This window comes from Companilactobacillus nuruki (assembly GCF_002872255.1).
Taxonomy (GTDB): domain Bacteria; phylum Bacillota; class Bacilli; order Lactobacillales; family Lactobacillaceae; genus Companilactobacillus; species Companilactobacillus nuruki.
In genome coordinates this window covers 57,672-110,201 of sequence record NZ_NIPR01000008.1, presented here as the reverse complement: position 1 = coordinate 110,201, position 52,530 = coordinate 57,672, and the positions used below count along the sequence as shown (strand labels likewise).

48 protein-coding genes (1 of these 48 cut by a window edge) are annotated in these 52,530 nt (G+C 33.6%); 14 read left to right on the top strand and 34 right to left on the bottom strand.

Annotated elements, in window-relative coordinates:
* Window positions 1-119: 119 nt before the first annotated feature.
* The 5 genes from dhaM to CBP76_RS04495 all read right to left on the bottom strand — a co-directional run bounded on the left by dhaM (window position 120) and on the right by CBP76_RS04495 (window position 4,827).
* A complete protein-coding gene (dhaM, locus tag CBP76_RS04515) occupies window positions 120-488 on the bottom strand; it encodes a dihydroxyacetone kinase phosphoryl donor subunit DhaM (RefSeq protein ID WP_102195748.1) in 369 nt (122 codons plus the stop codon).
* Between the two features lie 4 nt (window positions 489-492).
* Window positions 493-1,080, bottom strand: coding sequence for a dihydroxyacetone kinase subunit DhaL (dhaL, locus tag CBP76_RS04510; RefSeq protein ID WP_102195747.1), 588 nt, complete (start codon window positions 1,078-1,080; stop codon window positions 493-495).
* 13 nt (window positions 1,081-1,093) lie between these two features.
* Window positions 1,094-2,086 (bottom strand): dihydroxyacetone kinase subunit DhaK, encoded by a 993-nt coding sequence (gene dhaK / locus CBP76_RS04505; protein WP_102195746.1) that lies wholly within the window; start codon window positions 2,084-2,086, stop codon window positions 1,094-1,096.
* 303 nt (window positions 2,087-2,389) lie between these two features.
* Window positions 2,390-3,715 carry an NCS2 family permease gene (locus CBP76_RS04500; RefSeq protein WP_102195753.1) on the bottom strand — a complete coding sequence of 442 codons (1,326 nt, stop codon included), beginning with the start codon at window positions 3,713-3,715 and terminating at the stop codon, window positions 2,390-2,392.
* A gap of 338 nt (window positions 3,716-4,053) precedes the next feature.
* Window positions 4,054-4,827: a sulfite exporter TauE/SafE family protein gene (locus CBP76_RS04495; RefSeq protein WP_102195745.1), complete on the bottom strand. Its 774-nt coding sequence runs from the start codon at window positions 4,825-4,827 to the stop codon at window positions 4,054-4,056.
* A 127-nt stretch (window positions 4,828-4,954) separates the two neighbouring features.
* Here CBP76_RS04495 and CBP76_RS04490 point away from each other — a divergent pair, with 127 nt between their 5' ends.
* A complete protein-coding gene (locus CBP76_RS04490; protein WP_102195744.1) occupies window positions 4,955-5,860 on the top strand; it encodes a LysR family transcriptional regulator in 906 nt (301 codons plus the stop codon).
* Window positions 5,861-5,884: 24 nt separating this feature from the next.
* Here the strand turns inward: CBP76_RS04490 and CBP76_RS04485 are convergent, their stop codons facing one another.
* A complete protein-coding gene (locus CBP76_RS04485) occupies window positions 5,885-6,451 on the bottom strand; it encodes a TMEM175 family protein (RefSeq protein ID WP_102195743.1) in 567 nt (188 codons plus the stop codon).
* Between the two features lie 20 nt (window positions 6,452-6,471).
* Window positions 6,472-7,263: an SDR family oxidoreductase gene (locus CBP76_RS04480; protein ID WP_102195742.1), complete on the bottom strand. Its 792-nt coding sequence runs from the start codon at window positions 7,261-7,263 to the stop codon at window positions 6,472-6,474.
* Between the two features lie 112 nt (window positions 7,264-7,375).
* Between CBP76_RS04480 and CBP76_RS04475 the strand changes: the two genes are divergently transcribed.
* Window positions 7,376-7,930: a TetR/AcrR family transcriptional regulator gene (locus CBP76_RS04475; RefSeq protein ID WP_102195741.1), complete on the top strand. Its 555-nt coding sequence runs from the start codon at window positions 7,376-7,378 to the stop codon at window positions 7,928-7,930.
* A 103-nt stretch (window positions 7,931-8,033) separates the two neighbouring features.
* Here CBP76_RS04475 and CBP76_RS04470 read toward each other — a convergent pair whose 3' ends face one another.
* Together CBP76_RS04470 and CBP76_RS04465 are read right to left on the bottom strand one after the other, a co-directional pair.
* Window positions 8,034-10,124, bottom strand: coding sequence for an ATP-dependent Clp protease ATP-binding subunit (locus CBP76_RS04470; RefSeq protein WP_102195740.1), 2,091 nt, complete (start codon window positions 10,122-10,124; stop codon window positions 8,034-8,036).
* A 13-nt stretch (window positions 10,125-10,137) separates the two neighbouring features.
* On the bottom strand, window positions 10,138-10,359 hold the full coding sequence (locus CBP76_RS04465; RefSeq protein WP_102195739.1) for a transcriptional regulator: 222 nt from the start codon (window positions 10,357-10,359) through the stop codon (window positions 10,138-10,140).
* 148 nt (window positions 10,360-10,507) lie between these two features.
* Between CBP76_RS04465 and CBP76_RS04460 the strand changes: the two genes are divergently transcribed.
* The 4 genes from CBP76_RS04460 (at window position 10,508) to CBP76_RS13610 (ending at window position 14,526) form a co-directional block, all read left to right on the top strand.
* Window positions 10,508-12,226, top strand: a complete 1,719-nt coding sequence (locus tag CBP76_RS04460; RefSeq protein ID WP_102195738.1) for a DUF6792 domain-containing protein — start codon at window positions 10,508-10,510, stop codon at window positions 12,224-12,226.
* Window positions 12,227-12,647: 421 nt separating this feature from the next.
* The gene (gene brnQ, locus CBP76_RS04455; RefSeq protein WP_102195737.1) at window positions 12,648-14,042 is read left to right on the top strand and encodes a branched-chain amino acid transport system II carrier protein; all 1,395 of its coding nucleotides are present in this window, start codon (window positions 12,648-12,650) and stop codon (window positions 14,040-14,042) included.
* A gap of 2 nt (window positions 14,043-14,044) precedes the next feature.
* The gene (locus CBP76_RS04450; protein WP_102195736.1) at window positions 14,045-14,365 is read left to right on the top strand and encodes a hypothetical protein; all 321 of its coding nucleotides are present in this window, start codon (window positions 14,045-14,047) and stop codon (window positions 14,363-14,365) included.
* On the top strand, window positions 14,284-14,526 hold the full coding sequence (locus CBP76_RS13610) for a GNAT family N-acetyltransferase (RefSeq protein ID WP_102195752.1): 243 nt from the start codon (window positions 14,284-14,286) through the stop codon (window positions 14,524-14,526). Before CBP76_RS04450 ends, CBP76_RS13610 begins: the two co-directional genes overlap by 82 nt.
* A gap of 109 nt (window positions 14,527-14,635) precedes the next feature.
* Here CBP76_RS13610 and CBP76_RS04440 read toward each other — a convergent pair whose 3' ends face one another.
* Complete coding sequence (locus CBP76_RS04440; protein ID WP_102195735.1) at window positions 14,636-15,472, bottom strand: SDR family NAD(P)-dependent oxidoreductase; 837 nt, start codon at window positions 15,470-15,472, stop codon at window positions 14,636-14,638.
* Between the two features lie 70 nt (window positions 15,473-15,542).
* Between CBP76_RS04440 and CBP76_RS04435 the strand changes: the two genes are divergently transcribed.
* Entirely contained in the window at window positions 15,543-15,887 is a 345-nt protein-coding gene (locus tag CBP76_RS04435) for a MerR family DNA-binding transcriptional regulator (RefSeq protein ID WP_102195734.1), read from the top strand.
* 72 nt (window positions 15,888-15,959) lie between these two features.
* Here the strand turns inward: CBP76_RS04435 and CBP76_RS04430 are convergent, their stop codons facing one another.
* A complete protein-coding gene (locus CBP76_RS04430; RefSeq protein ID WP_102195733.1) occupies window positions 15,960-17,300 on the bottom strand; it encodes a glucose-6-phosphate isomerase in 1,341 nt (446 codons plus the stop codon).
* Window positions 17,301-17,355: 55 nt separating this feature from the next.
* Complete coding sequence (locus CBP76_RS04425) at window positions 17,356-17,976, bottom strand: VanZ family protein (RefSeq protein ID WP_166667178.1); 621 nt, start codon at window positions 17,974-17,976, stop codon at window positions 17,356-17,358.
* Window positions 17,977-18,088: 112 nt separating this feature from the next.
* Between CBP76_RS04425 and CBP76_RS04420 the strand changes: the two genes are divergently transcribed.
* Window positions 18,089-20,239, top strand: a complete 2,151-nt coding sequence (locus tag CBP76_RS04420) for an LTA synthase family protein (protein ID WP_102195731.1) — start codon at window positions 18,089-18,091, stop codon at window positions 20,237-20,239.
* 79 nt (window positions 20,240-20,318) lie between these two features.
* Entirely contained in the window at window positions 20,319-22,460 is a 2,142-nt protein-coding gene (locus CBP76_RS04415; protein WP_102195730.1) for an LTA synthase family protein, read from the top strand.
* Between the two features lie 46 nt (window positions 22,461-22,506).
* Here the strand turns inward: CBP76_RS04415 and CBP76_RS04410 are convergent, their stop codons facing one another.
* From CBP76_RS04410 to CBP76_RS04400, 3 genes are all read right to left on the bottom strand, one after another.
* Window positions 22,507-23,130 carry a GyrI-like domain-containing protein gene (locus CBP76_RS04410; RefSeq protein WP_102195729.1) on the bottom strand — a complete coding sequence of 208 codons (624 nt, stop codon included), beginning with the start codon at window positions 23,128-23,130 and terminating at the stop codon, window positions 22,507-22,509.
* 75 nt (window positions 23,131-23,205) lie between these two features.
* Window positions 23,206-24,708, bottom strand: a complete 1,503-nt coding sequence (locus tag CBP76_RS04405) for a sensor histidine kinase (protein ID WP_102195728.1) — start codon at window positions 24,706-24,708, stop codon at window positions 23,206-23,208.
* Entirely contained in the window at window positions 24,708-25,457 is a 750-nt protein-coding gene (locus CBP76_RS04400; RefSeq protein ID WP_102195727.1) for a response regulator transcription factor, read from the bottom strand. The genes CBP76_RS04405 and CBP76_RS04400 overlap by 1 nt, the downstream gene beginning before the upstream one ends.
* 101 nt (window positions 25,458-25,558) lie before the next feature.
* On the opposite strand from CBP76_RS04400, the gene CBP76_RS04395 reads away from it, so the two are divergent.
* Window positions 25,559-26,335, top strand: a complete 777-nt coding sequence (locus tag CBP76_RS04395; RefSeq protein ID WP_102195726.1) for a Cof-type HAD-IIB family hydrolase — start codon at window positions 25,559-25,561, stop codon at window positions 26,333-26,335.
* Between the two features lie 59 nt (window positions 26,336-26,394).
* Here the strand turns inward: CBP76_RS04395 and CBP76_RS04390 are convergent, their stop codons facing one another.
* From CBP76_RS04390 to CBP76_RS04375, 4 genes are read right to left on the bottom strand one after another with little or no spacing between them, the layout of a single operon-like run.
* Window positions 26,395-28,257: a beta-glucoside-specific PTS transporter subunit IIABC gene (locus tag CBP76_RS04390; protein WP_102195725.1), complete on the bottom strand. Its 1,863-nt coding sequence runs from the start codon at window positions 28,255-28,257 to the stop codon at window positions 26,395-26,397.
* Between the two features lie 42 nt (window positions 28,258-28,299).
* Window positions 28,300-28,794 (bottom strand): ribose 5-phosphate isomerase B, encoded by a 495-nt coding sequence (gene rpiB / locus CBP76_RS04385; protein WP_102195724.1) that lies wholly within the window; start codon window positions 28,792-28,794, stop codon window positions 28,300-28,302.
* A gap of 5 nt (window positions 28,795-28,799) precedes the next feature.
* Window positions 28,800-29,450, bottom strand: coding sequence for a ribulose-phosphate 3-epimerase (gene rpe, locus CBP76_RS04380; protein WP_102195723.1), 651 nt, complete (start codon window positions 29,448-29,450; stop codon window positions 28,800-28,802).
* A gap of 38 nt (window positions 29,451-29,488) precedes the next feature.
* Entirely contained in the window at window positions 29,489-30,910 is a 1,422-nt protein-coding gene (locus tag CBP76_RS04375; RefSeq protein WP_245865588.1) for a glycoside hydrolase family 1 protein, read from the bottom strand.
* A 117-nt stretch (window positions 30,911-31,027) separates the two neighbouring features.
* Here CBP76_RS04375 and CBP76_RS04370 point away from each other — a divergent pair, with 117 nt between their 5' ends.
* Window positions 31,028-32,029: a LacI family DNA-binding transcriptional regulator gene (locus CBP76_RS04370; protein ID WP_102195722.1), complete on the top strand. Its 1,002-nt coding sequence runs from the start codon at window positions 31,028-31,030 to the stop codon at window positions 32,027-32,029.
* A gap of 34 nt (window positions 32,030-32,063) precedes the next feature.
* Here CBP76_RS04370 and CBP76_RS04365 read toward each other — a convergent pair whose 3' ends face one another.
* The 5 genes from CBP76_RS04365 to CBP76_RS04345 form a co-directional block, all read right to left on the bottom strand.
* Window positions 32,064-32,528, bottom strand: coding sequence for a PTS sugar transporter subunit IIA (locus tag CBP76_RS04365; protein WP_102195721.1), 465 nt, complete (start codon window positions 32,526-32,528; stop codon window positions 32,064-32,066).
* 10 nt (window positions 32,529-32,538) lie between these two features.
* Window positions 32,539-33,285, bottom strand: a complete 747-nt coding sequence (locus tag CBP76_RS04360; protein WP_102195720.1) for a DeoR/GlpR family DNA-binding transcription regulator — start codon at window positions 33,283-33,285, stop codon at window positions 32,539-32,541.
* Between the two features lie 87 nt (window positions 33,286-33,372).
* The gene (locus CBP76_RS04355; RefSeq protein WP_102195719.1) at window positions 33,373-34,740 is read right to left on the bottom strand and encodes a PTS transporter subunit EIIC; all 1,368 of its coding nucleotides are present in this window, start codon (window positions 34,738-34,740) and stop codon (window positions 33,373-33,375) included.
* Between the two features lie 24 nt (window positions 34,741-34,764).
* Window positions 34,765-35,697 (bottom strand): sugar phosphate isomerase/epimerase family protein, encoded by a 933-nt coding sequence (locus CBP76_RS04350; protein WP_102195750.1) that lies wholly within the window; start codon window positions 35,695-35,697, stop codon window positions 34,765-34,767.
* A gap of 149 nt (window positions 35,698-35,846) precedes the next feature.
* On the bottom strand, window positions 35,847-36,842 hold the full coding sequence (locus CBP76_RS04345; RefSeq protein ID WP_102195718.1) for a zinc-binding alcohol dehydrogenase family protein: 996 nt from the start codon (window positions 36,840-36,842) through the stop codon (window positions 35,847-35,849).
* Between the two features lie 168 nt (window positions 36,843-37,010).
* Here CBP76_RS04345 and uhpT point away from each other — a divergent pair, with 168 nt between their 5' ends.
* A complete protein-coding gene (uhpT, locus tag CBP76_RS04340) occupies window positions 37,011-38,393 on the top strand; it encodes a hexose-6-phosphate:phosphate antiporter (RefSeq protein WP_102195717.1) in 1,383 nt (460 codons plus the stop codon).
* A 66-nt stretch (window positions 38,394-38,459) separates the two neighbouring features.
* Here the strand turns inward: uhpT and CBP76_RS13285 are convergent, their stop codons facing one another.
* Window positions 38,460-39,119 carry an RlpA-like double-psi beta-barrel domain-containing protein gene (locus tag CBP76_RS13285; protein ID WP_174683317.1) on the bottom strand — a complete coding sequence of 220 codons (660 nt, stop codon included), beginning with the start codon at window positions 39,117-39,119 and terminating at the stop codon, window positions 38,460-38,462.
* A gap of 315 nt (window positions 39,120-39,434) precedes the next feature.
* On the opposite strand from CBP76_RS13285, the gene CBP76_RS04330 reads away from it, so the two are divergent.
* Window positions 39,435-39,983 carry an NADPH-dependent FMN reductase gene (locus tag CBP76_RS04330; RefSeq protein WP_102195716.1) on the top strand — a complete coding sequence of 183 codons (549 nt, stop codon included), beginning with the start codon at window positions 39,435-39,437 and terminating at the stop codon, window positions 39,981-39,983.
* A 247-nt stretch (window positions 39,984-40,230) separates the two neighbouring features.
* On the opposite strand, the gene CBP76_RS04325 is transcribed toward CBP76_RS04330, so the two are convergent.
* The 7 genes from CBP76_RS04325 to CBP76_RS04295 form a co-directional block, all read right to left on the bottom strand.
* Window positions 40,231-41,184 (bottom strand): DNA-binding transcriptional repressor DeoR, encoded by a 954-nt coding sequence (locus CBP76_RS04325; protein ID WP_102195715.1) that lies wholly within the window; start codon window positions 41,182-41,184, stop codon window positions 40,231-40,233.
* Between the two features lie 130 nt (window positions 41,185-41,314).
* Window positions 41,315-42,229, bottom strand: coding sequence for a ribokinase (gene rbsK, locus CBP76_RS04320; protein WP_102195714.1), 915 nt, complete (start codon window positions 42,227-42,229; stop codon window positions 41,315-41,317).
* Window positions 42,230-42,240: 11 nt separating this feature from the next.
* Complete coding sequence (locus CBP76_RS04315) at window positions 42,241-43,257, bottom strand: aldose 1-epimerase family protein (protein ID WP_102195713.1); 1,017 nt, start codon at window positions 43,255-43,257, stop codon at window positions 42,241-42,243.
* 19 nt (window positions 43,258-43,276) lie between these two features.
* Window positions 43,277-44,602: an L-fucose:H+ symporter permease gene (gene fucP, locus CBP76_RS04310; protein WP_245865590.1), complete on the bottom strand. Its 1,326-nt coding sequence runs from the start codon at window positions 44,600-44,602 to the stop codon at window positions 43,277-43,279.
* Between the two features lie 49 nt (window positions 44,603-44,651).
* Window positions 44,652-45,299, bottom strand: a complete 648-nt coding sequence (deoC, locus tag CBP76_RS04305; protein ID WP_102195711.1) for a deoxyribose-phosphate aldolase — start codon at window positions 45,297-45,299, stop codon at window positions 44,652-44,654.
* Between the two features lie 348 nt (window positions 45,300-45,647).
* Window positions 45,648-48,278: a glycoside hydrolase family 3 protein gene (locus CBP76_RS04300; protein WP_102195710.1), complete on the bottom strand. Its 2,631-nt coding sequence runs from the start codon at window positions 48,276-48,278 to the stop codon at window positions 45,648-45,650.
* A 341-nt stretch (window positions 48,279-48,619) separates the two neighbouring features.
* Window positions 48,620-48,811 carry a hypothetical protein gene (locus tag CBP76_RS04295; RefSeq protein ID WP_102195709.1) on the bottom strand — a complete coding sequence of 64 codons (192 nt, stop codon included), beginning with the start codon at window positions 48,809-48,811 and terminating at the stop codon, window positions 48,620-48,622.
* A 79-nt stretch (window positions 48,812-48,890) separates the two neighbouring features.
* On the opposite strand from CBP76_RS04295, the gene coaBC reads away from it, so the two are divergent.
* Window positions 48,891-50,081: a bifunctional phosphopantothenoylcysteine decarboxylase/phosphopantothenate--cysteine ligase CoaBC gene (gene coaBC, locus CBP76_RS04290; RefSeq protein WP_102195708.1), complete on the top strand. Its 1,191-nt coding sequence runs from the start codon at window positions 48,891-48,893 to the stop codon at window positions 50,079-50,081.
* On the opposite strand, the gene CBP76_RS04285 is transcribed toward coaBC, so the two are convergent.
* Both CBP76_RS04285 and CBP76_RS04280 read right to left on the bottom strand, forming a co-directional pair.
* Complete coding sequence (locus CBP76_RS04285) at window positions 50,076-51,959, bottom strand: fructose-1,6-bisphosphatase (protein WP_102195707.1); 1,884 nt, start codon at window positions 51,957-51,959, stop codon at window positions 50,076-50,078. The genes coaBC and CBP76_RS04285 overlap by 6 nt on opposite strands.
* A gap of 173 nt (window positions 51,960-52,132) precedes the next feature.
* Window positions 52,133-52,530, bottom strand: partial view of a phosphopentomutase gene (locus CBP76_RS04280; protein WP_102195706.1) — the 3' end only. 832 nt of this gene lie beyond the right edge of the window; only the last 398 of its 1,230 coding nucleotides appear in the window; its start codon lies off the right edge, out of view; the stop codon is at window positions 52,133-52,135.

Sequence of the window (52,530 nt, the reverse complement as noted above, 5' to 3'; positions counted from 1 at the left end):
CAAAAATAGTCTGTATTGACATCAACTATGTTTTTTTGAACACAATTGATGATCAATACAGACTATTTGCTTTAATCAACTAAAACTATTTTTATAACAAAATACAAAATTTAGATTTTTCACTTAATAATTAACTGTTTCAAATTACTTTCAATAACATCTAGCGGTGAATCTACTTGAGCTAAGGTGGCCGCTGTATAAGCACCCTCAACTAAAGCAACATCGTATTTGTGAATCTTACGATCAGTCATCTCTAACAACATTTCCAAGTTCATCTTAGAACTGCCTAAATCGTAAAATGCCAGAATCTCTGAACCTTCATTATTATCAACAGCCTGTTGAATTTTTTCTAGTGATGAGCCAATTTCTCCTTCGTCAGTTCCACCGGCAGTGGTAATCGATAAATCTGGTGCTGCTTGGGAAATTAAATCCTTAACCCCTGCAGCAATCTTAGGTGAATGTGAAACAATTAGTATTCCATATTTCATATGATTACTCTCCTATCACTTTGATTAATGACTCGAATAAATATGCACTCGATTGAGCACCGGGATCGATGTGTCCTTTGGATTTCTCTTCCAAGTAACTAGCACGTCCCTTGGTTGCGACTAAACCTTTTACTTTAGATAGTGCTTCATCAATAACGCTTTGATTTAAACTTTCTGCCTTCAAAGCATCACTAACTGGTTGCCAAACATCGATCATTGTCTTCATACCTACGTCTGATTGTCCGCGGCGTTTAATACCATCAGTCCCAACTTGGACCAGTTCACCTAATTCAAGATTTTCTTCCTTGACGGCCTTAGACATATCCAAAAAAGCTGTACCATAAAGTGGACCTGAAGCTCCACCCACTTTTTGAATCATTGCAAAAGCTGTTGCTTTATATAAATCAGTTAAGTTTTCAGGGTCTTTTTTTGCAAATGATTCTACTACAGCACTTGCTCCACGATCCATATTTGTTCCATGGTCTCCATCACCAATAGCTGTATCTAATTCATTCAAATTAGATTTATTTTCTTTTAATTCTTCAATAAATAAATCAATCCATTTTTTTGCATCTGCTAATTCTAATTTCATCAAAACTCTCCCTTTACCAAGCGATAGTTGTAACTGGTTCTTTCAAGTAATTGATCCAGCTACTATCGGCTTTCATAATTGTTAAAGAAATTCCTTGCATATCAAGCGAAGTTACCAAATTTCCAACTTTACTAAATTTCACATCAATTTTTTTATCCACTAATTCATTCAATACATCATTTGCAAAAATATACTGTTCCATCAACGGAGTTGCTCCCATTCCGTTTACAAGAATAGCGAAATTTCCTGATTTGTCATCGAAGTCAGCCAAAATTTTTTCAATCAGTTCATGTGCTAATTCTTTTGATGGTTGAATCTTTTCAACTGCATATCCACGTTCATTGTGGATTCCAATACCATATTCAATTTCATCATCTTTTAATTCAAATCCAGGGTGTCCTACAGCAGGTACAGTTGCCGCGTGCAGGGCAATTCCGATAGTTTTAGTATTATCAATAACCTTTTGACCCAAATCCTTCAAATCGTTTAATGACATACCTGATCTAGCCGCTGCTCCAATGATCTTTTCTACCAAAGCAGTTCCCGCAACACCACGTTTGCCTTGAGTAAATTCACTATTCTTGACTGCAATATCATCATCGACAATAATGCTTTGAACCTCAATATCGTCAGCTTCAGCCATTTCTTTAGCCATATCAAAATTCATCACGTCACCGGAATAATTCTTAACAATTAACAAGACACCTTTGCCTTGATCAACTGCTTTGATTGCCTCATAAATTTGATCCGGCGTTGGAGATGTAAAAACTTCCCCAGCAACAGCGGCACTGAGCATTCCATCACCAACGTAGCCAGCATGCAATGGTTCATGACCACTACCACCACCAGAAACAATACCAACTTGTTTATTATCACTAAACTTGGCATCATTTCTAACTACAGCAGTTGTTCCTTCAATCTGTCTTACTAAATCTGAATTGGTTTTTACAAGCCCTGAAATCATTTCAGGCACAATATCCTCAACATTATTAATAATTTTCTTCATAAAAGTCCTCCTTGCGTGCGCTTACAGATATTATTATACAGCTTTGGGGTTATTGATTGCATTTTAAAGGTATTACAAAAAGATATTGGTTCAACAAATAGTCTTAATTACTGGGTCACTTAAATAATCAAAAATAGTCTGTACTGATATCAACTATGTTCTTTCGCAAACATTGCTGAAAACCAATACAGACTATTTTATTTGAATAACTAAAACTATTTTAATAGCTAGTAAATTATACAGCCTGAAACAAAAACTAAAATCGACTCAGTTCTAATATTCACAGGTTGAACATTTCTCACTCTATGCCAAACTAGCTTTTGGCAAGATGTTAATAATATAAAGTAAAATTACGAAAACAATGAACAATCCATACATAATAGGATTAATTTCTTTTCTCTTACCAGCTGCTAACATCGTAATTGGATAAACTAGAAATCCAAAAGCAATACCGTAAGAAATATTATAAGTCAACGGCATACCAACAATCGTTAAGAATGCAGGTAGTGCTATTTCAAATCTATCCCATTGAATTCCACGCATTGATTGAGCCATTAATGTACCAACGATAATCAATACAGGAGCCGTTACATTACTTGTAACGACACTCAACAATGGTGAGAAGAACATTGATAGAGCAAACAATACTCCAACCGTAATGGATGTTAAACCGGTTCTACCACCGACTGCGATACCAGCTGATGACTCAACATAAGCTGTTGGTGGTGTAGTACCGAATACAGATCCAGCTACCATTGAAATTGAATCAGCCATTAAGGCATGTCCAATTCTTGGCATCTTACCATCTTTATCCTGCATAACATCAACTTGCTCAGCCAAACCGATCAAAGTACCAGCAGTATCAAAAAATGCTACTAATAAGAAAATAATAACAACCGCCCATAGTTGTGGTTCTCTAATATCGCCAATATGAGCAACGCCGACACCAAATGTTGGTTTCAAACTAGGAATTGCCGAAACAATATGTGATGGCGCTGGAATCAGCTTAGTTATCAATCCAACAACTGTTGTAAAGACCATACCAATAAAAATAGCACCAGGAATCTTACGAGCCATCAAAATAGCTGTAACTAACAAGCCCGTAATAGTTAACCAAGTAGTTGGTGTAGCAAACGAACCAATTGCGACAAGTGATGACTTACTTGCCGTAATCAGCCCTCCACCTTGAAGACCAACAAAGGCAATAAAAATACCTAACCCAGCCGCCACGGCTAATTTCAAATCCTTTGGAATTGCATTAATAACGACCTCACGTATCTTCATTAAAGAAAGTACTAAGAAAATCAAACTGGCAACAAAAACACCAGCCATAGCAGTTTGCCAAGGAATACCCATCGCAATAACTACTGAATAACTAAAAAAAGCATTATCACCAAGTCCTGGAGCAATAGCAATTGGATAATTTGCTAAAATCCCCATTAACACTGAGCCAACAACAGCAGTTAAAGCAGTTGCTGTGAACAGTGCTCCCTTGTTCATCCCAGAGTCTCCCAAAACCTGCGGATTAACAAATAATATATAAGCCATCGAAACAAATGTTGTCAAACCAGCCAGTATCTCTCGTTTAACGTTTGTTTGAGCTTCTTCAAGATTGAATAAACGTTCCATAAAGCTTAAATTCCCTCTATTATCTAATGAATTCACTATAAACGCCCCTTAGAAAAAATAATCTCTTTTTCGAACTTATATAGTATTACAGATTATTCGTGTTTTTACAAGAGAATTAGAAACATTTATATATTTTCACTTGATAATGTTCGTATTTTGATATAATTATGTTGATATTAATCGTATTTATTACTTAAATAGATTTAATTACATCACAATAGTTCGTATTCTAGATATATTTTTACAAATTATATAAAAATTTTAGTAAAACGTTTGCTTTAAAAAAAATTAAATAGTCGTTCTCATTCTTTTAACTTGATAAAGATTTTCATCAAAACTTACAATATTATTTTATAAGCCTTCATAAATAAGCTAGCTGCTAAAATCAAAGCTCCAATTCCGATTAAAACTTTTAATAACTGAGTTGGTAAATGACGGACAATTCTCGGTCCCCAAAAACCGCCTACTAAAAAACCTATGCCTAAGAATATAACATTATTCCAAGGGATGGGAGTTTTGGTTACATAAATAATTGCCGCAACAATATTTGCCAATCCTAAAGCTAAATTTTTTTGTGCATTATATTCTGGAAAAGTATCATTAGATGTCCATGAAAAAAGCGACAACATCAAAACACCACCAGCAGCTCCAAAGTATCCCGTATATCCACCAATCAGAAATATCGCCAACCATGTTAAAAATTTTTTACTAATTGAAATATCCTTTTTTTCATTAATAGACAATTGATTATGATGAGGGATCAAAACCAATATAGCCGCTATAAAGATAAAAAAAGGTACGATTTTAGCAAAAGTAGCTTCAGGAATAATAAATAATAATAATGCACCCAAAATGCTGCCTAATAATGTTAGGGGAAGTATGACTCGCAAACTCCTAGCGTGTCCATGTAATTCCTTTTGTGATGAAGCTACTGCACCAATACTCGTAAATAATAATCCCAATGTATTGGTTACATTTGCAGTAACAGGTGGTAACCCTAAAGCTAACAGCACCGGGTAAGAAACTAGTGATGCCAAACCTGCAGCCGTACTAACAATTCCTGCTAAAATCCCTGTTACAATTAAAATAATATTCAAATCTAATACCGACACTAAAAACACGATCCTTTCTTAACTTGTTTTCATAATAAAATTAGATTAATATCATAGTCAAATAGCAGTGTTAAGATAGAATTTGATAATACTAAATTTGTAAATCCCAGCATAGTAGGTTATAAACATGAGAACCAAAGATTTAGAATATTTCGTTTCCCTAATACAGTTAAAAAGTTTCTCCAAAGTTTCAGAAAAATTCAAAGTAAGTCAGCCAACAGTATCTGCCGCTATTCAGCGATTAGAAAGGGAATTTAACACCCATCTAATTATTCGAGATAATCCACACTTACCATTGAAGCTAACAGATTCCGGACAAAAGCTACTAGTACATAGTAAAAATATTCTTTCCGATTATAAATTGGCCCAATCTGAGATTGCTCATGGGATTGAAAATAAATTAATTATTGGTATGCCTCCATTGATTGAAATCACTTATTTGCCTAAAGTTGCTCGACAATTGCCTACAGAATTATTCCAACAAGTAATGCATATTAGCCAAGGGTCAATTGCAACACTTAAAGACTTAAAAAATGGAGATTTAGATGTTGCATTATTAGGCTATTTAGATCAATTTACCGATGAAACTATAAAAATGATTACCTTTGATGAACAGCCTTTTTCAATCATTATGCCTAAAACCAATAGATTAGCTAATTCAAAGGGATTTTATTTTAAGGATATACAATCACAAAAATTTATTTCCTTAAAAAACAGTTTTGTCCAAAAACAGGCCTTTAAATATTTATCTCAAATAAATCATATTCGACCAAAAATAATCTTTGAAACCAGTGAAGTACAAAGTGTCATTAATATGGTGGCCAACGGTATGGGAATCGCTCTATTGAGTAATTCTATAACTATTAATGATCCTAGATTAACTAGCATTCCAATCCTCGATTCTAATAGTCCCATTTTTAAAGTTGGATTAGCCTATCGCAGGTCATCAGTCTTTAGTCCCCAACAACAAAAATTATTAAACGCTATTCTAACTGCCTTTACTCTTGGCAAAAAAAAGCTCGACAATCCCTAATTAAAGGATTATCGAGCTTTTTTGCTAGTCCACCAACGTTAATTTAATAGGTATTGCCCAAATAACTGCATTCAACACTGTGGCGAGTAATACAAATTCTGGAAATAAATATCCGATAATAATACTTGCCAAATTAATTATCAATGATAATTGACTGCGTCGATCAAAAGTATCTTTCTTCTTAAAAACTAGTTCATTTTTATTTGCAAGTTGTAAGCAATGGTTTAACCATAGAAAAGCCAGATTGAAGAATATCACTATCACAGCAAACAATACTCCTGCTGGCTTAGATACGATATTACGACCATACCAACTAGATGCCACCGGAATCAGCGATAGCCAAAAAAGCATTAATATATTAGCCCACATCACTCTCCCGTCGATTCGTTTAACTTTAGCAAACATTTGATGATGCTGATTCCAGATCATCGCCACCAAGAAAAAGCTTGCCACATAAGTAAAAAATTGCATCTTTACATCCCAGAGAACATTCCAAGAGTATTTATCTGGCAACTTTATATCCAATACTAATATTGTCAAAATAATTGCAATAACTCCGTCAGTAAAAGCTTCTACTCGTCCTTTTGACATTAAATCCCCCCTATTTAAAACTAGTATAAACCATTAGGAAAATATTCTGGTAACATCATTTTTGCCATATCCCATTCAGTATTATCAGGATTGGTTTGACCGGCCTTTCTAAGCGCTGCTGCTGCACCAGCATTAACTCTCATCTCATTGTTCTCCATTCCGTCAATAGTTTCTTTAATCAGATCCACCAGCTTCATATCACCATTACCGCTGATACTATTTGAACCAGGTTCTAGGTTAGTTTCAGATACCAATGGTGGCACAAGCTCCATAATATGAATATTGTCCACTCCCGCATAACGTAATTGGTCACGTAAGGCCGATGTAAACATATGTACTCCTGCCTTGGAAGCTGAATAAGTGGGATGTGCTGCTGAACTAATATTTGCTAAACCGGATGAAATATTAACAATCATTGATTCTTCTTGTTCTTTTAATTGTGGTAAAAACAATTTATCCACTGCAACAGTACCAATTAAATCAACTTGAATATCCGAAATTAGGCTATCTACTGAAACTGCTGGATCTAACAAATCAAATGGTGACATGATTCCAGCCGAGTTAATAAGCATGTTAAGTTGCGGAAAATCAGTTTTAACCTTCATGCTTAATTTTTCAATATCAGCAATGTTACTAACATCTGCCTGATAAATTCCAAACTTTGGATGTTTCCTTTTAACAGAATTAAGTTTATCTTGATTTCTTCCAACTACAATAATTTGATTATCACGGTTAGCCATTTCTTCCGCCAGGCCTAGACCTATACCTGAAGTTCCACCAGTTATTAAAATTGTATTATTTATTAATTTCATAATAATTTCTCCAATTAGGTTACTTTTTTAAAATTCTGTAACTAAAAGTTAGTTTAATGGTTTAAGTTACAAAAGTCAAATAATGTAACTAAATTTATGTTATACTTTCTTTATGGGAAAAATAACAAAGGAACTTATCTTAAAAACTGCTCAACAACTAGTAGAAAAACAAGGTATGCAAAAAGTTACACTTGCAAAGGTTGGACAAGAACTAGGTATCAGTCATGCTGCACTTTATAAACATTTTAAAAATAAACAGGATCTCTGGACATCTCTGTCCCTAACATGGCTAGATGATATTTTGAAAGATCTTTTTCCATTCAATACTACTGCCTATACAAATAAAACTGATATTTTGCATGATTGGTTATGGATTCTGACACGTCAAAAAATGCTAGCTTATCAAAATGATCCTATAATGTTTGGAATTTATACAGCTTACATTGATGACAATCCTAAAGCACTCGAAATTCATCTCAATGATTTAAATAATAGTCTTAGTAATGCACTGAAATACTCCAATTTGAAGGATTTGCAAACCATAATGCGTGCTTTTGCAACTTTTTCATCACCTAAATATGCGAAAACTTGGAATGATCAAACTCAAGTACATTTTGAGGAATTATGGCAGATAATGAAACCAGGAATTAAAAAATTATTTAATTAATATGATCATTAATGAAATTAACATCTACAAAATAAAAATTAGAATCTACACACAAAAACGTCTCATAATTATTAAAAATAATTATGAGACGTTTTTAATTTATTTATTTTTTAACAACTGACTCCTCTGAAATCTCAATAGTTCCATCAACCAAATCTGCCTTCAAATTCTTGGCATCAATATGGTCAAGATAGAACTCAGCAACTTTATCTCTAATTTGTTGCTCAATTACTCGACGCAGTGGCCGTGCACCCATGGCTTCATCATATCCTTCATCGATCAACCATTCCTTAGCTTCAGGAGTTACTTCTAGAGTAATCTGCTTCTTGGCCAAGTTACGGTTTACATCATCAAGTAAAAGCTCAACAATTTGATTCAAATCTTTCTTAGATAAATGAGTAAACTCAACAATACCATTGAATCTATTCAAGAATTCTGGACGGAAGTATGGTGCTAATTTGTCCATTATTTTTTCATCCTTATTACTGTCATTACCGAAGCCAGCATTTGATGTAGCAATGATAATTGTATTCTTAAAATCAACCACATTACCTTGACCATCCGTCAAACGCCCATCATCCATAACTTGTAGTAATAAAGTAAGCACTTGGGGATTTGCCTTTTCAATTTCATCTAGTAAGACAATTGAATATGGATTACGACGAACTTTTTCAGTCAATGTATTCCCGTTATCTTCATAACCCACATAACCAGCTGTAGTTCCAATCAATTTAGATACCGCTGTTAGGTCTGAATATTCACTCATATCCAAACGAACAATGGCGCTCTTTGAGCCAAACATATCTTGTGCTAGTTGTTTTACTAATTCAGTTTTACCAACTCCGGTAGGTCCAACAAATAAGAAACTACCAATTGGACGATTGCCTTCATCGAAACCGGCTCTATTACGACGAATAGCTCTAACAACCATATCTACGGCTTCATCTTGGCCAATAACCTTATCTTTAAGTCGTTTGCCCATACCTTTTAGTCTTTCAATATCGCTAGCACCCATTTGAGAAACAGGTACTCCAGTTAATCTTTGAACTGAAGCTGCAATATCATTTACATCAGCAACTGGTTCATCATGACTATCGCCCTTGTCTAATTTGGCTTGAATTTCTTCAATCTTCTTTTTTAGATTTGCAGCCTTTTCAAAATCTTCTTTAGCCGCTGCATCGTCCTTAGCTTTTTGAGCTTGTTTTAAATCTTTTTCTAAACTAACTTTATCAGTAACAGGATTTTTTGCAGCCAAATGTGCTGCTGTCATATCGATCAGATCAATCGCCTTGTCTGGTAAAGATCTCTGTGGAATATATTGAACTGAATAATCAACAGCTGCCTTTAAGACATCATCAGGTAATTTCACATGATGATGGTTCTCATAAGCACTGCGTAATCCCTTCAAAATAGCAACGGTAGCTTTTTTACTTGGTTCATTGATCGTTACGTCATTAAATCTTCTAGCTAAAGCGGCATCCTTCATAATAGTGTTACGATACTCATCTTGAGTTGTCGCACCAATAATTGAAATTTCACCTCTACTCAAAGCAGGTTTAATAATATCTGCCAAACCTTTACTGCCAGAATCAGCACCAGCTGAACCTGCACCAATGATTTGATGGATTTCATCAAAGAACAAAACCACATTACCGGCTTTCTTTACTTCATCCAGTAATTTTTGAATATTCTCTTCAAATGATCCACGATATTGAGTCCCGGCCTCAAGTGCTGATACATCAATTGAAACAATCTGTTTATCTTTGATTGCTTCTGGAACATTACCCTTAACAATTGCTTGAGCAAGTCCTTCAACAACTGCTGTCTTACCAACACCAGCATCACCAACTAAGATTGGATTATTCTTAGTTCTGCGGCTTAAAACCTCTGCTGTTTCTTGAATCTCTTTATCACGTCCGATAACCGGATCAAGTAGACCTTCTTTAGCCTCTTGCGTTAAGTTACGTCCGAGCTTCTCTAACATAGTGCCATTTTTCTTTTTATTGCCTTCACTTACCGGAATATTCTTTCCAGCAGTTCTGGCCTCTTGATATTTTGCTAATTCTTCAGGAGTCAACTCTTTACCATTCACATAATATTTAGCCTGTGAATTATTTTGTTGACCCATTAATCTATTAAAAATTTCGTCCATATTGTCGTTAAATGGATCTTCATCCCAAAATGATCTTGCCATATATAAAGCCTCCTCATCTTAAGTAATGCAATTCCAATTCACGCAGAACTCTCCACATTTCGGTATCCTGCGCTTTGGCAATTGCCTCTATATCGCGCAAATTGATAGATGTGGCGGAGGATTGTTTTTTGTTGAAAGATTTATGCAGAGTCGTATAACCATACCCACTTTTCTTGGCTATTACATATATCGTTAAATCGTTATCTTCTAAGTATGATTTGATATCTATTCTCATCTTTCTTCAACCTCCACAATCAATAGTATAGCACATATGTAGTATATTACAAGTGTGAAGCATCACTTCTGTGCAATAATATCAAAATTGTTCTCAATTCCTTATATAGCAACAATTTGTTAAAATAAAGTTAGAATGAGGTGATTCAATGAAAGCTCTACTGAACACTTTAAACAGATTAAATCATGTTTATGACCAGTTAGATTTGCTTAACTTTCGAGCACACAAAAATTTACCATTGACCTTTAATAAGGACGACAGCAAAAAACTATTACCTAAGAATAAACGACTTTATTTTAATTACTCATATTTAAATAAAGAAAAAACTCGCCTAACCAATTTAATGCTCAACCAAATTATTGATTTGCAAGATCCTCTTTTTAACACTGATAAAACGATTCATCCACAGCTAATCGATAAAGCTTTAAAATTAAAAAATACCGATCAGAATCATCGAAATAAAACTTTCCACTTGCCTAAAAGAAATCGTAAAGTTAATAAACTAAAAGAACTGATTAACATGATTGAAGATGAAAACATTAATCTCTGTCATGGCTATTTGAATCAGATTTACGTGATTCTTTTAATTCATAACCTTTTGCCATTAGACATACGAGAGGAATCTTATCTTAAGGCAGAGTTACTTCAAAACCCTGAATTTCGTACTAAACTATTACAGTTCGATTATGATCGTTACCTTTATCAGGAATTTGAACCAGAGAATTATTTAAAGTTCTTAATTTACAGCTTAATTCATCGAATTCCTGATTATATCAAGTCTTACGATGTTCGTGAAATTATTCCAGAAGCTTCTGACTGTGGTTTTTCAGGCATTGCATATGAAATATCAATTGATGGCATTAGAGAATGCTATGTCACTTTTAAGGGAACGGAGGCCAGTGTTGACGAAACCATTCACTCTCGTAGTAAGCGTTTTGAGCAGTCACTTTTGGAAACCTACAAGGACTGGGACTATAACGTTAATGCTATTTTAGTCGGAAGTGATAAAAATCTTACACAATTAAAAGTCGCACGGGAATTCATCAATTACATCAATGAAAGCATTGCTCCTAATACCTTTGTTTACGGTATCGGTCACTCTCTTGGTGGACATTTTGTTCAAACCTTGGCGTTAATGGATAATTCTTTTGATGCTGGTTTTACTCTCAATTCGGCTCCTGTTAATTTAAAATTAATCAAGCATATTAAGCCAACGTTATTTACTGACAGCGTCTGGCAAAGACTATTTGATTTAACTGATGATACCGACGGAAATAAACTGATCACACCTGAATTACGAAAGCAAATTAATCGCTTATTACCAAATGATTACTCTAGAATTATTAATGAAAGTTTTGAACAAGACATGACTCAAGTGTTCTATGAACTTCCTTTTACTATTTGGATTGGTCAAAAATGGGAATATAACTTTAATAATTGGACTTATCCTTTCAAAAACCATCCTAGAGCATATTTAAGCAGTGGAGAAATTCACGCTTATCAACAATTTTTTGAACAATTATTTGCTTATCTATCTAATTCAAATAGTAGTTCTCAAGTCATTAGAAACAGTATGAGTTTCATTCGTTTACGTACAAAATTGCTTCACGACACCATGAGCAATCCTAAGACATCCAAATATTTTTATGATTATGCTAATTATTTATACCAATGTGGTGCTTTTATCGATCAACCGCAAAAAGTTAACCAAGAATTTATTGAACAAAATAACTCCGTTCTACGAGGTTCGTTACGTGAGTGGCCTTTCTTGAAGAGCATGAACACTGATATGTTAGCTTTGGCAACCTACTTTCACGTTATAGACGGTGCCAAACATTTTCTGAATCGAACGCCCAATAAATTATAGTGTCTATAATTTAATTAAAAAAACTCTTGAATTTATTTTTTTATGTGTCTATAATACGAACCAACAAAACGTTGACGAAAAAAGTAGAAATCTCCAAGATGCCTAGTGAATCGTGTTAAGTGAAAAACGATCATCGCGAGAATTTTGAAAATCATTTCCGAGTTCGGTGCCGATATGTAGGTTGCCGTGGTTGCCACCATTACCTGGCTAGCAGATGTCTGTCTGTTAATTAAGTGAGTATTCTTTGAATACCCAAAAAGGTGGTACCGTTCTATTTGAGCCCTTTTTCCCTAAGTGGGAAGAAGGGCTCTTTTTTTATAACGTTTTAAAAATAAAAAAGAGGTGGTAAAAATGGATTCTGATATTAGTGGTATTAAAAGCCCATCACAGATTAGAAACAACATTTTTAGGAGGATCATTTATGAAGAACGATTACGATTTATCAGGAAAAAGAAACAATAAAAAAGTATTACATTTGCTAGTTGTTAGTTCATTAATTTTTGGAATGTTTTTTGGATCAGGTAATTTAATTTTCCCAGTCCATCTGGGACAACTTGCTGGTAACAATTGGTTATCAGCTGCATTTGGATTTGCGATCTCCGGTTCACTCTTCCCATTACTAGCAATCATGGCAGTAGTTGTTACTAAAAGTGACGGGTTATATGATTTAGCTCGTCCAGTTGGTAAGTTCTATGCTGCACTATTCCTAGTTTTGGTCCACCTCACTATCGGACCATTCTTTGGTACACCGCGTACTGCTGCTACCGCATTCCAAATGGCCGTTCAGCCATTTTTGCCCAAACAATTTTACTTTGTTGGGATGTTACTATTTACGGCATTATTCTTTGGCTTAGCTTATACACTGACTGTTCATCAAAATAAATTACTAAAATATGTTGGAAAATATTTAAATACTATCTTTTTAGTTTTATTAGCAGTCGTTTTCCTAGTTGCTTTTTTGCATCCAATGGGCGGATTAAATCATATGCCTACCCAAGCCTATCAAACTAATTCAACCGTTAGTGGACTCCTTGAAGGTTATAACACAATTGATGCTGTTGCTTTATTAGCATTAAGCGTCACTTTCGTTCATGCTGTCAAAGGATTAGGCTATAAAGATCGTGAATTATCAGGACTTACTGCTAAAGCTGGATCATTAAGTATCGCCTTAGAGGTTTTGGTTTACTTTGGTTTAGTTCTACTTGGAGCCTTTAGTTTAAGCAAATTGACCTTATCTGCTAATGGTGGAGTTGCACTTTCACAGATTGTTAACTACTACTTTGGTAGGTTCGGAGCTGCTTTCCTAGGAGTTCTTGTAACTTTAGGAGTTTTTACCACCGCCATGGGATTAGTTGCCTCTTTTTCACAAGACTTTCATAAGTTGTTCCCTAAAGTAAGTTACTTAGCTTGGTTAAGAACAACTACAATTATGTCATTTGTCGTTGCCAACGCTGGACTCGACAATATCATCGCTTGGTCATTGCCCGTCTTAATGTTGCTTTACCCCTTATCACTTGCTTTAATCCTAGTTTCATTAACTGTTCATGCTAAGCCATATGCTGGGATTGTTTACAAAATGACAATTGCCTTTACTGTGTTACCAGCGATCTTTGATATGTTAAATGCTTCTCCTAGTGCTGTCACTAGTCTATCCTTTGTTAAAAAAATTTTGATGGCATACCATCAATACGTTCCTTTTGCCAGTCTGGGATTAGGTTGGATCGTACCTACTTTTGTTGGTTTCATGTTAGGATTTCTTCTAGGTAAATTGGGGGTATTTGCCAGTGCTACCGAAACCATCGAAAACCGTGATTAATTATGAATTTTGAAATAGTAAAAACTGATCAACAAACAAACTTTGAAGAAATTAAAGATCTTTATTACAAAACATGGACATATTCATATATTGATTTAATTCCACAGTTATTTTTGGATCAACTAAATAAAGATATTTGGCACCCCGAAAAGCGTATTGATAACACCTTAATAGCTAGAGTTTCTGGAAAAATTGTTGGGGTTTGTTCATATGGTCCAGCTCGTAGAATCAAGTATCAAGGATTCGGGAAATCTACTCACTTTATGTTCTTCCTGAATTTCAGCATCAAAAAATTGGTCAAAAACTTTTTCAAACTTCTCTAAATATCCTAGGGGAAGAATATTCAAATATTTATTTAATTGTTCTAAAAAATAATTTAGCCGCTCGTGCCTTTTATGAACTCTTCAACTTTAACGAGACTGATGATTTGATTGCGGATCAAACAAAATATGGTATTCTAGATGAAATTATCTATGTGAAATAATTAAAAACAATCTATATTTTTATTTAAGATCATCGATATACAAAATAAGCTATACTGACTCATTTAATCCAGTCAATATAGCTTTATTTGTATAAATATTACAAGTTTATTATTTGTCTTTAGTTATTCGATATAGTTCTTCAGCCATCGTTGATGAATAACTTTTTGACAATTTAACAATCTTTCCTTTTTCATTGAAGAATTTACCACTAGTATTTGCCAGTTGGGGATCACTTGATAAGTAAGCACCAATTGGTTGATCCTTTTTAGAAAATATTAATCCAATCGCTTTACCTAATTGTTTACTAATCCAGGAATCTGCATTACCAAGATTTGAGTCTGTAACATATCCCGGATGAAAAATATTAATAGTAATATTTGTATTTATCAATCTTTGACTCCAATACAACATTAGTAAATATCTTGCTGCCGTCGCTGACGAGATTACAGACATCATCTTATACTTTGCTTGCTTATCTGTTTTAAAATCAGGTAATGATACCTTACTATGATTAATGGCCAATGGAACAGCTCCAACTAATAAGATCCTACCTTGCTTTGATTTTTTTAATAAAGGTAAAAATTCTTGAATTATCCAAAAATGGGTTAAATAATTCAAAACCAAATTCAAATCATAACCATCCTGAGATAATTTTAAATCAGAGAACATTACTCCCACACTACTAATCAAAATATCTATCTGTGAGACTTTCTGTGTAATGATCCGATATAACTCTTCTACACCCTTTTTTGTACTTAAATCAAATGAGAGAGAGGTAACATTTTTATTTTGTGATTCTTTGACAATTTCTTTACAAGCTGCCTCAGTTTTTAATTTATTACTACCGACAATGATTAGCTTTAAACCTTCTTTGGCAAGATCTATTGCTGTTTTTTTACCTACCCCTGAATTTCCACCAATCACTAAAGCTATTTTTTCTGACATCATTACCAACTCCTAACATTTTCAAATCATAAACTATGGAGTATACTCCATAGCAAGAGGAGAAATAAAAATGCCTGAAAAAACTTTTTCAACTAAACAAGTAATACAACTTACCGGATTATCTAAAGATACACTTAGGTTTTATGAAAAAATTGGCGTAATTGACCATATTAATAGAGATAAAAATGGTTATCGACAATATAGTCAAGATGACATTGATTGGTTAATTATTGTTAATATGATGAAAAAGATCAAAGTTCCCATTAAAGAATTTATTGGTCAGCAAGCTTCTCCGATGATTGAAAGAGTGAATTTTTTAAGAAAATATCAAAATGGCATCAAATCTCAAATCTCCGAGTTACAAGAGATCGATACATTCCTAGATAACAAAATAAATTATTTAAGTAACCTATGAAATATTAAACTAAACAAAAAATAGAGATCCAATAACCATAACGGTTATCGAGTCTCTATTTTCAATTATAAATTAAAGTCTTTCGTTCAATTCTTTACCAAGTTCTTCGTAACCAGGACGACCCAACAAGGCAAACATGTTCTTCTTATATGCTTCAACACCTGGTTGGTTGAATGGGTTAATTCCATTCAAGTAACCTGAAATACCAACAGCAATTTCAAAGAAGTACATCAAGTAGCCAAGATTATAGGCATCTTGTTTTTCAATATGAACTGACATAACAGGAACTCCACCATCAGTATGTGCAAGAACAACACCTTCATAAGCCTTCTTGTTAACAAAGTCCATTGACTTGTTTTCTAGATATTCCAAACCATCAAGGTTACCCTTTTCAGCAGGAATCTTAACATCATGTCTTGGTTGATCAATTAGGACAACAGTTTCCATCAAGTTACGACGGCCTTCTTGAATATATTGACCTAATGAATGAAGATCAGTTGAGAAGTTAGCTGATGATGGATAGATACCCTTTTGGTCTTTACCTTCGGATTCACCCATCAATTGCTTCCACCATTCACCAAAGTATTGAACATTTGGTTCATAGTTTTCTAGCAATTCTGTTGTGTAACCTTTACGATACAAAATGTTTCTTAAAGCAGCATATTTGTATGCGTCGTTCTTTGTAAGATCAGCTGATGAATAGTCAGCACGTGATTGTGCAGCACCTTCCATTAACTTATCAATCTCGATACCAGCAACGGCAATTGGCAATAGACCAACAGCTGTAAGAACTGAGAAACGACCACCGATATCATCAGGAACAACGAATTCTTCGTAGCCTTCAGCATCAGCTTCACTCTTCAAAGCACCCTTAGCACGATCAGTTGTAGCATAGATACGTCCTTTGGCACCATCAACACCATATTTTTCAATCAACTTAGCCTTCAAAATACGGAAAGCAATTGAAGGTTCTGTTGTTGTACCTGATTTTGAGATAACGTTGATACTGAAATCACGATCACCGATTACCTCAAGAAGATCAGCTAGATAGTTAGGAGAAATTGAGTTACCAGCAAAGTAAACTTCTGGTACATCTTTTTCATTCTTAACGTTATAGAATGATGAACTTAGGAAATCAATTGCAGCACGTGCTCCTAAATATGAACCACCGATACCAATTCCAACAAATACTTCTGAGTCGGATTGAATCTTTTTAGCAGCTTTCTTAATGCGAGCAAATTCATCCTTGTCATAGTCAACAGGCAAGTCGATGAAGCCACGGAAGTCAGCACCGGCACCGGTACCCTTACGTAATTCGTCATCAGCAGCAGTTACAAGTGCTTGCATTTCACCAAGTTCATTTTCATGAATGAACTTATTTAATTTTGAATCATCAAATTTAATTTGAGTCATTTTCTCTCCTCCATATATATCGTCAAAACTAGATTAATCATTTTCGCTGAAAATTTCAAACTTTTATTCGCATTTTTATCCATTTTCCCACAAAATATAACAAATATCCTACCGCTGCACCCAGAGTATTAAAAATCACATCATCAATATCTGTTACACCAGTACTTAAAATAAACTGCAACGTTTCAATTGATGTAGAAATCAATGCCCCTATCAAAACAACTTTTGAAAACCCTAAATGTTTTTTTGTAAGCGCTGGAATAAATATTCCCATTGGTACGAACCACACAATATTACCATATAAATTATAAAAAAAGTCAATTAAAGACTGACCTTTTGTCAATTTAAATGTTTCGATTAGTGGAATTATATTAATTTGGGACAAAGGTCGATGGAAATAAAACTTAAATTGCCAAATGAAATAGCCATCCCGAAAAACTGTCAAAGCAAAAAGCAGGAAAATATAGAATGCAAAAACTGCTAAGCCGAATTCACGACTTAAATAAGTCTTTTTTTTCTTAATTCTTATCCATATATACCTCAGAACCATAAAAAATAAGGTATATAATATTGCTTTATCCACAGCATAAAAGGAAAGCCGTATCAACGGAAAATGATTAATCTTCATTGCATATATTTTATATATGTAATCGTACAAAGGTCCTAAAAATATCATTTTGCTCATTCTTTCCCACTTTTTACCCATTACGTATTATACTAACAATTAAGTAATTTATTTAGTGTTTAAATAGAATTATTTAAGAATTTTTAAAAACAAGGAATTATCAATGAATAAATTAAAAATTATTATCAATAAAAGATTAGGTTTTATGTCATTATTAATCTTTTTTCTTTGGATTAAAACAATTATTGCTTACTATGCTGATTTTTCTTTAGGCGTTTCGGACCCGTTACAACATTTAATACTAATTATTAATCCGATTGCTACAGCAGTTATTTTACTAAGTATAGCGTTATATATCAATCGTGCTAAAATTTCATACATCGTTATGGGAGTAATTTATTTACTTGAGTCAGCTCTACTCTATGGCAATATTCTTTATTACCGTGAATTTAGCGATTTTCTTTCATTCAATACAATTGCCGGGGCTTCCAAAGTATCAAAGGGACTCGGTGGCAGTGCCGCAAACTTAGTACAAGCACACGATTTTATTTATGGATTAGATTTCATTATTATAGCTATTTTATTACTTACCCATTATATCAAATTAGACGATCGTCCAATGAGAAAATTGACTGCGATTGCAACTACTTTATTAGGAGTTTTTCTTTTTTCCTTTAACCTGGCAATTGCTGAATCCAATCGACCTCAATTATTAGGTCGAACTTTTGACAGAGCTTATATCGTTAAATACCTAGGACTTAATACTTTCTTAGCTTATGACTCTATCAAAACTGTTCAAAATAACCAAGTTCGTTCTGAAGCAGTTGGTACTGATATGGATGATGTTCTCAGTTATCTCAATCAGAATTATGCCAAGCCTAATGCCACCTATTTCGGGAAAGCTAAGGGTAAAAATATTATTGTTATTCACTTGGAAAGTTTCCAACAATTTTTAATCAACGATAAGGTAAATGGTCAAGAAATTACTCCGTTTTTAAATAGTTTATATAACGATAAAAATACCATGTCGTTTGATAATTTCTATCATGAAGTTGGTCAAGGTAAAACTAGTGATGCTGAAAACATGCTAGAGACTGGTCTTTTTGGATTACCTGAGGGATCGCTCTTTTCAAAACTCGGCAGTGACAATACTTTCCAAGCTGCTCCAGCCATTCTGGGTCAAAAAGAAGGCTATACAAGCGCTGTGTTCCATGGTAATATCGGTAGTTTTTGGAATCGTGATAATGTTTATAAAAACATGGGATATAATTATTTCTTTGATTCTAGTTATTTCAACAAGACGGCTGATTCTAGTATGGAATATGGTATGAAGGATAAATTAATGCTTTCTGAGAGTGCTAAATATCTCGAACAATTGCAACAACCTTTCTATGCTAAATTTATTACCGTAACCAATCACTATCCTTTCCAATTACCTGATGAAGATAACGACGGCTTCCAAGCACCAGACACTGATGCCAGTGTTGTTAATAACTATTTTGTTACAGCCCATTATTTGGATAATTCTCTTAAGGAATTCTTTGATTATTTGAAATCAAGTGGAATATATGATAATTCAATGATAATTCTTTATGGAGATCACTATGGACTATCAAACAGTCAAAATACCTCCTTAGCTCCTTTATTAGGCGTTAATTCTGATGATTGGACTGACTTCAATGATTCTCAAATGCAAAAAGTTCCTTTCATGATTCATATGAAGGGATTAAAAGGCGGTATCAACCATACTTATGGTGGGGAAATTGACGTCTTACCAACAATTTTGCACTTGGCTGGTATCAAAACCAAACAGTATGCACAATTAGGAACCGACTTGTTATCTACACAACATAAACAGATTGTGATCTTTAGAAACAAAAACTTCATTACACCTACATACACTGTACTAAAAGACAGCGATGGAAATCCTGAGGTTTATCGAAATAAAACCGGTGAAAGAATTGACCTTGATCAAAATCCAGTCTTAAAAGAAAAAGTTGCTAAGTGGCAAAAATATGTCAACAAAAAATTAAAACTATCTGACACGATTAATAATAAGAATTTATTGCGCTTCTACACACCAACTGGATTTACGCCCGTTGATCCTAAAAACTATGATTATCAAAACGAAATTCAAAAATTGGTTCAAACAAGAAATGATCTCGGTTTGAAATCAACTAGTGTTTATTCCAAAAATGGAAATAAATCAACGACTGACCTATATAATACTGATGCACCTGAATTGAATGGTGATCGAACATTTATTGACAGTTGGTCGAGTATTTTAAAAGATGACAGTGATAGTAGTAAATAAGTCGACACAAGTCGGCTTTTTTTTATTCTCTAAATAACGTATGATAAGTTGATGAATTATATTAGTTATGAGGGTTATTATGAAAAAAATTCAATCCATACTAAATAGAAGATTAGGCTTTATGTCACTTCTAATCCTTTGTTTATGGTTAAAATCAGTAATTGCTTATTTTGCTGGTTTTTCTTTGACGGCTAACAATCCTTGGCAGTACTTATTTCTAATTGTCAATCCCTTTGCCACAACCGTCTTCTTTATGAGCTTGGCTTTGTACTTTAACAGGCCTAAATTATCATATATCTTTATGGGAATTATTTATTTAATTGACACGATTTTTATTTATTCAAATATTTTATTTTATCGTGAAAATGCTGACTTCATTGCCAGTAGTACTATTACAGGAGTTGCCAAGGTTGCTAAAGGACTTGGCAAAACTACCGCTAGTGCTATGCAATTAGGAGATATTATTTATTGGTTTGATATTATAGTGATTGTTTTATTATTTGCAACTCACTTTATTAAAATTGATCAAACGCCTTTTAGAAAAATTAATGCTCTCGCCACAACATTTTTAGGATTTACTCTTTTCACAGCTGATTTAGCTGGTTCGGAATTAAATCGTCCCCAATTATTAGGTCGGACTTTCGATCATTCCTATATCGTTAAATATTTGGGAATAAACTCCTTTCTAGCTTATGATTCAGTTCGATCAGTTCAAAATAGTCAAGTTCGATCAACTGCTACGGAAACTGAAGTTGATTCAGCTCTTGACTATACAAAAGATAATTATGCTGCCCCTAATCCCAATTATTTTGGAAAAGCTAATGGAAAAAATATCATAATTATTCATTTGGAAAGCTTTGAACAATTTTTAATTGGCATGAAAATTAATGGTCAAGAAGTAACACCATTTTTAAACAGTCTTTATAATGATAAGAATACTATTTCCTATGATAATTTTTTCAATGAAGTCGGTGGAGGTGGCCGTACCAGTGATGCCGAAACTATGTTAGAATCGGGTCTCTTTGGTTTCTCATCTGGTTCATTCTTTCAAAAGTTAGGTGGAGACAATACTTTTCAAGCCGCTCCAGCAATTTTACAACAAGAAAAGGGTTATACAAGCGCTGTATTTCACGGAAACGTTGGTAGCTTCTGGGGAAGAAATGTGACATATAAGAACATGGGCTACAACTACTTCTTTGATGAAAGTTATTATGACTCCAAGAATCCTGATACTCAATCGGGAAGCGGGTACGGCATCAAAGATAAGTTACTTTTCTCAGAGGGGGCTAAGTATTTAGAACAATTACAACAACCCTTCTATACCAAATTCCTAACTGTCACTAATCACGTTGATTATCAATTGTCGGATGAAGACAACGGTGATTTTAAGACATCTGAAACAACTAATGATAAATTAAATAGCTATTTCAAAACGGCTCATTATTTGGATAAATCAGTTGAAGAATTCTTCAATTACCTAAATGATTCCGGCTTAGAAAAAAATACCATGGTTGTACTCTATGGAGATCATTTTGGGTTAAATGATGATCAACACAAAGTACTCTCATCCTTAATTGGGAAAGATCCTGATACATGGGGAAAATTCGATAATACGCAAATGCAACGAGTTCCATTTATGATTCATATGAATGGACTTAAAGGTGGAATAAAACACACATATGGTGGAGAAATCGATGTTTTACCAACTATTTTGCATTTAGCAGGCATCAATACTAAACAATACGTTCAACTGGGAACTGATTTATTGTCCAAAGACCACAGTCAACTAGTTGCTTTACGTAACGGTAATTTCATAACACCACACTATACAGTCCTTCGTAGCAGTGACTCAGCACAAGTCTTTTCAAATGATACTGGCGAAAAAGTCGATCTACAAAGTAACCCTGAACTTTTAACTAAAGTCGATAAATGGGAAAAAGCAGTAGATTTAAAATTATCAACTTCGGATAGTATCAATAATAAAAATCTATTACGATTCTATACGCCATTTGATTTTACCCCTATTAACCCTGCTGATTATTCTTATCAGAACCAAATTCAACAAATGGAAGAAATCAGAAACAAACTAGGTGATAAATCAACTAGTTTATATTCAAAGAATGGTAATAAATCAACAACCGACCTTTACAATACTGATGCGGTTCAATTACAAGATGATCGTACTCCAATTGATAGTTGGTCTTATTTGAATAAAAAATAAAGGAGGCCAGTAATCGACGATGATTACTGGCCCCTTTTTTATATTGTTATTTTATTTGATATCTCAAAACCGTTTTCAACTTGTCTGGTGCAACTCTTCTAGCATCAGACAAATATATCTCTCGATGGATTTTAGAGGTTCTACTTTTTCCCTCTTTGCCCACTAACTCATCAATCTTTTCAAAACTAGTAGGTTCATCATCATAACTACCAATATGTAAAATTTGACCAACTTGCATTTCAGGATATTCCTTTATTTCAATTTTAGAAATCCCAGATAAATTTTTCTTATCTCGAGTTTCATCTAAGCTCACCTGTATCAATTCATTCGGAACAAAATCAGGAATTCTAATCATAATATCATATTCAAACTCATTTTTATCAAGATGATCCATCTGTTGTCCCTTAGTCGTTAGAGACCACACACCTTCCAGTGGAAATACAACATAATCCTCAAACTCAACATCTTTATCAAGACAATACTTTTTATAAGCACCTTTCACCCCATATGAAGCGGGATAAAGTATTTGAATCTTTTCATTAAAATCTTTGCCATTAGGATCACCTATTCCATGTAACGACATGAATCTTTGTTTAGGTATAGTTACAATTTTAGGTTGTTTCTTCATCGTATAAAACTCTTTTTCTTGTTTACGCCATTCATATTTCATAATCTTATCCACCTTAATTTAACAAAAAACACCTTTAACTCAAGTTGAATTAAAGATGCTTTTTTCTAATAAAAATTATTCATTTTCTGATTTATTCTCATCAGTCTTATGTTCGAACCCTTCATCAAATAAAGTAATTGTAAAGGTTGTTCCTTCATTCAATTTACTTGTGACCTCAATTTCACCACCATGATTCTCAACTAATTGATGGACAATTGATAATCCTAGACCCGATTCACCATATTTTCGATTCTTACGTGATGGGTCAGCTTTATAGTAACGATCCCAAATATTCTTAACTTGATCTTCAGACATTCCAATACCAGTATCAGAAATTGTAAATACTGCCGCATGACGTTCTTCATCACGACTACCACTAATAAAAATTTTACCATCGTTGGTAAATTGAATAGCATTTTGCATGATATTAAAAATAACTTGAACAAATCGATCATAGTCAGCATAAGTCTTTAAATCACCATCAAAAGTTTTAAGGATTAATTTATCTCCTGAACTATCAGCCTTTTTCTCAAGTTGTGAGGTGATATCCTTCAACGGCTTATTGGCATCAAATACTCGTTTAGCCATCGTAATCTGATTAGTACGAATTTTTTCGTAATCAAGATTCTCATTAACTAACCTGATCAAACGCTTAGTTTCGTTTCTCATCAATTGGATACTTTGTCCCTTAGATTCTTCTGGAATAGCATCATACGCTAATCCCTCTAATAAACCATTGATTGTCGTTAAAGGTGTTCTCATTTCATGAGAAGCATCTGCCATGAACTCTTTGCGTCGTTGCTCTTGACGTTTAATTTCAGTATCTGAAGCTTCAAGTGACTTAACCATTTGATTGAAGTCTTCAGCCAAATCATCCAACTCGTCTCGACCTTTACTTTCAATATGAACTGAAAAATCATTATTAGCGACCTTTTTAGTAGCGCCACGTAAACGATTAATTCGATTAACTTGATAACGCGACAATAAGAAACTCAAAATAATTGCAGCTAATAACGAGATTAACAGAGCAAAGTATAAACGACTATTAATTTCACCAATATTAGTTTGCAGTTCAGAGACATCAGAACCAGCCCAAACCGCTGCAATCAGCTTACCATTCTGGAACCATGGTGTTAATACGTAAACATAACTACGATTATCATCTTTACGTAATCTTGGATTACCTTCAGTATCTTGTAACTTTTGAACGTTACGAATTGTTTTGCCTTGCTTTAATTTATTCCAATATGATGGTCTTAAATGTAGTTTAACGTTAGCTGGTGGATTTGGATAAACTTGATTATTGTTATAATCAAAGATTGCAAACTGAACATTTCTTTCAGATAGAACCTGTTCAACCGTCCGAATATTATCCCCAGTAATGTTATGAATCTGCCCAGTTTTAGGATCCGTCTTCAAAGCTATTTTTTCCAAGTTACCGGCATAGCTTTCCAAACTTTTATAAGTTCGATTATATTCCCAACTAGTTGAGGCGCTAGTTACTGAATATAAAATAATTCCAAGTGTGGTTAGAATAACAATCAAAAAACTCAGCATATTTTGATAAATTAATTTCATTATGCTTTAGACTTTGCTCCTGAATCATCAAATTTATAGCCAACGCCCCAAACAGTTTCAATAACTTGTGGTCCGACTTTCTCAATTTTTTGACGCAATTTTTTTATATGGGCATCAACGGTTCTCTCTTCACCAAAGTAATCATAGTCCCAAACTTGTTCTAACAATTGTTCACGAGAAAAGACTTGTTTTGGTTTGCTTGCTAAAGTTTTTAATAAATCAAATTCTTTTGGTGTTAGATCAGGGATTTCTTTATCATCCAAGTAAGCTTCCCGCGTACTAGAATTAAGTTTGAAAAATCCTGTATTGATATCAAACCCATCATCAATCTCTTCCACTTCAGCATTAACTGGTGTATTCTCAGCTAATTTTTCAGCCAAATTTTCATCACGTCTATGAATGGCTTTCATTCTGGCAATCAAAGTAATTGGGCTGAATGGTTTTGTGACATAATCATCTGCACCAAATTCTAGTCCTAGAACCTGATCGCTCTCAGTATCACGAGCAGTTAACATGATAATAGGGACAGTTTTAGAAACCTTGCGGATTTCCTTTGCAACCTCCATTCCATCTTTGCCAGGAAGGTTTAAGTCCAAAGTAATCATATCCCACTTGTTAGGATCTTCATTGAACATATCTACAGCTTCATTGCCATCATAGGCAAAACTAGCCTCCCATTTTTCCTTTTGAAAGAACATCCCCATCATTTCAGAGACGGACTTATTATCTTCTATCATTAGAATTTTCATAAATTATCACTCCATACGTAAGATTAAACTATATCATCAATGTAAAAATTGTTACTATGATATAAGTATACAAAATAAATTTGAATTAAGTTGGTGATTTTTTGCAAAATAATTATCAAGGAACTGTCTTCTTTGACCTAGACGGTACCTTATTTAATAAACAATCTCAAGTAGACAACTCAGTCTCCCAGGCCATCCATCAATTAAAAGCTAATAATTATTTACCAGTAATTAGCACTGGACGCTCTCCAATTGAAATAGATGCTGCTACTAGTACCACTGATATTGATTCTTATATTACTTTAAATGGTGCGTTTGTCCAAGCCCAAGGCAAGGTAATCTATAAGAATAATATTAACCCTGAACTTATCAAAGAAGTTATTGATTCAGCACACTCTCTAGGTGACACTGTCAGTATGCATACTCCCTACAAAACTGTTTTAAGTGAAAATACAGACGAGGTCACTGACTTCTTCCAAAATTTACACCTTGATATGCCCTCGATTGATCCAAACTTTTACCAAAAAGAGGATATTTCAATGATTGTTGTTTTATCACATGGTAATTCTCAACGCTATCAAGAAAAATATGACCAACTTACATTTTATAAAACAGGCCATTTTTCAATTGATACTGTTAATCAAGGAATATCTAAAATGACTGGTATAAAGCATCTACTAAAGGAGTTGGATTTAGAGAAAAAGCCCGTTTATGCCTTTGGTGATGGAACTAATGATTTGCCAATGATCGAATTTGCTGATTATGGTATTGCTATGGGTAATGGTATAGATTCAGTTAAGGAAGCTGCTACTTATGTTACCACTGAAAACGTTAACGGTGGTATTGTTAACGGATTGAAACATTATAATTTAATTTAAAGTATAAAAAACGTAGTTCCTTTTTATTTGGGAACTACGTTTTTTTACTTAACCTCCAATCACAATGCAACTTGAAGTGTATCACGTCCGTGTTGACCAACATCAGCGGCAACTAATCGAACATCCTTATATTCATTTGTATTTGTAACTATGACAAATGTTGATAGATCATATCCTTCTTCTTCAATTTTCTTTCTGTCAAACTTAATTAATGGCTGACCAGCTGAAACACTATCTCCTTGTTTAACTAATGCTTCAAAATATTTACCGTTCAACTTGACTGTATCAATACCAATATGAATCATAACTTCAGCACCCCTATTGGATGTAATACCAATAGCATGATGTGTATCAAATAACATCGTAATTGTTCCACTAAATGGTGCATACACGACATTATCGTCTGGTAAAATTACCATTCCTTGACCCATAGCTCCAGATGCAAAAGCTGGGTCATTAGCAGTAGCTAAATCAGCTACTTTCCCACTTAATGGTTGTTGAATTAATTCATCAGATAGCGCTTTAGTATTACCAACAGGATCAGTTTTTGTTTTTGTAATAGAATTCTCATTAATACCAATAACTAAAGTGATTGCAAATGCAACCGCAAAACAAATTGCTAAACCAATAACATATGAAATAAAGGTTGAACCAACAAAGGCAGGTAATGTTGTTAAACCACCAAAAACAAAAGCAAAGGCTTTAACGTGCATTCCACCAATAAAGGCGCCACCAACAGCACCACCGGCCACTGCTGCAATCAAAGGTTTCTTATATCTGACACCTACACCATAAATTGAAGGTTCGGTAATACCAGCAAAGAAAATTGATAGTAACGCTGACATCGAATAAGCCTTCATTTTCTGATCATGAGTTCTAAAGAAAGTACCTAAGGTAGCTCCTGCCATACCAAAATTAGCAGCTGCAGTTAATGGAACAATTTGATCAAATCCAAATCGACTAATATTTTGAATCATAACTGGATTAACGGCCCACTGTAATCCGAATATAACAAATACATTCCAGGCACCACCAACAAGGGCACCAGCGATCCAACCATTATAATTCATTAAGAAATTAATAACATTGGATATTCCTTCACCTACATAAACTCCAAATGGTCCGAATAATCCTGCAGTTAATGGAACCATAATAAATAATGAAATTAATGGAACAAATAATAATTGTAGACTTTCAGGAATAAGTTTTTTCAACCAACGTTCCAAATACGATAAGCACCAAATTGCTAAAATGGCTGGAATAACCGTTGAAGTATAAGTCATCAGCACAATAGGAATGCCAAAGAAGTGTGTTACAACTCCATTACCATGCGATCCCATTATATTAGTGATCTCTGGCATAATTAGAGATCCCATAATCGCTGCTGAAACATATTTATTTACTTTAAATTTTTCTGCCGACGTTATTGCTAACAAAATTGGCAAGAAATAAAATACCGCCGTTGAAGCTGCAGTGAGAATATGATAAGTGCCTGACGTATTACTGAGCCATTTCATTTGAACTAATAATAAGACTACTCCCCGAAGGACACCTGAACCAGCCAGCAATGGTAACAATGGAGTAAATATCCCAGCAACGACATCAAGCAATCTGGATAAGATATTACCACTCTTAGGTATATCATCATCTTTATCACTATCTCCATTTAAATTTGTACCATCTACCAACTCATCATATACATTAGCAACTGCTGGTCCAATAATAACTTGAAATTGCCCACCAGTCTCTGCGACATCAATGACCCCATCTAAGTTCTTAATATCATTACGATTATTATTTGCTATAGTGTCATCCCTTAAAAGCATCCTCAATCTAGTAGCACAATGAGTTATACCTGAAATATTTTTTTCGCCACCTACTAAATCAAGAATCCTTTTTCCTAAGGATTTTTCGTTTGACATAATTGCACCTCTATACATAAATATCAGATTTTTATATCATTTTTAATCTTTATATTTGTTGCTTTGAGAATATTCAATATTTTCAAACTCTTTATCATTTTGGTCTTCAATAGCCCCTAATTCATCAACTCTGCGTTCATGCCGACCACCAATAAACTTAGCGTCTAACCATTCTTTAACAATCATTTTAGCCAACTCTGCTCCGACTACTCTGGAACCAAAGGCTAAAATATTAGTATTATTGTGCTGTTTAGATAATTTGGCAGAATATGGTTCACTACATACTACTGCCCTAATTCCAGGAACCTTATTAGCTGCTAATGAAATTCCTACTCCAGTACCACACATAATAATTCCTAAATCATACTCACCATTAGCAACAACTTCTCCAACTTTCTTGCCATATATCGGGTAATCTGTTCTCTTAGTGGAATCTGTACCAAAGTCTTTAACTTCATATCCCAATTCTTTTAAATATTCTATAATTGTTGGTTTTAATTCATATCCAACATGATCTGAACCAACTGCAATTTTCATAATTTTCAAAGCTCCTTTAATTCTTTAATAATTTCTTTGTAAGTTTTATCTTTTCCAAATAAAGACGATGTTCCAACAATAAATCCGTCAACACCAAGGTCAGACAATAGTTTAATTTTTTCTGGGGAAATGGCGCCATCTACCATCAAATTAAAATCATATTTGTTTTTTAATTCGGCCAGATGTTTAATTTTATCGTTCACATATTCCAAATATGATTGCCCAGAAAAACCAGGATTAACTGTCATAACCAACACATAATCAACTAACGGTAGCAATTCCTTAATTGTCTCAATAGAAGTACCTGGATTTATTGCAATTCCGGGATGAATTCCATTTGTTTTAATTTCATCAATTGTTCTACTTGGCATCGGATCAGTATCTGGGTGAATGTAAATGATATTAGCCCCTAATTTTTCAAAAATAGGAACTATATTTTGAGGATTATTAACCATCAAATGTACATCCATTGGTAGTTTGGTTAGGCTCCGGACTGCTTTATAATCTTCAAGGCCTAATGCCATATTAGGAACAAAAGCTCCGTCCATAACATCCATATGAAAAATATCAGTACCTGCTTGATCCAATTCATTTACTTCTGACTTTATATTTGTAAAATCCGCGCACATTAGTGACGGACAAATTAATCTTTTCATAAAAAAATCTCCTTTTTGAGAAAACGATTACTCAAAAACTAAAGTAATTCCACTCCATTTGTTTTAATAACTTTCTTATACCAATAAAAACTCTTTTTCTTTATTCTCTTTAGATCATCGTTCTTATCAACATAAATGAAACCATATCGTTTTTCAAAGCCTTCCCTAGTTGAATATAAATCAATTGCTGACCATGTCAGATAACCAATAATATTAACTCCATCAGCTATGGCTTCCTTCATTCTCAATATATGTTCCGTCAGATACTTGATTCGATAATCATCATTAATATTTCCATTCTTTAATTCATCATAGGCTCCCAAACCATTCTCTAGAATTAAAATTGGCAACTGATAACGATGATAGAATTCTTCAATAAAATGCTTAAAACCATATGGATCAATCGTCCATCCCCAATCAGTAGATTTACAATAAGGGTTAGGGAATTTAACAACGCTCATATTTTCAGTATTATCATCCTTCCCAACAACTGATGACATATAATAAGTTAATGACATGAAATCTGGTTTAACTGATTTAATTAAATCCAAGTCATCTTTTTGAATAATTTCGTTAAAATTAACTCCCTTAAAGCTATTCAAATAATAAGGTGAGTACTGCCCTCGGAAATCGACATCCGCAGGACCATAACCAATTCTTTTCATAGCTTCATCAGATTTCTCAACATCATTTGGATCACAACTTTTAGGATAAATACATGTGTTACCAATATTTCCTCCAACCTGTGTTCCAGGATCGACTTTATGAATAATTTCAAGTGCCTTAGCATAACTCAAATTAAAATTATGCTGCATTTTAAAAAGCTCCGTCTGATTCCTAGCCTGATATCCCGCTATATACTTAGAATCTAGAAGCAGGAAATTCTGTTCATTAAAAGGAACCCAATATTTGACTCTTCCTTTAAAATAAGTTGCCACCGTTGAAACATAATTGGAATAATCGGTTATTACTTTTCTACTCATCCATCCATTGTATTTTTTCAATAAATTTAATGGTAAATCATAAGCATAAAGAGTAACTACAGGCTCAATATTATATTTCTCTAATTCCATCAAAATATGATCATAGAATTCTAATCCTGCTTTGTTTGGATAGTTATCATTTCCATTAGGAAAAATCCTAGACCAACTCATAGTAAAACGATAAATCTTAAGTCCTAATTCATTATAATATCTAATATCCTCTTTAAAACGGTGAAAATGATCAGAAGCCATTTTAAAATCATTAAAACTGGCATCTTTTAATGATTCAGATTCAACCCGAGTATCCGATATGGAAGGACCCTTACCACCTTCATTAAATCCACCTTCAAATTGTTGGGCATTTGTGGAGCTTCCCCATTTAAAGTTTTTTGGAAATCCTTTTTCTAAATGAATTATATTAGATTCCTCCTTTAGTAGTATTATACATATGTTGGGTAATCGTTTTCTCAACAACAAAAGTGTATCATCACAAATAAAAAATGTCAACGCTTTCTAAAACATTAATATTTGAACAATTACTTAAATTATGACAGACTATTTTAGTAAGAAAACATTGAAACTAAGGAATTTTATATGAATAAAAAATATTCAATCAAAGATATTGCAGAACTTAGTGGCGTCTCGGTTGCAACTGTTTCCCGAGTAATAAATAACAACGGGAGATTTTCTGAAGAGACTAGAAAAAAAGTATTAAAAGTTATAAAAAAGACTGGTTACCAAACTAATTTTAGTGCTAAAAATTTAAGAATGAATAAATCATTTTCTGTTGGAATCTTGGTGCCAGATATAAGTAATTATTTCTTTGCAAATGTTGTCCAAAAAATCGAAAAGATTTTATTTAATCGTGGCTATTCAACATTTATCTGTAATACTGCTCGTGACGAAAACAAGGAATTGGCTTATTTAAAAATGCTTGAAAGTAAAGGTGTAGACGGATTAATAATTATTTCTGGAGCAAAAGCTTTCGATATTAGTAAACTAAACTCCCCTAATAAAATACCCTTTGTATGTATCGATAGAAAACCAAAGGATCGAAGTAATACAGTATTTATTGGATCTGATCACTATCAAGGAGCTTTTGATGCGACGAATTCTCTTTTTCAGGCTGGGTGTAAATTTCCTATAATTGCTTCTCATAACCGTTCATCCTCCTCTGCCGTTGATCGTTTGAATGGTTTCAAAGATGCATTAAGCAAAAATGGATTAGATTTCGATTCTTCTAGAAATCAAATAGTCATCACCACGAATGATTCGACAAATGCTATTGACCTTTTACTAAAAGAGAATCCTCAAATTGATGGATTCTTTGCAATAAACGATTCAATTGCTACAAATGTATTATCATCATTATTAAGATTAGGAAAAGAAATTCCTAAAGATATAAAAATCATCGGATTCGATGACGAACCACAAGATATTCATTCTTATCCTACATTGTCTTCTGTAAAACAAGATACTGATAAGATTGCCCAAGTTACTGTTGATAATATAATTGGTCTAATAGACCATACAGCAATTACTGGTGAATCAATTACTATACCCGTAAAACTTATACAACGAGATTCTAGTTTATAAGAAAAAAGAGTAATCAAATATGATTACTCTTTTTTTATTCTATAAAACCCACCTTTTCAGAGTGATTAACCTCTTTCAAAGTAGATAAATTAACTTGCTGTTTTTCCTTTAGATTGGTACAAACAAATACAACATCTGTAGCCTTATTAGATCTTTTTACAAAATCAAAGTCCACGGTACCTAACAGCATTTTTTCATTAACAATATCCCCAGAAGAAACTTTAATATCAAAACCTTCTCCATTTAACTCCACTGTATCAATTCCTAAGTGGAGCAAGAATTTCATTTTTCCTTTTTTTAAACTTATAGCATGTTTTGTTGGAAACACTGCAACGACGGTTCCACTTATTGGACTATAAATTTCATTTGCTGTCGGAATCACAACAAATCCATCCCCCATCGACTTTGTGGCAAACAATTCGTCATTTGTTTCAGTAATAGATTTAACAATACCGTCAACAGGTGAAAATAAACTTTCTTTTTTTGAAAATAAATTCATTCTTACACCTTTATTCTTTAGGCACAATAAATTGAGTATATTCTTCAAGTTCCTTGTCGATCTTGTTAGTTATAATAGTAGCTTCTGAAATACCAAACGCCCTCACATTTGCCGTCTGATAAAATTTACTATTATCGCATAATACGTAAGTCTTTCTTGAATGTTCTTTGACGATTCTCTTTTTTACTGCTTCCGATATATTAGGAGTCGTTACACCGTTTTTAGGATCTATCCCATTTGTTCCAATAAACGATTCATCAAAAAAAATATTTTTAAGTCCATCCTCAGTAAATGAACCACTAAGAGAGGATGTAATAGGATTATACGATCCTCCTATTACAACTATCTCTGCATTAAGAACATCCCAATTTTGTCTAAATATATTTGTATTAGTCGTGTAAATCGTAATATTTTTTTGAATTATTTTTTCCAATAAAATTGATCCATTCGAACCTGAATCAACATAGACATTATCTCCATCATTTATTAAATCAGCAGCTAACGTCGCAATAATATCTTTTTCTTTTTTATTAATTAATGATTTTTTAGATATTGGTATTTCATCTATATTCGATAAATATCTAACTGCACCACCATACATAGACTCGACTTTGCCTATCTTTTCTAACTCTTTAATATCTCTTCTTATTGTTGATGAAGAAACATCTGGGATCTCTTTGTTAATATCTTCAATTTTTATGAGTCTTCTTTTTTTTAATATATCTAATAATTTCTCTTGTCTTTCGTACGGAATCATTATCTTCATTTCCTTACATTTTTATTACTTATTTAATGTAATTATAACAAACCATACTCGACATTAATTCCATACCAATTATTATTTCTATGCTAATTTTTCATCTCGACTAGTGAATAAATAAGCTAAAATGGCACCTACAACTAATGAAATCAATAAACCGATCATTGCTTGAATAAAATTATTTTGATTTTTCATTATAAATGCTGGGAATGTTGTAACGCTTCCAAATACAAAAGCATTAGTAGCAACGTGCATTAATCCTAAATATGTACCGCCAACGGCTCCGCCAATTATCTGTGCCAACCATATTTTCCTATTCTTTACTAACAATCCAAATAAAGTGGGTTCAATAATAGCCGACAGAGCAATTGTTACTAAACCTGTCAATGAAAAACTGCGCAATTGCATATCACGTGCCTTTAACCAAACACCAAGTGTTACCCCAATTACTGCAAAATTACATGCAAAAGTTAAAGGACAAATATAATCATATCCGACTGTTGCAATATTATTGATCATTATTGGATTAACAGCCCAATGTATACCAAAACTTACCAAAATACTCCAACCCCCGCCAACTAAAACACCGGCAAGCACACGGCTATGAATAATTGACCAGTTAACTACCCCAGCAATCAGTTCGCCACCATAAACTCCAAGTGGACCAATAACAATAATTGTTAAAGGAATCATAACGACTAAAGAAACTAATGGGACTACAACTAATTTTAAATTTTCTGTGACATGTTTATCTAGCCACTTATACAAATAAGAAAATACCCAAATAGATAAAATAATAGGAACCACGGTTGAATTGTAGTTCATTAGAACAACGGGAATCTTCATAAATGTTGTTGTTGCACCATTACCGTGACTTCCCATTAGTTTAATAAAATCTGGATAGAGCAATGCTCCACCTATAATGGCCGATAAATATGGACTTGCTTTAAATCTTTTAGCAGAAGTAAATGCCAAAAGAATAGGTAGGAAATAAAATACACTCATTGATGTTGCATAAAGAATAGTATATGTTCCACTCTTTTCATTGATTATCCCTACCTGTACACAAAGGATCAATATACCTCTTAAAATTCCCGATCCAGCTAATGCAGGCAATAAAGGTGCAAAAATACTAGAAATTGCAGAGAAGATATTACTCATCACGCTACCAGACTTAGAAGATTCATCATCAGATATTGAATCATTTCCACCGACAGCCTTTTCAAATTCCTCATATACTTTAGGAACCTCAATACCAATTAAGACCTGATACTGACCTGCAGCTCGGGCAACATTAATAACCCCATCTATCTTTTTTACTTTCTCATCGTCAACTATCGATTCGTCCTTTAAATTCAAACGTAATCTCGTCGCACAATGAGTCATATTAGATATGTTTTCTTTTCCACCGACAGTCTTTAGTATTTCCACTGCCGTTTTTTTATAATTCATGCTTGTTTCCCCCAGAGTCAGTTTTTAACTTTCTTTAAAAAAACCAATCATTAATTTTTGTGCTTCAATTGCGTCATTTTTTTCAATAACTTCACTGATTTTCTTTATTCCAATATTATCGATCAAAGAATCCATTCTCTTTATCATTTCTATATTTGCTTGACATTCTTTAGTTGCATTTTCGATAACTGGAAATGTATCAAAATAAAACATTCCTTCATAATTATGTTTCTTTACATAATATAAAAATTCTAATGTCTTAAATGGGCTAGCAGTTCCTACCATTAATCCATCATCGTTCAAACCATAACCGTCATTAATATGTATCCCAAAAAGTTTTTTCCGAGTACCAAATATATCAGCAGCAAAAGCCGGATTCTCATGCTTCATTAACATATGACAATAATCCAAAGTAACACCAATATTCTTTCGATCAATTTCACTTATCATCATCCCTGTGATTCCCATTGAATCAATAAAGGCATATGCCCTAGGTTGAAAAGGCTTGTACTCAATACTAATTTTTAAATCTGGTGCATAATCTGCAATTTCTTGAAAAGACTTTTTCAATCGATTCCAAGTTTTTGAATAATCTATTTGAAAATTATAATCAAATCCATCATGTGCCATCCAAATAGTGACAACGTGACCACCAACATCTCTACAATAATCAGCAGCTGACTTGCACAAATCTACTGCTTCCTTCGCAAGACCTTCGTCGGCATTTCCCAAGTCACCATTCAAAAAATCATCTTTAAATCTTAAGGCCACACCATTAAGTTTTAAGTCATGTGACTCTAAGAGTGTTTTCATTTTCAATGGACTAAATCCTCTCACATGTTCAGGATAATTAAGGTCCACATATCCTAATCCTAATTCTTGAAATTGGTTAAATACCTTATCCATGTCATTATCATTGACCGGTAAAAAAGAATTGATGCGTGTTGCTAATTTCAACATTTTGAATACCTCCTGTAAACGTTTTCTATTATATCATCATTTTTCATTTTTTGTCATATTATTTCAAATTTTATCATCAGTTTCCATAAAAGTATAAAAAAAATCGTTTATGAGATAAATTTCTCACAAACGATTAAATTATTTTTTTATACCTTAACAACAACTTTTCCCATCATATGACCACCCTCAACTAATTCCGTGGCCTTCTTTATATTCTCTAAATTAAAACCATTAAACACCTTAGTAACAGTAGAACAAATCATTCCACTATCTAATCCATCTGCTAATTTCTCCAAATAAGCACCTTGATCAGACATTGAATCTAATTTGAATTTGGCTTTAGTAAACATCCATTCCCAAGCAAAATTAACTGACTTTTGTTTCAAGTCTTCAATCTGTGATTCCCGCAAATTGGTAATTGTTGCAAAAGTTCCAAATGGTTTGATTAACTCCACAATTTCATCCCAATGTGGATCGTTATTACTCAATCCAAGAATATAATCAATATTTTTAATTCCCAAATCATGAACTTGCTTTATTAAATCATGATGGTGATTTACCACTAAATCTGCACCCAAGTCTTTTACCCAATTTACTTTTTCTTCTGTTGAAGCTGTAGCTACTACCTTGAGACCTGATAAATGAGCTAACTGTGTCGCAATTGAACCAACTCCTCCAGCACCATTGATAATCAAAATTGTTTTATCACGATTATCAGATGCAGGATTAATTTGCAACTTTTCAAATAATAACTCACTAGCAGTCAGAGTTACCAGTGGCATAGCAACACTTTTTTCAATAGATGTTTTCTTTGGAGCATGTGCTACGATTCGTTCATCGATAATTTCATATTCTTGATATGAGCCATCACGCGTATAGTCTCCTGCAAAAAAGACTTTATCGCCTATTTTGAAGTTCTTAACTTCTGAACCCACTGCATCAACAATTCCATAACCATCATATCCTAGAATTTTAGGATCTACCAATTTATCAGCAATCTTCTTTCTAGTAGCAATATCAACTGGATTAATTGCTATTCCGGATATTTTTACCAAAAGATCTCTGCCAGTGGGAGTTTCTTTAGGCTTATCAAATTCTACAAAACTATCTATCTTGTCATTTATTACACCGAATGCCTTCATTTGTCTAACCTTCTTTTTTTAACTAAATTAATTTTACAATAATTAAGATAAGGATTAAATTTTTATCCATTATATATATTAATTTAATTACTCCTTGGTATCGAACCGGTTCGATAAACTAGAATAAAGAAGAATCAAACTATTATATGTACTAAGGGGATGTTTTAAATGTTACATTATTTTGATTTGAAACGACCTGCTAAATTAGGATTATCAATCGACGAACAAAAGAGTCGTTGGTTCAGGGAATTCCTAAAATCTTTCTTGGTCGTTTTCTTTGTTTATTTCTGTATGTATTTGATTCGTAACAACCTTTCTGCGGCTCAACCTTTATTGGTTAAGCAAGGTATCTCTACAACTGCTTTAGGTTGGATCGGATATGGTTTTTCATTAGCCTACGGAATTGGTAAAACTGTTCTAGGTTATGTGGTTGATGGTAAAAATACTAAGCGGTTTATGTCATTTCTTTTGATTTTAGCCGCCGTTGTGACTTTAATCATCGGTGTTGCTTTATTGATGAATCAAGCACCAGTAGGATTAATTTTGGTTCTTTGGTCATTGAACGGTATTTTCCAATCACCTGGTGGTTCAGCTTCACTTTCAACTATCTCACGTTGGACAACTACTACTACTCGTGGTCGCTATATCGGTATTTGGAACATTTCTCATGAATTTGGTGGTGCTGTTGCTGGTGTTATCGCACTTTGGGGAGCTAATCATCTTTTTGCTGGAAATGTTGGTGGTATGTTTATTTTTCCTGCTATTATTGGTTTGATTGTCGGTTTCTGGGGACTATTCTTTGGTGCTGATGATCCTCAAGAATTAGGTTGGGATTCTAGCGAGGTCATCTTCGGTGAAAATATTTCAAAAGCGGATCAATCCGCTGCAAAGATGAGCAAATGGACTATTTTCAAGACTTTCGTTATGAAGAGTCCTTGGGTTTGGTTACTTTGTATTGCTAATGTTTTTGTCTATGTTGTTAGAATTGGTATTGTTAACTGGGCTCCATTATATACTGTCCAACAATTGCACTTTACTGTTGCTCAAGGTGCTAACACTCTTTTGTTATTCCAGCTTGGCGGTATTATTGGTAGCGTTGTTTGGGGATGGTTCTCAGATCTATTAAAGGGACGTAGAGCAATCGTTTCTATCATCTGTCTAGCATTAACAGCTTTTGTCGTTCTAGGCTATCGTTATGGAACAACCCCTATGATGATCAATACTTCTTTATTCTTCTTAGGAATGTTAATTTACGGACCTCAATTGTTGATTGGTGTTTCGGTTATTAGTTTTGTTCCCAAGAATGCCTTAAATGTTTCCGATGGTCTAACTGGTACATTTGCATATATCTTTGGTGATCTAATGGCTCAAGTTGGATTCGCTGCTATTGCTGATCCTAAGGCAAATGGTTTATCACTATTTGGGATGAATTTACATGGTTGGAACGATACATTTATCGTTTTCTACATTGCCGTAGTATTAAGTATCATTGTTTTGGCTATAATTGCTATTGGTGAGGAAAAGCGTATCCATCAACAATTGGCTAAATAAATCTTTTAAATAAAAAAGCTAGCCTAGTTAACGTTTTTAGTTAACTTGACTAGCTTTTTTCACTTCTTACCCAATGATTTCAACGGTAGCACTTGTTATTCCATATGAAGGAATCATACTGTTAGGCATTGCCATATCAATTTGGTAAGGATTATCATAGGCAAATGTCCCTGTATCGTTAACAGTTCGATAATAGACATCTCCTTGAGCTGTAGTGATCTTTAATTGAGAACCACGAGGAATTACTCCTAAATTGGTAGCAACTCCTGAATAGCCCATATCTGATCCTAAAACAGCAGGATCATAAAAACTAATTTTGAATGTACCAACATTTTTACCTGTAGATTGCATTTCTACTGGTGGCTCTGCAGCAGCTTGTGTAATAGCTTGCTGAGATTCTTCAATCTGTTCTGGTTGTGAAACTTGGATTGGTGCATGGTCTACTTCTTGGTTCGAAGTGACGTCACCCATATTTGGATCCTTTTCACTGTGCTCGATTCCAGGCATAAATTCCTTATTGCCTGATAAAGATACTTTTTTATTTAGCGTATAAGCAGCACCATTAACTGTTTTGTTTTTCAAATTGGTTAATGTTTTTTGAAAATCTGTTGTATTACTTATTTGAGTTGATGTTGAATCTGCGGCATAGGCAACAGAATATCCCATTCCCCCTGTAACTATCAAAGCCAAAATAAGTATTGCATCTAATTTAATTTGCTTTAGCAACTAATCTCTCCCCGGTTTTATGTTTACCAGATGTCACTATACAAGATGAATGTAACAAACATATTACAGCCATAATAAGAAAAATCAGTTAGGATGGTTTTCTGTAATAGTTTTGTAATCAGGATCAATTAATTGTATATAGTTTTTATTTATTTGATCTTTAGCTTAAAAACATAACTTGTGATATTTCTCTCAATGTTTTTTGTAATCGATTACTTTATTTCGTAAAAAAATATTTGTTTGCGAGAACAAATATTTGTTGAATAAATCTATTTGTGATAATTTAGAAACATCGAAAAGATGGAGGAAATTTAAATGTCAAAAAAAATTGCTGTTCTTGTAGGTAGTTTACGTAAGGGATCATATTCAAAGCAAATTGCTAAAAATCTTATGAAGTTATTCCCTAATGATTACGAACCAGAATTTGTAGAGTTTGGTAATTTGCCACTATATAGTGAGGATATTGATACACCTGAAAGTGTACCTGCTGAATATACTGAATTCAGAAATAAGATTCAATCTGCCGATGGTGTATTGTTTGTTACCCCTGAATACAACCGTTCAATTCCTGGTGGTTTGAAGAATGCCATTGATGTTGGCTCACGTCCTTACGGTGCTAGTTCTTGGGATAAGAAACCTGCTGCTGTTGTATCTGTTTCACCTGGTGCTATCAGTGGATTCGGTGCTAACCATGTATTACGTCAATCATTAGTATTCTTGAATATGCCCGTTTTACAACAGCCAGAAGCTTACATTGGTAATGTTACAAATATTCTTGATGAAGATGGCAATGTTGCTGAAGGTACTGTTGGATTCTTACAAAGTATCGTTGATGCTTACGTTGATCTTTTGAATAGATATTAATTAAAGCCATCCCAAGGATGGTTTTTTTGTTAAGGTCCTTTCGAAAAATGGATGAACATCAAGTAAAATTAATTATTAAAGATAATGGCACTACAGGATAACTATCGTATAGTTGTCGAAATTGACGATAACTGGCTGCTCACATTTGTGGGCAGTTTTTTATTTTATTTCTCTTTTTTCAAAGAACGAAAAAAAAGCATCCCTTTATAATTATCTAGAGATACTTTTCCATTATTATATTCCTAACTTAACTCTCTAAAAGTATTCGAGCAGTATTTTCATCTGTAATAAACACATTAGGATACTTTCCACGTAATGCCGCCCTAATTGATTCTATCTTCTGTTCACCACCGGCAATCAATATTGAATATTCTTTTCCTTTGAGATCATCCAAACCAATACCAATCGTTCGCTCATTGATATTTTCATCGGCAATTTCACCCTTAGAATTTATAAAACGAGAACTAATATCACCTACGGCGTTCTTTTTTAATGAATCTATTTCACTGGATTTAAGATATCCCAAATTAAATAACATTGCATCATCTCTAACTGTACCAACAGTATACAAAGCGATATTAGTTTTTTTACCCTCATCCATAATATACTTTGTATGGGTATCTTGTTTGACCAAACGACTAGTTTCAGCATTATCAAAAATAACAGGTAATGGTAAACTTTCTGCAGTGGTATGAAAAGCTGTTGCAAATTCAGAAATAATCTCACGTGCAAAATTATTTGTCTCAGAATGAGATACTCCACCCTTTAATTGAACAACCTTGACATTCTCTTGAGGATTATCTTTAGCAGACAAATTTTTAGCAACCACACTCATCGTATGTCCCCATGTAACTCCAATAGAATCGCCATCTTTGACAATACTTTCTAAATACTCAGCGCCAGCTTTTCCAATATTCTGAATTATTGTTTTATAATCCGTCGACGGAGTATATACTACAATCACTTTATCCAAACCATATTTCTCTTCAAATCTATTTTCTAAAGAAATAGCATCGTTGAATGGATCTACAATTTTTATTTGGACATAACCGTTATCCTTAGCATATTGGAGTAGGCGTGATACCGTGGGCCGAGATAGTCCCATTTCTTTAGCAATTTTACTTTGGTCATAATTACTCTCATAATAGAACCTTGCTGCCCTCAAAGACTGTTTTATTCTTTTAGATTCTGTATCTTCCATTATTAACCCACTCCTTAAATATCCTTTAAATTAAGTATATAACAATTCTTCACTTCTATTTAAGTTAAAATATAAGGCCCTCATAATCTTCTTTTGATTATGAGGGCCTTCTCCATAATTTCTATAAAAATTATACATTTACCAGTTCTTTTAGTTCAGCTTTTGTCGGATATGATTTTTGAGTCCCTTTTCTAGTAACCGTAACAGCTGCATATTCATTCGCATGCTTCAATGCTTCAGGAACACTCTCTCCCTCGGTAAAGTAATGTGCAAATGAACCAATGAATGAATCCCCAGCACCGGTTGTATCAACTGCAGCAACCTTTTTTCCTGGAATAATTTCTTCATTATCCTTATTGACCCACAAAGCTCCCTTTGAACCTAAAGTAACAATAATATTGCCAACACCTTTGTCTACCAATACATGGGCCGCCTTTTTAATTTCATCAAGATTAGTGGTTGGTAGACCTGTTAAGGTTGATAACTCAGTTTCATTTGGTGAGAAGAACTCTACCTTAGAAACATATTCTAAATTAAGATCTTTATTAGCAGGTGCAGGATTTAATAATACAGGCACTCCATATTTTACAGCTAAATCAATAGCGTGATAATTAGTTTCTAGTGGTATTTCTTGCTGCAAAACAATCAATTTAGAATTCTTAATCTGCTCTCTAAATGTATCCAATACTTCTGGCGTTAATTCATTATTTGCTCCTTTTACAACAATAATTCGATTATCTGACGATGGATCTACAAAAATTGGCGCTACACCACTATTTTTGCTTCCAACACCTATACATTTAGTATCAATACCTACTCTATGAAAATTATGTAGCTGTTGTTTCCCAAAATTATCGTGACCAACCATTGTGATCATAGCAACATCTGATCCAAGCCTTGAAGCCGCAACAGCCTGATTAGCACCTTTGCCACCGAATCCCATTTCAAAATCAGGAGCACTAACAGTCTCACCTTCAACTGGCATCTTATCCAAATAGGTAATCAAATCAATCATATTAGATCCAATAACTGTAATATCACTCATTATTTCTCCTCCTACTTTTCTAACCCAGTTGTTACGCTAAATTTGCGTTCTTCAAGTGGTTTCAAGAAAATTAATGTTCCTGCTTTTTCAGCGGCGTGATAACCTTCTGGGCGACTTGTTCCAGGTAAAGCAAATGCAGCAACCTGTTGATCAGCATTATAAAGAATCCAGCGAGTTACAATTGGAAATTCTGTGGTATGAATCTTAGTTAAGAAGTTCTTTCCATTTTTCAAGTTCATTCTAAATTCTGCAGTATCACTATACTGAGTTAAATCATCCGTAAAGAAGACAATTTCTGGATCATAGCGACTTGAATCATCTAATTTATTAATAACTTTTCTAGATTTTTTCAATTCTTCGTTATATGCCAACCATTCTTTTGTTGGATGAACATGTGAAGGAACTGATTCTCTGAGCTTAAATGTTCCATCAGGTAATGAATCAGTCAATTCAGCATTATCCCCGTATGCATAATTCATATGGCACATATATTGCAGAGGCATTTCTTGAGATTTAGAAAGATTAGTTACACTCATCTTAATATCAAACAATCCACTGCCTTTATGCATAACTACACTTGGCTTTGCCATATAATGATGTCCAAAGCCTTTTACATATTCAAAACTACTTCCAATAGTAATCTGACCATCTTCAACATCTAAATAAGCGTTGCTCATTTTTGAGGTTGGAAATTCGCCATGTAATTGATAATGATCTTCTGGACCAGGTGTTCCATTGCCTAACAGACCAGACGAGAATTGAAAACAGCCATAAGTGTCAGCAATTCCCTTACCTGGAAGCGGTTGAGAGAACATATCTTTCATTTTTAAAGACTCACCATCAAATACTGCATCCCAGATAATCATTCCCATATATGGAAGCAATGTTAAATGTCCACGTGAATTTTTTACATCTAATCCCTCTACTCCAGAAGGATAGACAAATGATTCTACTGAAAAATCATCATTTTCCAAAATAGTAAATTCTTTTTCGTTAAATAATCTGTGTTGTAAATGTATTAGTGTCATTTTTTAAATCTCCTATTAATTACAAGTTATTATGTCTAATTTGATCAATTGCATAGAATAATACGACAACGAAACTTACTAACGAAACAACAAATGAATATGACATTGATTTAAAAGCATCTGCAGCCAATCCCTGAATCAATGGAATAAATGATCCACCGACAATTGACATGACAATAATTGCTCCCGCTGTTTCTGTATGACGTTTATCTTTAACTGTATCCAGAGTTTTGGAATAAATAGTTGCCCAACATGGTCCAAATAAACCACTTGTTATAATCGCTGCATAAACGGCAGTCATGTTATGGACAAAAATAATATAGAGCAATGTAGCAATACCAACTACACTGAATCCAGCCAAAATCCTTGATGGGGAATACTTTTTCATTAATACATTAGCGACCATTTTACCAACGAAGAAAGCGATGTAACTATAGATCATAAACGTTGAGGCATCACGTTCATTGATACTTCCATTTAAAGACATGGCCAGTCGAATTGTGTATGACCACACGGCTGTTTGCATGCCAATATACATAAATTCCGTACAGATTCCCTTAACAAACTCTTTATTATGTATTAAATAGTTAATCGTTTCCGAAATCTTAGCGGCCTTTACGTCATTCCCCTTTGGCTTACTATTAGGAAATTCTGTTAGAGCAAAAAGAATAATACCTACAATTAAAACAATAATGATGTATTTATAAGGTAACAGCGTTTTTTGTAAAGCCTGTTCACCAAAGGCAATCTTTTGTGCCCCAGACATACCAGCCATTTGTTTTTCAAGACTAGCTCCTGAACCAAAGATCATATATTTTCCCATCAAAATACCACTGACAGCACCAATTGGATAAAAGGTTTGCGATATATTTAACCTGAGAGTTGATGTGCTCTGCGGTCCAAGTAGTGAACTATATGTATTTGCTGATGTTTCCAAGAAGCTCAAGCCAATTGCAATTGCAAAAAGAGCAACTAAGAAAACACTGTACGTTGCCATTGTTGATGCTGGGAAGAATAGCATGCAACCCATGGTGTAGAATAATAGTCCAATTAAAATTGCGATTTTATACGAAGTCTTTTTAATAACTAATGAAGCAGGAATAGCAATCAAGAAATAACCACCATAGAATGCGCTTTGTACAAAGGCACTAGCAAAGTTACTCAATGTAAAAATTGTTTTGAATTGTGTAATTAGAATATCATTTAAGCTGGCAGCAGCGGCCCACATAGGGAATAAACATGATAATAGAATAAATTGGAAAATAGGAATTTTATTTAAATATCCATCATCTGTTTGCTCTGCATTTAACTTAAACAAATGAAACCTTTTCTTTTCAGTCGTCATTGTATTTGGACTATCCATCTACTTAATCCTCCATTTTATGAACTAACTTCTATCCATTAACAATCTTGATACTTGCACTTGTTCCTAGTCTTGTAGCACCGGCTTCAACCATGGCCTCCGCTTCTTCTTTGGAATGAATACCACCAGAAGCTTTAACGCCAATTGCATCGCCAACAGTTTCTTTAAGTAATTTAACATCCTCTACTTTGGCTCCAGAAGTTGAGAATCCTGTTGAAGTTTTTACAAAATCAGCATTAGCATCCATAACTAATTTGGCTGCTTTAACTTTTTCTTCATCGGTTAATAATGCTGTTTCAATAATTACCTTTACGATTTTATTTTCAGAATGTCCTGCATCTACAACTGACTTAATATCTGCTTCAACAGCTTCTAAATTATTTCCTTTAAGTTCACCGATATTTAATACCATATCAATTTCATCAGCACCATCATCCATGGCTTTTTTTGCCTCTGCAACTTTGATATCAGTAGTGTTTGCTCCCAAGGGAAATCCAATAACAGTTGCAGTATGAATATCAGTTCCAACTAGTTCTTCATGCGTATGTTTTACCCAGTATGGATTAATCATTACTGAGGCAAAATTATGTTCTTTAGCCTCTTGGATAACTTTATCTACTTGTTCTCTTGTTGCTTCTGGTTTTAGTAATGTGTGATCAATATATTTTGAAAGTTCCATGATTATGAAACCCCTTTCATAAATTTATGATTACAGCATATCAGTGATTTTTTCATTTGTAAACCGTTACAAAGAAAATATGTTCATGGATAATTGACTATTTGTAAAATGATCAATATTTACAATTGTAAAATCATTGATATATCAAAATTTATAGATTTCTCAATAAAAACTTTGTGAATTTAAAACTTTTATTCACTTCACGCACTTTTTATCGTTATAACGATAGTTTTTAGACAAATATAACCTTTCTGTTCAAAATAAATAGCCTCTAGTAATCATAGTTTGATTACTAGAGGCTATTTATCTTATACTCGAAATCTGTATATGTTTATCCACATTCAAAATTTAAAATTTCAATTTCAAAACAACTTTTAATACATTAATAGCTGATTTTTGTAAATCCCCCAAATATAGGTCATTATTATCCTTCCATTTACCTGTTAAAAGAATATGTTGATCATCAACGATTTGACCTTCTCGATTATAGACCCATTCTTTTACTTTATCATGTAACTCTGATGAATCATCTACCCGTAATTTAACAACAACCGGACCATCAGCTTCAATGACAAAATCATTCCACATTTCTTTTTCTACAAATTTCTTTTTCAACATATCATAGGATTTCTTAATTCTGATATTTCCTTGTTCATCAAGATCTGGACCTAGATCACTCACAGAACTTAACAATTCAGACTTCGAATCTCCTGGCATAATCAAATCATTGCCGGCATGCATGCTTTTTTTAGGATCGGCAGAACTAAACCAGTCAGTCATAACCAATCCATCAAAATTCCATTCATCCCTTAAAATATTTGTTAACGAATCAAAATTTGCACCTGAAAATATTCCATTGACTCGATTATATGAAGACATAATGGCAACTGGGTATCCCAACTTCACTGCAATTTCAAAATTGCGTAAATAGATTTCTCTTAAAGCTTGCTCACCAATCACGCTATTACCATAATTACGATGACTTTCTTGATTATTACCCAAAAAATGCTTTAAAGTAACACCAAGTTTTTCATGTGCTTGAACACCCTTAGTTTCATAAGCGGCCATTGTTCCTGAAAGATAAGGATCTTCTGAGAAGTATTCAAAATTGCGACCACCAAGTGGATCACGGTGAATATTCATACCTGGTGCTAACCAAAGATCTACACCAAATTCTTCCATTTCATTTCCGATTGCAAAGCCTATTCTCCTAATCAAGTCCTTATTCCAAGTCTGAGCCAAAGCCGTTCCTATTGGCCAAGCAGTAGCATAGTGAGTAATAGTTTGATTATTTTTTTTGAAAATTGGATCAACTCTGATTCCTGCTGGACCATCTGACATTACTATCGCTGGAATCTTTTTTTCAGAAATAGATCCCGTTTGTCCAGCTGCACCTGGTACTAGATCAGAAGATACTCCTACTACACCATTATCGTTACTTGATAATTGTCCTTCAACAATACTTATCAATTGCTTTTCAGAAAGACTGGCAACTAACTCAGCTAATTCAACCTCACCATTAGCTACATCTCGCAAAGTTTTACCAGAGGCATTTCTAACTTCCTCGACAACCTCATCAAGTCCCTTCCCTGGCAAAGAATCTCTATTAGCCACAAACGTTGTTACATCGGATTCTTCCTGATATTGAACAAAGTCAGTATCTGGAAAATTTACCGATTTTAAAATAAAGAACGGTACATGTTTAGCCTGCTCTAACTCAACTTGATTCTCTATTAAAGTCGTTGGATCAATCCGTGGTTTCAAGGAATCATTGACCATTTTAAGAATAACTTTTTCATCTAGTTTGAAAGAGGCCACTATAGATGTATTTTTAGAACTATTTCCAACTCTAACTAAGTATGTTCCAGGTACCAAGATATAAGCTTTTAACTCTGAATCAAAGACACTTAAATCTTTTATAGGAATTTCAAAATTTAAAACCTGTTGCGATTTAGGTCTCAAAACTGTTGTTTTTTGATAATCTATCAAATCTTGATAAGGAGTTGACAGTTCAGTTTGTGGTTTTGAAACATAAACTTGAACAGTTTCCTGACCAGAGAAATGCTTGCTTATATTCTCAACTTTTACTTGTAAGCGAAGACGTTGTTCGTTGATATTTATTTTCTGTGTATCAATAAAGAATTTGGCGTAACTCAAACCAAATCCAAATTCAAATCTTGGTTTAATATTAAAGCTATCAAAGTAACGATAACCCACATAAATTCCTTCAACATATTCAGGATTCGACATCCCAAAATTCTCTGAGGTTGGATAATCATTATAAGAATAAGCCCAAGTATCAGTTAATTTACCTGAGGGAGTCCTTGTACCATCAAGAACATCAGCAACAACATCACCACTAACCATTCCCAACTGTGAAACTAAAACAACACTGTCTAACAAAGGACATTGATCAATGAAACTCGTATCTATAACTCCACCTACATTTAATAAAACAATACTATTATTATAATATTCACTCATTTGCTTAATATTAGATAATTCGTTATCAGTCAGCTTAAAGTCGCCCTTATGATTCCGACGATCATAATTTTCACCGGAACTACGAGAAATGACATAAATACCAGTTGAAGCATCCTCAAAGTCAGCAATCTCTGGATCTTTAAAATTAAAGGCAGGTGCCAATAAGGCCATCGGATCATCCTTTAACTTTTCCTGATAAAGTGTCTTTTCTTGTTGATAAAAACGTTGCAACCTTATTAACCAAGATTTTGTTACAATATCAAAACCGTGATTCTCTAATCCATCCATAATATTAATTACATTTCGTTGATTAACATCGCCAGATCCAGTGCCACCCTTTACTGTAGCGAATGCCCCACTACCATACAAAGCAACGGTTTTATTCTTTAAAGGCAAAATATTATTTTTATTTTGCAATAAAACAATTGCCTCTTGAGCAGCTTGTTTAGCCAATTCTATATTCTCAAGTTCACGTTGTGAGATTTCATTTTCCATCTAAAATCACTCCTTTGGTGGAAATATACTTAATTTAATTTTACACTTCTGAGCAACAAAAAAGTGATTGTAACGGTTATTGTTCTTTCTTAAGATTGCAATAAGTATGATTAGTTCTATTCTAAGTTTTTAAATATTCAAAAATAGTCTGTATTGATATCAATCAATGTTCTTTTTGAACGAGATTGAAAATCAATACAGACTATTTATTTTGAATAAAAATTTATACAACAATTATTTAACCTGGAACAAAATTTGAAACCGGCTCCGTCTAGAAAAAGTGAAAGCTTGGGAATCACCCCCAAAATCTTTAGACTGAATAGTAATCTTTGTAGAACCACCTATTTTTTAAAAACGTATTTTCTTAAAATATATTTATGAATGATAAATAATATTAATAATAAAATCAGACCAATTAACACTTCGCTAAAAATAAAATTCCAACCCAAAGCTTGGAAAATATTAAGTAAAGGATTATTAAAAATCGAAATTAGTAATAAAAACAAAATAATATCGGCTGTAAAAATATTCATAGTTCCCTCCTGATACATGAATAATATCATACTCCAAAACAGGTATAATAATAGTAAGAAAAATTTCTGAGGTGAAAAAATGATTAAAGACAAACATATTGCTCTCTACGTAACTGGTGGCATTGCTGCCTATAAATCATTGAACGTCGTACGTGAATTGATAAAAAAAGATGCACAGGTTCAAGTTATCATGACAAAAGCCGCTCAAGAATTTGTCACACCACTAACATTTGCCACGCTAAGTCAACGACCAGTCATTACAGATAATTTTACACCACAGACTAGTCCTAATGATTTTATACCCCATATTAAACTAGCTTTATGGACCGACCTAGCCGTCGTTATTCCGGCAACAGCCAATATTATTGGAAAAATTGCTAATGGTTTAGCTGATGATATTGTTTCAACTAGTATACTCGCTACTAAGGCCAAGAAATTAGTATTTCCTGCTATGAATACTGATATGTATAATAATTTTGCAGTTAAAAATAATCTGGATATCCTTAAGAAAATGAACATCCAAGTCATCCAACCTGCTACTGGTTTCTTAGCTGAAGGAATGACCGGTAAGGGTCGTCTACCCGAATTGCCGGAAATCGTGACCGCGATTGAGAATAATTTTATCGACAAGAAATTAACAGGCAAAAAAGTTATTGTTACCGCTGGTGGTACCAAAGAAAATATTGATCCGGTCAGGTATATTGGTAATCGTTCATCCGGAAAAATGGGACTTGCAATGGCCGAAGTTGCTAGAGATTTAGGCGCAGATATTACTTTGATTACTACTGTAGAAACTGATTTAACAGATATTGAAATTATTAAAGTACAAACGGCTGCTGAAATGATGAAAAAATTACAAGATAGATTTGATACTATCGATGTCTTAGTAATGGCCGCTGCCGTAGCTGATTTCAAACCAATTAACGTGGCTGATCAAAAAATCAAAAAAAATGACAATGAAGATATCTTCACCATCAAATTAACAAAAAATCCCGATATTCTAAAAACAGTTGCTTCCACCAAGACACATCAATTTGTAGTCGGTTTTGCAGCCGAAACCCAGAATCTACTTGCAAATGCTGAGAAAAAATTGGCAAGTAAAAATGCCGATGTTATTTTAGCCAATAATGTTTCTGAAAATGGTGCTGGTTTTAACGTCGATACTAATAAAATCACCCTTTTACAAAAAGATCACGAGCCTGATTCTTGGCCTTTGATGTCTAAGGTCGATGTGGCAAAAAAATTCTGGGGGTTTTATATTAATTTATAAACGTTTTTTCAATTCAATTATTTGCCATCGTAATTTTTCTCCAATATCGGTTTCCGCAACGGTCTTTCGATGAACGGACTGTTCAATCACCCGCTTAGTCGAAACAACATCCGTCATATCTTTAATAGCTCTTTCTCGAGTAGTAAATGGTTCATTGGTAACTAGTTGTAAACCATATGAATTTGATAACAACGTATATCCACCAATACCAGTAGTTTTATGATACGGCTTAGACATTCCACCATCAATAACAAAAATTTTTCCATTAGCCATGATTGGTGAGGTTCCTGCTTTAACTGGAGTATGTCCATTGATAATATGACCATCACCTTCTAAGCCAAAATCACTAAATAATTTATCTGCAAACCATTCTTCTTTACGCAATGAATAATATGGATTTAATTTTTCGATTTGAAGATTCTTATCATTAATAAAATATCTCTCAAATGTCGTCATTTTGTCTTTACCAAAAAGTGGCGACATTTTTCCTGTCCATAAATACCAAATAACATCTTTTTTAAAATCATCGCTAGACGAAGGGTTTTTCAACGACTCTCGTATTATTTTATCAAAATAATCAAACAAAGACTTTCCAAAATAGGCTTTTCCACCTATCTTCCATGCCAATAAATTGCCGTCACTATCGACTGGTACACAGCCATGTAATAGCAAATTACCATTATATTTCAAATACATCGATCCATTATCAATTAAATATTGAATATGTTTTCGCAATTTATTAGAGTTTGTAAATTGTGAAATCAATTCATCAATCAATTGAGTTTCTTCCTTAGTCAATTGATATGGATCATTCGGATCTACTAGTTGAAAACATCCACTTTGGATAGGATAATCCTTCCCATCAATAGTGATGGATTTTTTATCTGGGGATAACTTATCCAATAGTAAACGATTTTCCATTTGAAATTCCGGATTTCTAGCAATTGCTTGTCCTTCTAGCTTAAACTGCATTATCGAAATTGCCTGTTGTAAACAATTATCAATTCTCGATTTCTCTTCAGAAACCTGTTCATCCGTGTCAGACCTGGGTTTAAATGCTTCTAAAGGTGTGTAATTCTTTGTCGCAAAATCAATAATATTTGATAAATTAATCTGGTAGGAATCGGTCAAAATTGCTAAATTGTCATATCTGGCACAAATTCTCATTAAATTTAGCATGCATAACCTTGAACCAGCCACACTTCCCATCCACAAAATATCATGGTTTCCCCATTGAAAATCAAAATTTTGCCAGTGCCTAGCCAAATGTTCAATAATAAAATCTGGATGTGGTCCACGATCATAAATATCACCAATAATATGAACCTGATCTACTACCAATTTCTGAATTGAATGGCAAGTTTCGATAATAAAAGCATCAGCCATACCTAAATCTATAATATTATCCATAACTTTCTGGTAAGAAAGTTGCTTTGTTTCCATGTTAGTATCAGCATAAAGCAATTCCTCGGTAACATAAACAAAGTCTGGATCAATTGCTTTTCTAACTTTAGATCGGGTATATTTATTCGACGTATACCTTAACATCTCAATTAAGTTATTGAAAGTATCCATATACCATTGAATTAAACGTTCATGGTCAGTTAATTCTAATTTGGTAGTTTTTAAAATTTCTGAAGGATAATAGATCAGAAAAGCTAATTTCTTTTGACTAGCAGCGGATAGTCTTCCAGTAAACACTTCTGCTATTTTTTGCTTGGTATTCCCAGACCCATTTCTCATAATATGAGCAAACTCATCATACTCACCATGGATATCGCTAATGAATAATTCTGTTCCTTTAGGCAAATTTAAAATTGCTGATAAGTTTATTATTTCTGATTTTATTTCATTAATGGTTTTTAAATCTTTTTTCATTTATTTGTATAGACCTTTCATGTATAAAAATCAATTTAAAGCCTTTATGACGATACATTTGAAACTATACCATTTATAGTAAACGATTCCAAGCAAAGTAAAAAAGAACAAAAAATCATCTTTAAAATTCGGATGATTTTTTGTTCTTTTTATAGTCCTACATATCTATTCAATCAATCGCCAATATCAGTACCATCAACGATTCTATGTAAGAAACTCTTTCCATTTTCAGGATAATCAACTCCAAAATAATCTGCACCAGTGGCTCCCACATCAGAAAGAGTTGACCGATCGCCAACATACTTATTATGAGTTCCTTCTTTATAAATCAACAACGGGGTACGTTCACGAGTGTGTAAAGTAAATCCAATCGTTGGATCATCTCCATGATCAGCCATAATGATTAAAATATCATCACCCGTATATAGTGGCAACAACTCTCCTATTTTTTTATCTGCCTTTTCTAAAACATCAGCATAACTTACAGCATCTTCCGCATGGCCTGCTAAATCTGTCTCCTGAATATTCATAAATAACAAACCGTTAGTCATATCTTTCGATTGCTCAATAA

Bases quoted from the DNA above. Each gene is read 5' to 3' on its own strand.
- CBP76_RS04430 (WP_102195733.1), bottom strand. From the start codon at position 17,300: ATGACTCAAATTAAATTTGATGATTCAAAATTAAATAAGTTCATTCAT.
- CBP76_RS04355 (WP_102195719.1), bottom strand. From the start codon at position 34,740: ATGAATTATAAAAAAACGGCAGTGGAAATACTAAAGACTGTCGGTGGA.
- CBP76_RS04420 (WP_102195731.1), top strand. From the start codon at position 18,089: ATGAATAAATTAAAAATTATTATCAATAAAAGATTAGGTTTTATGTCA.
- CBP76_RS04360 (WP_102195720.1), bottom strand. From the start codon at position 33,285: ATGATTCCGTACGAAAGACAAGAGAAATTATTAGATATATTAAAAAAA.
- CBP76_RS04465 (WP_102195739.1), bottom strand. From the start codon at position 10,359: ATGAGAATAGATATCAAATCATACTTAGAAGATAACGATTTAACGATA.
- coaBC (WP_102195708.1), top strand. From the start codon at position 48,891: ATGATTAAAGACAAACATATTGCTCTCTACGTAACTGGTGGCATTGCT.
- CBP76_RS04300 (WP_102195710.1), bottom strand. From the start codon at position 48,278: ATGGAAAATGAAATCTCACAACGTGAACTTGAGAATATAGAATTGGCT.
- CBP76_RS04285 (WP_102195707.1), bottom strand. From the start codon at position 51,959: ATGAAAAAAGATTTAAAAACCATTAATGAAATAAAATCAGAAATAATA.
- CBP76_RS04500 (WP_102195753.1), bottom strand. From the start codon at position 3,715: ATGGAACGTTTATTCAATCTTGAAGAAGCTCAAACAAACGTTAAACGA.
- CBP76_RS04390 (WP_102195725.1), bottom strand. From the start codon at position 28,257: ATGTCAAACGAAAAATCCTTAGGAAAAAGGATTCTTGATTTAGTAGGT.
- CBP76_RS04410 (WP_102195729.1), bottom strand. From the start codon at position 23,130: ATGAAATATGAATGGCGTAAACAAGAAAAAGAGTTTTATACGATGAAG.
- CBP76_RS04315 (WP_102195713.1), bottom strand. From the start codon at position 43,257: ATGACACTAATACATTTACAACACAGATTATTTAACGAAAAAGAATTT.
- CBP76_RS04400 (WP_102195727.1), bottom strand. From the start codon at position 25,457: ATGAAAATTCTAATGATAGAAGATAATAAGTCCGTCTCTGAAATGATG.
- uhpT (WP_102195717.1), top strand. From the start codon at position 37,011: ATGTTACATTATTTTGATTTGAAACGACCTGCTAAATTAGGATTATCA.
- dhaM (WP_102195748.1), bottom strand. From the start codon at position 488: ATGAAATATGGAATACTAATTGTTTCACATTCACCTAAGATTGCTGCA.
- CBP76_RS04480 (WP_102195742.1), bottom strand. From the start codon at position 7,263: ATGAAATTAATAAATAATACAATTTTAATAACTGGTGGAACTTCAGGT.
- brnQ (WP_102195737.1), top strand. From the start codon at position 12,648: ATGAAGAACGATTACGATTTATCAGGAAAAAGAAACAATAAAAAAGTA.
- dhaK (WP_102195746.1), bottom strand. From the start codon at position 2,086: ATGAAGAAAATTATTAATAATGTTGAGGATATTGTGCCTGAAATGATT.
- CBP76_RS04425 (WP_166667178.1), bottom strand. From the start codon at position 17,976: ATGATATTTTTAGGACCTTTGTACGATTACATATATAAAATATATGCA.
- CBP76_RS04470 (WP_102195740.1), bottom strand. From the start codon at position 10,124: ATGGCAAGATCATTTTGGGATGAAGATCCATTTAACGACAATATGGAC.
- CBP76_RS04295 (WP_102195709.1), bottom strand. From the start codon at position 48,811: ATGAATATTTTTACAGCCGATATTATTTTGTTTTTATTACTAATTTCG.
- dhaL (WP_102195747.1), bottom strand. From the start codon at position 1,080: ATGAAATTAGAATTAGCAGATGCAAAAAAATGGATTGATTTATTTATT.
- rpe (WP_102195723.1), bottom strand. From the start codon at position 29,450: ATGAAAAGATTAATTTGTCCGTCACTAATGTGCGCGGATTTTACAAAT.
- CBP76_RS04365 (WP_102195721.1), bottom strand. From the start codon at position 32,528: ATGAATTTATTTTCAAAAAAAGAAAGTTTATTTTCACCTGTTGACGGT.
- CBP76_RS04460 (WP_102195738.1), top strand. From the start codon at position 10,508: ATGAAAGCTCTACTGAACACTTTAAACAGATTAAATCATGTTTATGAC.
- CBP76_RS04370 (WP_102195722.1), top strand. From the start codon at position 31,028: ATGAATAAAAAATATTCAATCAAAGATATTGCAGAACTTAGTGGCGTC.
- rpiB (WP_102195724.1), bottom strand. From the start codon at position 28,794: ATGAAAATTGCAGTTGGTTCAGATCATGTTGGATATGAATTAAAACCA.
- CBP76_RS04435 (WP_102195734.1), top strand. From the start codon at position 15,543: ATGCCTGAAAAAACTTTTTCAACTAAACAAGTAATACAACTTACCGGA.
- CBP76_RS04450 (WP_102195736.1), top strand. From the start codon at position 14,045: ATGAATTTTGAAATAGTAAAAACTGATCAACAAACAAACTTTGAAGAA.
- CBP76_RS04475 (WP_102195741.1), top strand. From the start codon at position 7,376: ATGGGAAAAATAACAAAGGAACTTATCTTAAAAACTGCTCAACAACTA.
- CBP76_RS04415 (WP_102195730.1), top strand. From the start codon at position 20,319: ATGAAAAAAATTCAATCCATACTAAATAGAAGATTAGGCTTTATGTCA.
- CBP76_RS04490 (WP_102195744.1), top strand. From the start codon at position 4,955: ATGAGAACCAAAGATTTAGAATATTTCGTTTCCCTAATACAGTTAAAA.
- deoC (WP_102195711.1), bottom strand. From the start codon at position 45,299: ATGGAACTTTCAAAATATATTGATCACACATTACTAAAACCAGAAGCA.
- rbsK (WP_102195714.1), bottom strand. From the start codon at position 42,229: ATGAGTGATATTACAGTTATTGGATCTAATATGATTGATTTGATTACC.
- CBP76_RS04405 (WP_102195728.1), bottom strand. From the start codon at position 24,708: ATGAAATTAATTTATCAAAATATGCTGAGTTTTTTGATTGTTATTCTA.
- CBP76_RS04330 (WP_102195716.1), top strand. From the start codon at position 39,435: ATGTCAAAAAAAATTGCTGTTCTTGTAGGTAGTTTACGTAAGGGATCA.
- CBP76_RS04325 (WP_102195715.1), bottom strand. From the start codon at position 41,184: ATGGAAGATACAGAATCTAAAAGAATAAAACAGTCTTTGAGGGCAGCA.
- fucP (WP_245865590.1), bottom strand. From the start codon at position 44,602: ATGACGACTGAAAAGAAAAGGTTTCATTTGTTTAAGTTAAATGCAGAG.
- CBP76_RS04440 (WP_102195735.1), bottom strand. From the start codon at position 15,472: ATGTCAGAAAAAATAGCTTTAGTGATTGGTGGAAATTCAGGGGTAGGT.
- CBP76_RS04345 (WP_102195718.1), bottom strand. From the start codon at position 36,842: ATGAAGGCATTCGGTGTAATAAATGACAAGATAGATAGTTTTGTAGAA.
- CBP76_RS04485 (WP_102195743.1), bottom strand. From the start codon at position 6,451: ATGTCAAAAGGACGAGTAGAAGCTTTTACTGACGGAGTTATTGCAATT.